Annotated in this window: 36 protein-coding genes (1 of these 36 running past the window's edge); 22 read left to right on the plus strand and 14 right to left on the minus strand. The window is 48.4% G+C overall.

Translation table 11 applies throughout. From position 1 onward, the window contains the following. The 9 genes from HMPREF0581_RS03520 to HMPREF0581_RS03565 all read left to right on the plus strand — a co-directional run. On the plus strand, positions 1 to 1,339 hold the 3' portion of the coding sequence (locus HMPREF0581_RS03520; RefSeq protein WP_036380494.1) for a DnaD domain protein. Its footprint begins 29 nt before the window's first position; only the last 1,339 of its 1,368 coding nucleotides appear in the window; its start codon lies beyond the left edge, outside the window; its stop codon occupies positions 1,337 to 1,339. Next, a complete protein-coding gene (locus HMPREF0581_RS08265; RefSeq protein WP_051426916.1) occupies positions 1,306 to 3,096 on the plus strand; it encodes a M23 family metallopeptidase in 1,791 nt (596 codons plus the stop codon). The genes HMPREF0581_RS03520 and HMPREF0581_RS08265 overlap by 34 nt, the downstream gene beginning before the upstream one ends. Positions 3,097 to 3,123: 27 nt before the next feature. Next, entirely contained in the window at positions 3,124 to 3,546 is a 423-nt protein-coding gene (locus HMPREF0581_RS03530) for an FtsB family cell division protein (protein WP_036380496.1), read from the plus strand. Beyond that, entirely contained in the window at positions 3,524 to 4,096 is a 573-nt protein-coding gene (gene rnmV / locus HMPREF0581_RS03535) for a ribonuclease M5 (protein WP_009643489.1), read from the plus strand. The genes HMPREF0581_RS03530 and rnmV overlap by 23 nt, the downstream gene beginning before the upstream one ends. A gap of 110 nt (positions 4,097 to 4,206) precedes the next feature. Next, complete coding sequence (rsmA, locus tag HMPREF0581_RS03540) at positions 4,207 to 5,127, plus strand: 16S rRNA (adenine(1518)-N(6)/adenine(1519)-N(6))-dimethyltransferase RsmA (RefSeq protein ID WP_036380498.1); 921 nt, start codon at positions 4,207 to 4,209, stop codon at positions 5,125 to 5,127. A gap of 6 nt (positions 5,128 to 5,133) precedes the next feature. Beyond that, positions 5,134 to 7,227 carry an LTA synthase family protein gene (locus HMPREF0581_RS03545; RefSeq protein WP_051426917.1) on the plus strand — a complete coding sequence of 698 codons (2,094 nt, stop codon included), beginning with the start codon at positions 5,134 to 5,136 and terminating at the stop codon, positions 7,225 to 7,227. A 746-nt stretch (positions 7,228 to 7,973) separates the two neighbouring features. Then, positions 7,974 to 9,293 (plus strand): transcription termination factor Rho, encoded by a 1,320-nt coding sequence (gene rho / locus HMPREF0581_RS09045; RefSeq protein WP_036380571.1) that lies wholly within the window; start codon positions 7,974 to 7,976, stop codon positions 9,291 to 9,293. A 16-nt stretch (positions 9,294 to 9,309) separates the two neighbouring features. After that, complete coding sequence (prmC, locus tag HMPREF0581_RS03560) at positions 9,310 to 11,241, plus strand: peptide chain release factor N(5)-glutamine methyltransferase (protein WP_051426918.1); 1,932 nt, start codon at positions 9,310 to 9,312, stop codon at positions 11,239 to 11,241. 111 nt (positions 11,242 to 11,352) lie between these two features. Next, on the plus strand, positions 11,353 to 12,429 hold the full coding sequence (locus tag HMPREF0581_RS03565; protein ID WP_036380500.1) for a D-alanine--D-alanine ligase family protein: 1,077 nt from the start codon (positions 11,353 to 11,355) through the stop codon (positions 12,427 to 12,429). On the opposite strand, the gene HMPREF0581_RS03570 is transcribed toward HMPREF0581_RS03565, so the two are convergent. Continuing rightward, complete coding sequence (locus HMPREF0581_RS03570) at positions 12,419 to 17,182, minus strand: nicotinate-nicotinamide nucleotide adenylyltransferase (protein ID WP_036380502.1); 4,764 nt, start codon at positions 17,180 to 17,182, stop codon at positions 12,419 to 12,421. The two genes, HMPREF0581_RS03565 and HMPREF0581_RS03570, sit on opposite strands and share 11 nt — an antisense overlap. A gap of 123 nt (positions 17,183 to 17,305) precedes the next feature. Further along, a complete protein-coding gene (coaBC, locus tag HMPREF0581_RS03575) occupies positions 17,306 to 18,535 on the minus strand; it encodes a bifunctional phosphopantothenoylcysteine decarboxylase/phosphopantothenate--cysteine ligase CoaBC (protein WP_036380504.1) in 1,230 nt (409 codons plus the stop codon). A gap of 224 nt (positions 18,536 to 18,759) precedes the next feature. Here coaBC and rpmE point away from each other — a divergent pair, with 224 nt between their 5' ends. From rpmE to HMPREF0581_RS08270, 10 genes are all read left to right on the plus strand, one after another. Beyond that, positions 18,760 to 18,957: a 50S ribosomal protein L31 gene (gene rpmE / locus HMPREF0581_RS03580; RefSeq protein WP_009643356.1), complete on the plus strand. Its 198-nt coding sequence runs from the start codon at positions 18,760 to 18,762 to the stop codon at positions 18,955 to 18,957. A 112-nt stretch (positions 18,958 to 19,069) separates the two neighbouring features. Beyond that, entirely contained in the window at positions 19,070 to 20,134 is a 1,065-nt protein-coding gene (gene prfA / locus HMPREF0581_RS03585; RefSeq protein ID WP_036380506.1) for a peptide chain release factor 1, read from the plus strand. 13 nt (positions 20,135 to 20,147) lie between these two features. Next, entirely contained in the window at positions 20,148 to 21,140 is a 993-nt protein-coding gene (locus HMPREF0581_RS03590; RefSeq protein WP_036380508.1) for an L-threonylcarbamoyladenylate synthase, read from the plus strand. A gap of 175 nt (positions 21,141 to 21,315) precedes the next feature. Beyond that, positions 21,316 to 21,744, plus strand: a complete 429-nt coding sequence (gene rpiB / locus HMPREF0581_RS03595; RefSeq protein ID WP_036380510.1) for a ribose 5-phosphate isomerase B — start codon at positions 21,316 to 21,318, stop codon at positions 21,742 to 21,744. 59 nt (positions 21,745 to 21,803) lie between these two features. Continuing rightward, the gene (upp, locus tag HMPREF0581_RS03600) at positions 21,804 to 22,445 is read left to right on the plus strand and encodes a uracil phosphoribosyltransferase (RefSeq protein ID WP_009643423.1); all 642 of its coding nucleotides are present in this window, start codon (positions 21,804 to 21,806) and stop codon (positions 22,443 to 22,445) included. A 68-nt stretch (positions 22,446 to 22,513) separates the two neighbouring features. Further along, entirely contained in the window at positions 22,514 to 23,842 is a 1,329-nt protein-coding gene (gene tyrS / locus HMPREF0581_RS03605) for a tyrosine--tRNA ligase (RefSeq protein ID WP_051426919.1), read from the plus strand. A 95-nt stretch (positions 23,843 to 23,937) separates the two neighbouring features. Then, a complete protein-coding gene (locus tag HMPREF0581_RS03610) occupies positions 23,938 to 24,393 on the plus strand; it encodes a C-GCAxxG-C-C family protein (RefSeq protein WP_036380512.1) in 456 nt (151 codons plus the stop codon). 225 nt (positions 24,394 to 24,618) lie between these two features. Then, positions 24,619 to 24,954 carry a hypothetical protein gene (locus tag HMPREF0581_RS03615; protein WP_009643425.1) on the plus strand — a complete coding sequence of 112 codons (336 nt, stop codon included), beginning with the start codon at positions 24,619 to 24,621 and terminating at the stop codon, positions 24,952 to 24,954. Positions 24,955 to 25,230: 276 nt separating this feature from the next. Then, entirely contained in the window at positions 25,231 to 26,112 is an 882-nt protein-coding gene (locus tag HMPREF0581_RS03620) for a LysR family transcriptional regulator (protein WP_036380515.1), read from the plus strand. Between the two features lie 175 nt (positions 26,113 to 26,287). Then, a complete protein-coding gene (locus tag HMPREF0581_RS08270; RefSeq protein WP_051426920.1) occupies positions 26,288 to 27,937 on the plus strand; it encodes an InlB B-repeat-containing protein in 1,650 nt (549 codons plus the stop codon). Positions 27,938 to 28,016: 79 nt separating this feature from the next. Here HMPREF0581_RS08270 and HMPREF0581_RS03630 read toward each other — a convergent pair whose 3' ends face one another. Genes HMPREF0581_RS03630 through HMPREF0581_RS03640 form a run of 3 tightly spaced genes read right to left on the minus strand, consistent with a single transcriptional unit; the run spans position 28,017 to position 30,337 of the window. Continuing rightward, positions 28,017 to 28,781 (minus strand): acyl-CoA dehydratase activase, encoded by a 765-nt coding sequence (locus tag HMPREF0581_RS03630; RefSeq protein WP_036380517.1) that lies wholly within the window; start codon positions 28,779 to 28,781, stop codon positions 28,017 to 28,019. 29 nt (positions 28,782 to 28,810) lie between these two features. Beyond that, positions 28,811 to 29,065 carry a DUF3343 domain-containing protein gene (locus HMPREF0581_RS03635; protein ID WP_036380520.1) on the minus strand — a complete coding sequence of 85 codons (255 nt, stop codon included), beginning with the start codon at positions 29,063 to 29,065 and terminating at the stop codon, positions 28,811 to 28,813. Beyond that, a complete protein-coding gene (locus tag HMPREF0581_RS03640) occupies positions 29,066 to 30,337 on the minus strand; it encodes a double-cubane-cluster-containing anaerobic reductase (protein ID WP_036380522.1) in 1,272 nt (423 codons plus the stop codon). 453 nt (positions 30,338 to 30,790) lie between these two features. Here HMPREF0581_RS03640 and HMPREF0581_RS03650 point away from each other — a divergent pair, with 453 nt between their 5' ends. Together HMPREF0581_RS03650 and HMPREF0581_RS03655 are read left to right on the plus strand one after the other, a co-directional pair. Continuing rightward, complete coding sequence (locus HMPREF0581_RS03650; protein WP_009643487.1) at positions 30,791 to 31,336, plus strand: glutathione peroxidase; 546 nt, start codon at positions 30,791 to 30,793, stop codon at positions 31,334 to 31,336. Positions 31,337 to 31,707: 371 nt separating this feature from the next. Continuing rightward, positions 31,708 to 33,051, plus strand: a complete 1,344-nt coding sequence (locus HMPREF0581_RS03655) for an ATP-binding protein (RefSeq protein ID WP_036380526.1) — start codon at positions 31,708 to 31,710, stop codon at positions 33,049 to 33,051. A 233-nt stretch (positions 33,052 to 33,284) separates the two neighbouring features. On the opposite strand, the gene lpdA is transcribed toward HMPREF0581_RS03655, so the two are convergent. The 7 genes from lpdA to HMPREF0581_RS03690 all read right to left on the minus strand — a co-directional run bounded on the left by lpdA (position 33,285) and on the right by HMPREF0581_RS03690 (position 41,163). Then, positions 33,285 to 34,661 (minus strand): dihydrolipoyl dehydrogenase, encoded by a 1,377-nt coding sequence (lpdA, locus tag HMPREF0581_RS03660; RefSeq protein ID WP_036380528.1) that lies wholly within the window; start codon positions 34,659 to 34,661, stop codon positions 33,285 to 33,287. A 147-nt stretch (positions 34,662 to 34,808) separates the two neighbouring features. Next, positions 34,809 to 35,810, minus strand: a complete 1,002-nt coding sequence (locus tag HMPREF0581_RS03665; protein ID WP_009643503.1) for a lipoate--protein ligase — start codon at positions 35,808 to 35,810, stop codon at positions 34,809 to 34,811. 144 nt (positions 35,811 to 35,954) lie between these two features. Then, positions 35,955 to 37,373 (minus strand): aminomethyl-transferring glycine dehydrogenase subunit GcvPB, encoded by a 1,419-nt coding sequence (gene gcvPB / locus HMPREF0581_RS03670; protein ID WP_009643422.1) that lies wholly within the window; start codon positions 37,371 to 37,373, stop codon positions 35,955 to 35,957. Next, positions 37,373 to 38,698, minus strand: coding sequence for an aminomethyl-transferring glycine dehydrogenase subunit GcvPA (gene gcvPA, locus HMPREF0581_RS03675; RefSeq protein WP_009643373.1), 1,326 nt, complete (start codon positions 38,696 to 38,698; stop codon positions 37,373 to 37,375). Before gcvPA ends, gcvPB begins: the two co-directional genes overlap by 1 nt. A 38-nt stretch (positions 38,699 to 38,736) precedes the next feature. Next, on the minus strand, positions 38,737 to 39,108 hold the full coding sequence (gene gcvH / locus HMPREF0581_RS03680; RefSeq protein ID WP_009643439.1) for a glycine cleavage system protein GcvH: 372 nt from the start codon (positions 39,106 to 39,108) through the stop codon (positions 38,737 to 38,739). 183 nt (positions 39,109 to 39,291) lie between these two features. Further along, positions 39,292 to 40,380, minus strand: a complete 1,089-nt coding sequence (gcvT, locus tag HMPREF0581_RS03685; protein WP_009643514.1) for a glycine cleavage system aminomethyltransferase GcvT — start codon at positions 40,378 to 40,380, stop codon at positions 39,292 to 39,294. Positions 40,381 to 40,530: 150 nt separating this feature from the next. Then, positions 40,531 to 41,163 carry a CvpA family protein gene (locus HMPREF0581_RS03690; protein ID WP_169731142.1) on the minus strand — a complete coding sequence of 211 codons (633 nt, stop codon included), beginning with the start codon at positions 41,161 to 41,163 and terminating at the stop codon, positions 40,531 to 40,533. Positions 41,164 to 41,507: 344 nt separating this feature from the next. Here HMPREF0581_RS03690 and HMPREF0581_RS03695 point away from each other — a divergent pair, with 344 nt between their 5' ends. After that, positions 41,508 to 43,298, plus strand: a complete 1,791-nt coding sequence (locus HMPREF0581_RS03695; protein WP_036380532.1) for an aminopeptidase P family N-terminal domain-containing protein — start codon at positions 41,508 to 41,510, stop codon at positions 43,296 to 43,298. A gap of 550 nt (positions 43,299 to 43,848) precedes the next feature. Here the strand turns inward: HMPREF0581_RS03695 and HMPREF0581_RS03705 are convergent. After that, positions 43,849 to 44,379: a hypothetical protein gene (locus tag HMPREF0581_RS03705; RefSeq protein ID WP_036380536.1), complete on the minus strand. Its 531-nt coding sequence runs from the start codon at positions 44,377 to 44,379 to the stop codon at positions 43,849 to 43,851. A gap of 282 nt (positions 44,380 to 44,661) precedes the next feature. Continuing rightward, on the minus strand, positions 44,662 to 45,003 hold the full coding sequence (locus HMPREF0581_RS03715) for a hypothetical protein (protein ID WP_036380538.1): 342 nt from the start codon (positions 45,001 to 45,003) through the stop codon (positions 44,662 to 44,664). Positions 45,004 to 45,151 lie beyond the last annotated feature (148 nt).

Here is a 45,151-nt window from a genome sequence, read left to right on the forward strand (position 1 = left end):
TAATAAAGATGTCTACCTGTACAGCACGGAGATAGAGAATCTCATGATTAACGAGTTCTTTACCAGCGCCAACGGCGACTATGTGAAGGTGTATTTGCTCGGCTTGATGCGAGCGAAATACGGAATAGTAGAGGACAGAGGGAAGACCGCAAATGTTCTCGGCATTACTCCTGACGAGATCGACGCAGCGTGGGACTACTGGGAGAGCGTCGGGGTCATCAGACGAGAGTATATGCCGGATGACGACTCTTACAGGGTAGTTTTCCTCAGCCAAATCTCAAGGTTCTATGGTCACAAGAAGGCTTGCGGGGACGACAGCTCCGAAGAGCAGGACTTGAGAGTGGTCGATCTCGATCTCAAGCACCTATACGATGTATACGAGAGCGCAAGCGGCCGGAGCATTCCTTCCAATGAAGCTCGCAAGATTGCGGACACTGTCGGGATGCTTGGGGTCGCGCCGGAGGTGTACGCCTATGCGATTAAGTACAGCAGTGACAACGGACACACGGATATCCGTTATATCAACAAGGTGGCTATCAACTGGCACAATGAAGGCTGCAATACGGAGGCTGACGCAAAGGCCTTGCTCGAGAAGGATGCTAAGCGGCGGTTCATGTACGGGAGGATTTTCAAGGAGATAGGATTCAATCGTCAGTGGACATCCGGCGACTGCGAGCTGATGGATCGCTGGTTTGACGAGCTGAGCTTCGGATTGGATGAGGTGCTCGAAGCTGTCAAGCTGACGGCAGGTAAGCGCGAGCCGTCGCTGAGGTATGTCGATGCAGTTCTTGAAAATAAATATCGTGAAGCCGGCGGCATCGAACCGCGCTACAAGTCGAACGCACGGAATGGTTCGCAAGAAAGTAAGCTCGGAAATGCGGGAATGCAGAAGGGTGGAGCTGTCGGCAGTCAAGGCCGACAGACATCCGGCGGTGTCAATATCAGCAAACGAGTGCTTGAAGAGTATTATACTTATCTGCGAGACAAAGCAGTAAGAGAACAAAAGGAAAAGCAACAAAGACTCGAGACCGAGATGCCGATAATGCGGAAGTTTGCAAGCATAGAGTCGGAGATCAAGAAGACGCTGTTGACGAGACTCGGCAGCATGGGCAGGGATAAGAGAAGCGAACTGCTTCAAAAGCAGAAGGAGCTAATCGAACAGAAGAAGGAATTCCTTGCGGTTAACGGGTATCCGGAGGATTATTTAGAGGTTAAATATAAGTGTCCGATATGTAAGGACCACGGAATTACGGACGATGGAAGGCGCTGCTCTTGTGTACAGGAGAGAGCAGATGAGGCTTATAGATGGAACAAAAGCAGGCAAATAAAAGAAAAGTAAAACCAGATAACAAGGGAAAAGTTGCAAATATAGATAACATGCAGGGAGTTGAGCAAGCGGCAAAGACGAAAGCTCCCTCTAAGGCGAAAGCAAAGGCTGCTAAAAAGAAAGCGAAGAAGGAAGCAGCAAAAGCAGCCAAGAAAGCAAAGAGAAAAGCCAAGAAGCTGGCCAGGCAGTACAAGGCCGAAGCGCTGGACAGGAAGAAGCGCGAGGCTAGAGCAGCCAAGAAAGCAGCTAAGGCCGCAAAGGGGCCTTCGGCCTGGAACAAGCTGTGCCGCGGTATTGCGACTGCCGCAGCCGCGCCAATCAATCTGCACGACAGGGTACAGGATGCATCGGATAAGTTCTTTATTGGCTGCGGATACAGCTTGGCGACTGAGTATCACGATATGCGTGTCAGATACAAGGGTAGCGGCGGCAAGATAGTCAGCGGGCTGTTTACGCTTATAATCCTGGTGTGTGGTGTATTGCTTACCATGGAGCACTATACGATATATGAATATGCGTACAATGGGCGTGTTCTCGGATATGTCAAATCGGAGGAGTCGGTTGTCAGCCTCCTCGACGTTGCGGGTGACCACATGTCGTCGAGCAATGGAGGCGCACGCATCAAGTTTGTGGCGGATAATAACGTGACATTTAGAAGAGTCTCGGCAGCAGAGAAGGATGTCGACGATCCGGATACGGTTATAAACAAGCTGACATATATGACAGACATCGAGGTGTCGGCGTATGGCATCTATCAGGATGACAAGCTGCTAACGGTCGTAGAGACCAAGGGTACGGCGAATTCGCTTGTTGACGAGGTTCTGGCTCATTACAAGCAACCTGATAAGGGTATGAGGATAGAGCAGCTCAAATTCGCAAAGCCGGTTGAGGTCAAGCAGCTCGATGTCATGCTCACAAGCGTGCAGAGCAAGAAGCAGGCAAAGGAGCAACTGCTCGACGGCGGAGATATCAAGCTGAGCCACATCATCAAGTCGGACGAGACAATTGGCAACGTTGCCAAAGCGTATGATGTAAACGTCAAGGACATGAGCGGTAAGACAGCGACGCAGGCAGTAGATAAGCTCAAATCCGGAGACCTTGTAAACATGAAGAAGAAGGTCAATCCGCTGGAGGTTAAGATTGTAGAGACAGGTAAAATGTCCGAAACTATTCCGTTTGAAACGGAGAATCAGGAAACTACCGATCTGTATAAGGGTGAGTCTCTCGTCGCACAGGAGGGTGTCGACGGCAGGCAGATCATCAGCGGAACCATCACCAAGATAAATGACAAGACGGTTAAGAGAAGTATCAAGACAAAGGAAGTCGTAGCTGAGCCTGTCAAGAGGATAGTCAAGGTGGGAACTAACGACAAGCCTAAGACTGCATCGAGCGGTTCATATGCAGTTCCAATCAAGAGTGCATATGTTATCAACAGCAACGGGCGCTTTGGAACGAGATGGGGAAGGAAGCACGAAGGACTCGACTTCTCCTGTCCAACAGGAACTCCGATCTACGCTGCTGACGGTGGAACTGTAATTAAGTCGGGTGTAAGCGGCGGATATGGAAACTGCGTGGTAATCAAGCATGACAACGGTCAGGAGACACTGTACGGACACTGCAGTAAGCTCAACGTAAGCGTTGGGGAGAAGGTATACAAGGGTCAGGTAATTGCAGCTGTAGGTAATACGGGTCGCAGTACGGGAGCTCACTTGCATTTCGAGATTCATGTTGGAGGACAAGCAGTAGATCCGTGGAACTACATATTCTAGAGAGATAAGGACGGCAGGTTCTAAGAAATGAGCAGGAGTAACAGAAGAGAAGTGAGGTCATCCGACGGGGTGGCCGGCGCTGCTCAGGAGGCTGGCTCAAGGGCCGGCTCTAAAAAGAATAAGAAGAATAAGAAGCGCAGATTGTCTGCGATGCTTTCCAAGCCTAAAAACAGACGTAATCTGATTATCTCGGCTGTGGTGTTGCTGTTGCTCGCGGCATCTGTCCGCAACATCATAAAGCTGGAGTTAGAGAACAGAAGACTGACGCTCAAGAACAGAGAGCTAAAGGAGACCAAGAAGGAGCTTCAGATAGAGCTTAAGAACGTCAACAGCAAGGAGTATATAGAAGAGCAGGCACGGAAACAGCTGCGGCTCGTGAATCCGGATGAAATTTTGTTTGTATTCCCAAATGATAAGGACAAGAGCAATGGTGAAAGCGGAGGCAAATAAAGCGGTGGATAAGCTGCATATACGAGAGGCGATAGTGGTAGAGGGGCGTGATGATGTCGATGCCGTATCAAAGGCATGTGATGCTCTCATAATTGCGACACATGGATTTGGCATAACCGGAGATACATGGGCTCTCATAGAGAAAGCATATGATGAGCTGGGGATAATCATTATGACTGATCCGGACTATTCAGGTGAGGAAATCAGGCGCAGGCTGACCGCAAAGTTCCCCAATGCTCTGCACGCGTATATGCCACGTTCCGAGGCAATTAGGGCCGGCGATATTGGCGTTGAAAATGCAGCGCCGGAAGCGATACGCATGGCTTTGAGCAAGGTACACGGTATAAGCGAGAGTTCCGGGAGGGCGGCTATAACCATGGCAGATTTGACAGAGCTCAAGCTGGTTGGATATGTGGGATCCTCGACACTTCGTGAGAGTGTGGGTGCGGAGCTCGGTATAGGCTGCGGAAACGGTAAGGCTTTTCTGCGCAAGCTGAATGGGTTTGGAATCTCTAGGGCCGACCTTGAGCAGGTCGTTACGCATCTGTAAAATTCGGATTCATAGCTGATAATTGTTCATAAGCGTGCACAGAAGCACATAAAATCAACGAGAGCATTAATACATATTAGTACATATCACAACAGAAAACGGTATAAAAAGTGGCAAATAAATCCAAGAACAGGGGAAGGTGCACGACAGGCGGCAGCCACAGCAGCAGCTCGAGATCTGCATCAGGTACAAGCTCAGCCGGCCGAGTACCGCACGGCTTTAAACATGCGAAGAGCCTCGGTCAGAACTTCCTAAATGACCAAAATGTAATAGACGATATAGTAGCAGGCAGCCTGATAGATGAACAGACTTTGGTTATAGAAGTCGGACCGGGGGAAGGGGCGTTGACAAGCGAACTGGTTGAGGTTGCCGGCTATGTGATTGCAATAGAGCTTGACGACAGATTGATTCCAATACTGCGGACGAAGTTTGCGCTGCATGATAATTTTGAAGTCATTCACGGAGATATCCTCAAAGCGGATATCGAATCTATTGTGAATGACGCTATGCGGAAGCATGATTTGACGAGGACCCGAGTAGTCGGAAATCTACCGTATTACATAACTACGCCGATTATAATCAAGCTGATAGAATCAAAGGCGGAATTTGAAAGTCTCACGGTGATGATGCAGAAGGAGGTCGGGGACAGACTGCTGGCCGAGCCCGGAACCAAGCTCGCGGGAGCGATTACATATGCCGTTCATTACAGGTGCACAGTGGATAAGATATGCGATGTTTCACGCGAAGCATTTTATCCGGTGCCTAAAGTGGACTCGCTCGTCCTGCGACTCGATATGAGAGGAGAGCCGGCCGTTGACGTGGCAGACGAAGATAGATTTTTCCGTTGCATCAAGGCGGGGTTTTCAATGAGACGCAAGACCTTGCTCAACTCGCTGCAGGCAATCGATGATGTCAGCAGGGAGGATATCAGGATGGCACTCGGAAGGGTTAATATAGATCCATCGAGAAGGGCTGAAACGCTTACGATGGAAGAATTTGCGGAATTATCCAATTCCATCTGGGAGGAATAGCTAAGCATGAAATTTAAAAAGTTCTGTAAGGGCGTAATCGCCAGGATTAAGGGAGGTGCGGTCAGGGTTCACGATAGATACCGCAAGCGTTTCCCCAAAAAGGTGCCGAAGCTCAACGACGGAAAGCTACACGATAGGAGATATATCCTCAAGCTCGCTATATGGGCTTTTGCAATGAACCTGTACATAGAAACCTTTGCACGCATCACGAGCGGCGTGTTCGACGGAATTCTATTCCTATTCCAGCACCCGATTATATTCTTATATAACTGCCTGATGATTTTTACGACGATGTGTCTGGCACTTATGTTCAGAAAACGCGGATTCGCATTCCTGATGATATGCATTTTCTGGGGAGTCCTCGGAACGGTAAACGGCGTAATACTGCTCAAGCGGATGACTCCGTTCACTCTCTACGATATGCAAAATACAAAGGACGGCTTCTCGCTGCTCTCTACGTATTACTCAAAGGCGCAGATTACTCTAGGGGTTGCGATTATTGGCGTTGCACTATTGATAGTTGCACTGTATTTCATTAACTGCTATAAATGGACCAACATCAATTACAAGAAGGAAATAGCAATTATAGCTGCGTCGTTTATGGTATTTGCAAGCAGTACGTTTGGTCTGATCGAATCTAAAGCGCTGAGCACATTCTTCGGAAACCTCAACTACGCATATAGAGATTACGGGTTTGCGTACTGTTTCCTCAACACATCTGTTAACAAGGGTATCAGAAAGCCTAGGAATTATTCCAAGAGTAAAATCGAGGAGATTCTCAAGAACAACACCAAGAACGGAACTAATACGACCTTACCTCAGAAGAACGATGCTAAGAAATATCCTAACATCATCGTGCTGCAGCTGGAGTCCTTCTCATACGCGCAAGACTACAAGAATATCAAGGTGTCCAACGATCCGACACCGGTATTTACCAATCTGATGAAGAACTATTCCACAGGGTGGTTCAAGGTGCCGGCTTGCGGCGCGGGTACAGCCAACACTGAGTTCGAGGTGCTGACGGGTATCAGCTCGAGATTCTTTGGCCCCGGGGAGTACCCGTATAAGGGTAAGCTGCGGGAGCAGTCACTGCAGAGTCTTGCAAATGTCCTCAAAAGCCACGGCTACAGCACACATGCACTACACAACCATAGAGCGTTGTTCTATAACCGCAACGAGGTGTACTCATCGCTGGGGTTTGACAACTTTACTTCGCTGGAATATATGAACAACATCATCAAGACGCCAACCGGATGGGCCAAGGACGAGGTTATGACCAACGATATCATGGATATGATTACCAAGTCGGATACAAGGGATCTGCTTCACATTATTTCGGTACAGGGACACGGAGCTTATCCAACGGAGCAGGTATTCAAGGATCCTTACACGACGGTTAAGGCCAAGGACGAGGCGACCAAGTGGAAGTACGAATACTATGTAAACGAGATGCATGAGATGGATAAATTTACCGGAGATCTGCTCAACAGGATCAAGGAATCCGGAGAGCCCACTATCGTGCTTATCTATGGAGATCACATCCCGGCGCTGGATGTTAAGGAGGGAGATTATGGAACAGGTGACCTCTATCAGACCAGATATGTAATCTGGGATAACATCGGACTCAAGAAGCAGGATAAGGATATAACTTCATACGAGGTTGCGTCGGACATCCTCAAGAGAGCCGGACTAAGTCACCAGGGCGTAATTTTCGATTACGAGCAGACCGCGGACAGGAACTCAAAGGCGTATCTATCTAATCTCAAGACGCTTGCATACGATATGCTGTATGGTAAGAACTATGTATTTGGCGGCAAGAACCCATATGCGCGTTCTAACATGAAGATGGGATACAAGAAAATCAAGATTGACGGAATCACGTCAATTGGTAAGAACTACTACATCAAGGGACAGAATTTTACGGAGCACAGCACTGTCAGTCTCGACGGTAAGGTCCTCAAGACCGTGTACCTCAGCCCTACGCTGCTGGGACTCAAGGAAAAGGTCGACCCTAAGGATGTCAAGAAGCTACGTGTAAGCCAGATAGACACTAAGGATGAAACAATCCTTTCGACAATTGGCGGAAATGAAGAGCTGTAAGCTCAGGAGGAACAATGGAAAAAGAAACTATGCCTTCATCCACAGGTAGAAAACTAATTGCAAAGAGGCTTCCTCGCAAGAGTGAACCTACAACTGCGGAGGACCGCATAAAGGCGACTCAGGCAGAGCCGCTTCACGATGGTCAGCGCGCTAATGAAAACACAGCATCAGCAGCTACCACAGCCGCAGCAGAACCCGCAAAACCGGCAAGGAAGCGCGGCAGACCTCGCAAGAATCCGGTTGCGGCTCAGCCGGCGGCGGCAGAGCTGCAGGAAACCAAACCGGCTGCCACACCGGCCGCAGCCGCAGCTACGACTGATACGGCAGCCGCAGCTACATCCGCGGTATCAGAAGCAGCAACAACTATACCGCCTGTAGCAGCTGCGGCGACAGCTATTGCGGCAGCCGCAGAACCCGTAAACCCGGCAAGAAAGCGCGGCAGACCTCGCAAGAATCCGGTTGCGGCTCAGCCGGCGGCAGAGCCGCAGGAAACCAAGGCGGTTACCACACCGGCCGCAGCAGCAGCTACAACCGATACGGCGGCCGCTGCTACATCCGCGGTATTAGAAGCAGCTACAACAACTATACCGCCTGTAGCAGCTGCGACGACAGCTATTGCAGCCGCCGCAGAACCTGCAAACCCGGCAAGAAAGCGCGGCAGGCCTCGCAAGAATCCGGATGCGGCTCAGCCGGCGGCAGAGCCGCAGGAAACCAAGCCGGCTACCACATCGGCCGCCGCTGAACTTGTGAACAGTGCGGCAGCCGGCGATAGAGCCGATTCGACCGACAGATTTGACACCGGTAAGAGTCACACAGCCGAAGAAGGAGCTCACAAGGCTTATTATTCGCGTGTTTCACATCATGCGCATGTAACAAATGAGTCGCGTGGCGTCAATCATGCAGAAGCAGCTGACGAACAGGATGATAGCTACAAGAGAAATGAAGAAGACCGCCCGGAGGTAGAGGGAATCCTCGAGATAGCAGATGGCGGCTTTGGATTCCTCAGATTCAACAACTTTCTGACATCTGAAAAGGATATATACGTGTCTCAGATCCAGATTAGAAGGTTTGGCCTCAGAACGGGTGACAAGATTCGCTGCATCTCGAGGCATCCTAATCAGGGCGAGCGCTTCGGGGCACTGCTCTATGTCAAGGAGGTTAACGGGGAGCCACCGATTACGGCCAGGAGAAGGCCTCATTTTGACAGACTCACGCCTATCTTCCCTAACAAGAAAATCGTGCTGGAGGACTCAAGTATCAAGCTGGCGACCAGGGCGATGGATCTGGTTGCGCCTATCGGCAAGGGGCAGAGAGGCCTGATCGTCGCTCAGCCAAAAGCCGGCAAGACGGTACTGCTCAAGCAGATAGCTTCCAGCATCGAGAGCAAATATCCTGATATAGAGATGATAGTGCTGCTCGTGGACGAGAGACCTGAAGAGGTTACCGACATGAAGAGGGCACTCACTCGCTCGGAGGTAATATATTCGACCTTTGACGAGCTGCCGGCTCACCACGTCAAGGTTGCCGAGATGGTAATTCAGAGAGCTAAGCGCCTCGCCGAGGAGGGAAAGGATGTGGTTATACTGCTTGATAGCATCACCAGACTCGCTCGCGCATACAACATGGAGACGCCATCTTCCGGCAGGACGCTTTCCGGCGGACTTGATCCCGGAGCGCTGCATGCTCCAAAGAAATTTTTCGGAGCTGCAAGGAATCTCGAGGAAGGCGGCAGCATAACAATCCTTGCGACAGCCCTGGTGGACACGGGTAGCAGGATGGACGATGTGATATATGAAGAATTCAAGGGTACGGGCAACATGGAGCTTCACCTCGACAGACAGCTGAGCGAGCGCAGAATATTCCCTGCGATCGACTTTGCGAAGTCCGGCACGAGGAAGGAAGAGCTGCTGCTCGACGATAACGAGTACTTGGTTATGAATATGATGCGCCGTGAGATGGCATCCGGAAATCCGGGTGAAGTCACGGAGAGGATGCTTGACAATCTCAGCCATACAAGGTGCAACAAGGACTTTGTAGACGTTATGCTCAAGGAGCTGAATTTCTAAAAATCCGGAGGGAGCGATGGACTACAGTAAGATTTTCATCAAGGATGCGAAGCCGACCAAGATCGGCGGACAAGCTGTAATGGAAGGCGTCATGATGCGCGGAGAAGATAAGCAGGCGCTGGCGGTGCGACTTCCAAACGGTGATATAAGGCTGGAAATTGAAGATATGAAAGGACCTTCTAAGGTGAGCAAGGTTCCTTTTGTCAGGGGTATCGTCAGCTTCTTCTCTTCGCTGGTCTACGGCATGAAGACACTGATGCGTTCGACAAGAATCCTCGAGGAAGCAATGCCTGAAGATGAAGTAGACTCGAGCAAGCTCGAGGAGTGGCTCGATCGTAAATTTGGCAACAGGACGGCATGGAATGTGATGCTCACTATATCAGTACTGATTTCGTTGCTTATCACAATCGCGGTGTTCGTAATATTCCCGACGTACAGCGTCAACGTGCTCAAGCACGTGACCAAGAACTCTATACTGCTCAACCTGGCAGAGGGAATCCTGAGGCTGCTGATATTCGTTCTCTACGTGCTGCTAATCTCGAAGATGAATGATGTCAGAAGGCTCTTCCGGTACCATGGTGCGGAGCACAAGACCATCCACTGCTATGAGAACGGGCTTGAGCTCACTCCTGAAAATGCAAAGGGCTTCTACACGCTGCATCCCCGCTGCGGTACGAGCTTTGTCATGTTCGTGCTCATCATCAGTTTGATACTTTTTTCCTTCCTAGGATGGCCTAATCTGGTGTGGAGAATTGCATCCAGGCTGCTGTTGATGCCGGTCATCGCGGGTATCAGCTACGAGCTGCTCAAGTGGGCGGGGCGCAGCGACAACGTGGTTATCAAGGTACTGAGCTGGCCCGGTTTGATGATGCAGAAGCTGACCACCGGAGAACCGGATGAAGACCAGCTGGAGGTAGCAATCGTTTCACTGCGAGCAGTGCTCGGCGAGCTGGAACCGGGGATTATAAGCGCTTCCGGAGATACAGCCGGCGCAGAGGCTCGTGATGCGGACGGTGAAGCTGAGGCGGAGGAATCGATATTTGATGCTCTCGATAACAAGAGATACGATGAAGACGTGGCGATGGTCAGAAACCTGGTAAGAGAAGGTCGCAAGAAGCTGCAGGTTGCAGGGGTAAGCAATCCTGACGGCGATGCGGATGACATATTTTGTTACGTAACCGGATTTACCCACAACGAAATAATAACGAGGAACACCGAGCTGCTATCCGAGTCGGATATGGCAGACTACAGGGAGCGGATTCTCGAGAGAGCTTCGGGGATGCCTCTACAGTACATTACAAGGGTGCAGGAATTCATGGGACTGCCGTTTCGTGTAAATGAGAATGTTTTAATACCTCGTCTCGACACGGAGGTGCTCGTGGATCAGGTACTTGGTATCATCGGCGGCATGGAGCTGGAGCATCCGGACGTGCTCGACATGTGCACGGGCAGTGGCGCTATCGGCGTTTCGATTGCGCATATGGTTCCGGATGCGTCTGTCAAGATGACAGATATCAGTGAGCAGGCCCTCGCCACAGCGATGAAAAATGCAGAGCTCAACGGAGTGCTGGAACGCAGCAGCTTCGCACTCGGCAATATGTTCTCGGCGCTAAGGTCTGATGAGCAATTTGACATAATCGTCAGCAATCCGCCGTATATCAAGTCGGATATAATCGAGACGCTCGCTCCTGAGGTTAAGGATCACGAGCCTCGCCTGGCGCTCGATGGCGGTGAGGATGGACTGGATGCATATAAGGTTATTGCAAATAACGCTGCCGCTCACCTTAAGGACGGCGGAGTGCTCGCCCTCGAGATAGGCTATGACCAAGGAGAGGCGGTTGTGTTCCTGCTCGAGAGGACACATTACTACAAGCCGGCGGCGATAATCAAGGATCTGGCAGGCAAGAACAGAGTGGTTGTTGCGGAAAAGCCGGGCACACCTTCATAGCAATCTGATAAATAGTCAAGAATGATTTTAAAACATGCTGCTATGAAAAGGTGTACTTAAAGGTACAACAAAAAGAACTTTGGAAGCACTTCAAAATTTGGAGGTTGATTGATGAACATTGCAGTAATATTTGGAGGAAAGTCCGATGAACACGAGGTATCGCGCAATTCAGCAGTGAACGTGATCGATGGACTCGGCTCTGACCGCTATGAAATTACACAGATCGGTATAACTAAAGAGGGCAGATGGTACCAAACCGAGGCCGCTACTGATGAAATCGCGAGCGGAGAATGGGAGAACAGAGCAGATAACAAACAGGTGTGCCTGCCGGCAGACCCTACAATTCACGGTATCCTCGTGTTCGATGATGAGGAAAGGGCGGCAGTTAAACACATAGACTGCATCATTCCTGTAATGCACGGTGATAACGGCGAGGACGGAACTATTCAGGGACTCTTCGAGCTGGCTGAAATTCCTTATGTCGGACCGGGAGTAAAGGCTTCTGCGAACTGTATGGACAAGTCGTTCACCAAGATTATCGTGGGAGAGATCGGCATCGACCAGGCGAGATACTGCGTGATTAAGAGAAAGGATTTTGCAGACGACCGTGAAGGCGAGATTATGAATGCTCTCAGTACGAATGACGGCAAGCTGCCTCTGTTCGTCAAACCATCCTCAGCAGGTTCATCGGTCGGTGCGTCCAAGGTCGAGAAGAAGTCGGAGCTGGAGACGGCTATTGAAAATGCGTTTAAGTATGACGACAAGGTGCTCGTCGAGGAGATGATTGTCGGTAGGGAGATGGAAGTAGCAGTGCTCGGCAACCACAATCCAAAGGCTTCATATGTAGGCGAGATTCTATCCGCAGGCGAGTTCTACGACTACGATGCCAAATACAACAATCCGGAGTCCAAGACCCGTGTGGTAGATGATATCCCGGTCGGCAAGCAGAAGGAAATCAGAAGCAAGGCCGTCGAGATATTTAAGGCGCTTGATTGCCGTGGGTTATCCAGAGTGGATTTCTTCTATACAGAGGAAGGCAGGGTTGTATTTAATGAGATCAACACACTGCCGGGCTTTACAAATATCAGCATGTATCCGCAGCTCTGGGAGGCGATGGGTATCGATCGACCAACGCTGCTTGACAGTCTGATCAAGCTGGCGATGGAGGAGCACAGCACTACTTCTTAACCATGTGGAGTCTCTCCGCCTTGCGAATATCGTTTTCGATAAATTCGGAAGCTGCGAAGGAGCTGTCATACTCGAGGCCCGGAGGCAGCATTGGTGTGCAAGGCCTTGAGATGACTGCTCCGAGCTGCTTATGAGTCAGCTTGCGTCCGTATTCAGCCTGGTATTCCTGCTCGAGTATGCGAAGGATGTCCCGAGCATTCTCGAGGCAGGTAACCGAATACTTATAGACCTTCTCCATGTCGTCTTCGCCCACGAAGCTGAATGAAGTGTATGGCAGCATCAAATTGACGGTCTTAGATTCATTCGATTCAGCGACAAGGTCTATGCTGTCACCTCCAAAGAACGGATAGCTGTCATGCTCGTTTATCCAAATTGAGATGTTAGGTATGAAATACGCACCATCAACCGGAATACCGCTATTCTTCATGTCGTCAAGCGCTCTGCCCGTTAGCACACCGACGACGACCTTGCGGATGTCTATTCCCTCGTCCTTCATCAGAGGCGCTATTTGATTTAGCCGCTGTCCGCTGTGCAGCAAGTCATCCACCAATATTGCAGGTCTTGCAAATGACTTGATGGTCCTTATCTGATCCTGTAGCGGTGCATAGCCTCTGTACTCTCTGATGGTATATCCCGAAAGATCGTCCTTGAAGTACTTATCCGTCCTTAGAGCCTTGGTTACAGTATTAGGGAAGGCTACGTCGGATAGAGCCTTGCCGTATGGCACTGACATATACGGACCACGCCTCTTCAGCGGATCGGGTTCTGTGGGTACGCCATTTTCAGCCGCAACCATATTTACAATGCGGCTGTACACAGCATCTGTGTTGAATGACAGAATCAGCTGACCGGGAAACAGCTGATTAAAGGTATTCAGCAGCTTGTCGTGCGCATCATCGAGAGCTTTGATAACTCTGGGGTTCTTGCTTAATGGTGTCTTGATGCAAGCCTCAACATCTCTGAACAGCACAATCGGAGACTTCATTTCCACTGCGTAGATCGGTGCTTCACCGCCACCGGATATATCTATAAAGCCATGCCGTTTCAGCATATTTATAATGTCCTCGTCCATTCCCGCAGGATCTACCGGGTGATAGATTACGTATGTATAATCCCTGGCGAGGAGAGCGGTCAGTATCTCTGTGAGTAATATCTGTTTCCGGTTTGAGCTGCCGGAGGTCTCACTAGCGTAAAATGCGCCTATGACGGCGATTGAACCGAGAGCATTTCCCCTGACAGTTGCGGCAATTTTGTTACTGCCAAACTCTTCGAGCAAGTTATGTGTACGCAGCTTGTGTGCGGCTGCGAAGGCGCACAGAGGCTGTTCTTCGCTGTTTGCGCTTATAAACAGCGACTCGGTGTCGACATCCCCGAGATACTCCTGCAGGGCAGAGCACTCGTAGCCTGCCTGCGACAGTGCATTCTGAAGAGGCACTATAAATGATGCATCATGGTGCTCGTACTCACTGAATTCAATCTCTCGAGTCTGCAACACGTGCTTGTATGCGGGTTCGCGCTCATATAAATTCATATCGTAGATGTAGTTCTGAACTATCGGATCGAGCAGGGTTCCGATGTCTCGGCCGAGGTCGATGTTATCACGAATTCTGGTCGAACTGATATCCTCACAGTACGTCTTGAGCGTGAGCTTGATCACTGCGCCGGTGATTGGATAAAGAGTCTCACTGCTGTCGCTATGCGAATCATCTCGCGATTCTCTATCAAACACTATGTGTCCCAGCGAGTGAATCGAGTATTCGCTGGGCGCCGTCTTGTAGCATGACGCATTTTCAACTATGTCCGAACCCATAGCGATGTACAGCTCTTTGCCTGCAAAAAGCTCTCTCAATCTCCGCAGGTCCTCGGGATTAGCGATATTGATAGGAATATCGTCAGGGAATATGCATAGGCCTTCTTCGTTGCTAATCGACATGGCCAGTATGTTCTTACGGAGCATGTGAGGCAGAGTCTTCTTGGACCATGAGAATTCATCGAGTGCAAGGTAGACATCAAAGCCCATGTCCCTAATAGTTGTGGCAATTGCCTTGTGTCCCAGGCTGAATGGGTCATAGGTGCCGGGGAAGAAGGCAATCTTGTTGCTTTCAGTAAATTCAAAATCACCCACATCTGCGATGTAACCGGCTATAAACCTGTATATGTTGTTGAGCACCGCCGCATTGTTGTAGAACTCGAGACCAAGGTCATCTCCAATAAGAGGAATCATTGCAGCTAATCGTTTGAAGCCGTGTACTGCTACCCAGTGCTTTGATTTCATGCTCATCTTTCGGCTTCCCAATACGCGCAGTCCGAGCACGCGCAGCGCCTCCTGCGATATAGAAGTCTTGTAATGGCTTATAAATTTGACAATCAGCCCGAGCAGCTTCTTTTTGTGTTCTTCCGTACTGCTGCTGTCCGGTGAGACATTGTCATAGTTTTCAAGCAGTACTGCCACAGTGTTGAGTGAGGCAGCTGCAGACTTGTCGTTACCTGTATTTAGCAAGGTTTCCAGCCCGGCAATCATCTCGTCCAGCTCTTCATCCGGCAAGTGCAGCATCAGCTGACCGAGGTAGCCGGGGATGAACTTGATGAACTGATAATCCCCGAGCTCAAGTCCGTTGAAGAGCTCGATGCACAGCTCGTTGAGCTGCTCACGCGGCATACTGTCGGCAAGCTCAACGAGTCTTCTGCCGGCACGCTTTCTGACTATAATCGTCTCGCTGACCTTGATAAGGTTGGCAAAATGCGTAGCGATATGCATCAGGCTGTCACCCCGCTTAGCGAGCTTGAACATATAATCAATGTTGGAGAGCTTTACTATCCAGGTTGTGCCGGCTTTGAGGTCGTCGAGGAACAGCGAGGAGAGAAGGGCCTCCGTCACATCGCTGTCTGCCTGTATGCCCATGACGTTGAGTCGCCTGGTTTCTACGTCTATGCCTGTATCCGGGAAGAATTTTTCTATCAATGCGAGCGCAAGCAGGTCGGCGCTAACGCTGTAGCTGCCGAGGATATCCTTGGTGAAGAACATCAGGTTCTCGAGGAAGCTCTCCGGCATCAGTTCCTTGTCGATGCCCAGGGCAGTGCTGCAAAGTACAATGATTGTCTGTTCGTCGAGCTCCGCCACATGGTAGTGAGCCTCGAGCACATCAAAATATTTGCTGCGGCACGAAGGTCTGCAGTTCCTTACGACCTGGTTTACAAAATCAGGGGTTCCTTCTACAATACGTTTCCTGTGAAATTCTGCGTGATTGTGAGATGGCTTGAGCAGCTTATCCAGATAGAATGTGAACTGTGCAAGATTGGTGGTGTCGGTATCTCTTACAGGAACCGACTTAGGCAGCTCCTTCTTGTACTCCTCGCGAAATCGGGCTACAATCTGCCCCATTATCTGAGCAGCCTGCTCTCTGATGTCGCTCTCTCTGTTAAATAGCATGTCATACATGAATCGCAGCGTCATCGACTTCTGATCCTCCGTCATGTATGTCGAATACTCGCCCAGGATGTTGAGATACGTTCTGATATTATTCCACTGTGTCTCACTGCGAGCACGCTCAATCAGCTCGGAGAATTCTGACGGACTGTTAAATATCTTCATAAGTCTGATATTATGCTCGATAGCTCGGAACTTGAGCTGTGATGTAGCTTCCCTCCCATCGAGCAGGACAAGCTCACGTTCTTTAGGCGCACACTTAAATCCGGGAGTCTCTGACCAATCCTCAGGAAGGGAAGTTGTGACTCCGTTCTCGCGCATGAAATCCTCAAAGTCGTGCAGCTTGTTATATACCTTCTCGTATCTGCGTTTCTTGGTTGTGTCCGCATTGTCGAGCTTGCTCGATATGACTTCAAAAGCTTCGTCAAGCGAATAGAAGCGGATCAGTTCCTCATTATCCTCGTTTCTCGTGCTCTTGACGCGGAAGTCCGCATAGATGAGCAGCAGAGATTCAACCGACAGGTTCTCGAGCTCCAGATCCCATGTTGAGTGATTAGCAGCGATATGCATAATCGTAGGCAGCCCAAATCTGGTCAGGCAATAATCTGTGTAGTAGTAATGCAGATACGGAACGCGGCGTTCCTCCTCCTTGCGGCAACCGTATTTGCCGATGTCGTGCGCAGCTGCGGCACCTGAAATGAGCCCGAGATCAACATCTATGCCTACCTCGTGCAGCTGTCTGGCTGCATACATCGCAACGTAATGAACACCGCTGATGTGCCCGAGAGTGTTGAAAGGCGAGATATCGGCGCTGATACGCATAAATTCATATACGAACTCGCGCTTAACCAGTTTCTTGAGTCTCAGATACTCGTCTGTAAAAGCATTATCTTCAATCTCCTCGTCGCTGAGCAGCTTCATATCGTATCGTGGGTCGAAAGACAGTACCTGTCGCTCGTACACGTATATGCCGCGCATAATCTGTAGCAGCATGTTCCTGCCGTCTGCGTATTTCTCAGGTTCAAGAGGGGCGTCCATGTGAGGAAAGAGCACATGCAGGAGATACAGCCTTGTGTGCTCCAGCCAGCCCTCGATTGGAACGTCCACGAGCTCCGGCGTATACCTCGAGCTGATGTCGAGGATAGTACGGGAGTGGTATCTGCCGTGTTTGCCGGAATGGTAAGCGAGCTCGTATACCATCTCGACGAAGTTTTCATCGCTCGTGCGTCTCGTCATCACGTCCTCATCAAAGCCGGATGTCTCCAGAAAAGACGGATTGAGCAGAGCGCTCCTGATTGTAGTGACCATTAATTCTTGATTATTCATATCCGATACCATCTATTTACAGTTGCATTATCATCTTAGTCAATTATTCAATCTATAGGCACTGCGTCCTATAGATTCATGCCTAAGCACTGCCATTGTAAAGCCATATCTACAGCAGTGCGACTACAGTGTTACGTCGCGCACCCCTGATATCGGAGCCTCGTTCGACAGGGATATAGCCTTGTCGATAACGGCCATGGCGGTGTCAAACTTGCTGAGCTTACCGAGCTCGGTCTCGTCCGACCTGGTGATGATTGTGACTAAGTTGGTATCTCCGCCAAATCCGGCTCCGTCCTCTTTGAGGTTGTTAGCGCATACCATGTCGAGCCCTTTTCGTTCCAGCTTGCTGCGTGAGTTCTTGAGCAGATTCTCCGTCTCCATGGAAAAGCCACAGATAATCTGATCGGGCCTTCTAATCTCTTTGATCTCTGCAAGTATGTCAGAAGTCCTCTTCAATTCTATAGACATGTCTCCGTCCTGCTTCTTAATCTTCTCGTCTGCAGCTTGAACGGGCGTGTAATCCGCTACTGCAGCTGCTTTGAAGATGTAGTCCGCATTAGGCGCGTATCCGAGCACCTCGCGCTCCATTTCGGCGGCTGAGGTAATCTCGACCGTATCGATGTATGGAATAGGCGGAAGTCCGGACCTGCCGGTCACAAGCGTAACCTGCGCGCCGCGGTAGGCGGCAGCCTTTGCTATTGCATATCCCATACGGCCGGTCGAATGATTGGTGATGTAGCGAACAGGATCGATAGCCTCCTGTGTAGCTCCTGCTGTGACGAGAACCTTTCGCCCCTTCAAATCCTTGTCGAAGGACAGATCGAACAGTATCTCCTCGTGGATGACATCCGGCTCGGGCAGCTTGCCGACGCCCTCGTCTCCACATGCGAGCTTGCCGCTGGAGGGCTCCAACACCCTGATTCCAACCTTGAGCAACCTCATCAGGTTGTCCTGAGTGATAGGGTTGAGGTACATGTTGGTGTTCATCGCCGGAACTACCAGCTTAGGGCAGGCAGCGGCCAGAAATGTCGTAGTCAGCATATCGTCAGCTATGCCATAAGAAGCCTTAGCGATGAAGTTTGCAGTTGCCGGAGCGACGACGAAATAGTCAGCGGCTTTTGCAATGGAGATGTGTGCGACATCAAACTTGAAATCCCTGTCAAATGTATCTGTCATGCATTTGTTACCCGTAAGTGTCTCGAATACCAGCGGCGAGATGAACTCGGCAGCGTTCCGGGTCATGATTACGTGAACATCGGCATGATCCTTCTTGAGCGCGCTCACCAGAGAAGCAGCCTTGTATGCGGCGATTCCGCCGGTAACACCGACGACTACGCATTTATCCTTAAGCATGGGAGTACCTCCTCTTGTCTACATCTTGTGGTTAAATTATATAATATACTTTCATGTGCGATTTCTCAATCCGAAAAGGGTTAAAATCAGCATCAAAATGCCCGGAAATCAATACTTGTTGGACTTCCCTATTGCACAAGCTAATTTGCTTTGATATAATGGCAGGGCTATTGGAGCGATTGCATTGTTGCGCACGATAGACTTTTGAGAAAAGGAGAACTAGCATGAAGGAAGGAATCCATCCTGATTATAAGGAATGTAAAGTTACTTGCGCATGTGGTAATACCTTTACTACACTTTCAAATACCGACACTATGAGAGTTGACGTATGCTCCGAGTGCCACCCATTCTTCACAGGTCAGCAGAAGTTTGCTAACCGTGGTGGACGTGTAGAGAAGTTCAAGAACAAATACAACCTTTAGGGAAACAATATTCAGAGGACGCTGTTTGCAGCGTCCTCGTTTTAGAGCGTTTGGAACCACAGGCGGTGGTTTTCCCAACGCTTTTTTCATATCATAAGCAGAGGACGTAATTATGTTTGACAAGCTAGATTTTATACTTGAGAAATACGAGGAGCTGTCCCGGAAGGTTTCGGATCCGGATGTCATTGCCAGGCAGAAGGAATGGCAGAGGCTGATGAAGGAGATGAGCGACCTCGAGCCAATCGTTAAGGAGTATACGGCTTACAAAAAGGCAAAGGAAGAGCTTGAAGAGGCAAAGGAAATTCTCGAGCTGGAGGACGACGAGGAGCTGCGTGAGATGGCTCGTGAGGAGCTTAAGTCCAACGAGGCTGCTATCGAGCAGTACACTGAGAGCCTCAAGATTCTGTTGCTGCCAAAGGATCCTAACGACGACAAGAACGTAATACTCGAGGTCAGAGCGGGTACCGGCGGTGACGAGGCAGCTTTATTTGGGAGCGACCTTCTCCGTATGTACCTCAGATATGCCGAGAGAATGCGCTGGAAGACAGAGCTCATCGAGAGCAACGAGACTGAAATCGGCGGAGTCAAGGAGGCTGTGCTGCTCATCAAGGGCAAGGGGGCATATTCCAGACTCAAGTACGAGAGCGGAGTTCACAGGGTACAGAGGGTTCCTGAAACGGAGTCGGGAGGCAGAGTTCATACCTCTGCAGCTTCAATCGCTGTGATGCCGGAGGTGGATGACGTCGAGGTCAATCTGGATCCCAACGATGTTCGCGTAGACGTATACAGAGCGTCAGGAAATGGCGGACAGTGCGTCAATACGACAGATTCGGCGGTAAGGCTCACGCACATCCCGACAGGACTCGTAGTAACCTGTCAGGACGAGAAGTCGCAGATCAAGAACAAGGACAAGGCTTTCAAGGTACTGAAGGCCAGACTGTATGACCTGATGCAGCAGGAACAGAACGACAAAATCGCTGCAGAGAGGAAGTCGCAGATCGGTTCGGGAGACAGATCTGAGCGTATCAGAACCTACAACTTCCCGCAGAGCCGCATCACCGACCACCGCATCAACCTCACGCTGTATAAGCTGGACTCCTTCCTGGACGGGGATCTGGACGAGGTTATCGATGCGCTGATCACTGAGGATCAGGCTGAAAAGATGAGGGAATTCTAAGGCGGGGCATCCAATGAAGACACAGATTATTCTTCCGGACGAGGAAGGGATCGCCAAGGCAGGCCAAATCCTTCGTGATGGCGGTCTTGTGGCTTTTCCGACGGAGACAGTGTACGGGCTGGGTGCAAACGCTCTTGATCCCGTTGCGACCAGGCACATATATGAAGCTAAGGGCAGACCCGGCGACAACCCGATGATTGTCCATGTCTCCAACCTCGAGATGCTGAACGGAGTAGCTCGCGATTTCACAGATTCGCAGAAGGATATCATGTGGAAGCTGTGGCCGGGGGCTATAACATTCGTGCTGCACAAACATCCGGCAGTTCCGGATGTTACAACGGGCGGGTTGGATACGGTGGCAGTCAGATGGCCGGAGCGCAAGGAAGCGTCGGCAATTATTGAGGCAGCCGGGGTTCCGATCGCAGCGCCTAGTGCAAATCTATCGGGCAAGCCGAGTCCGACGACCTTTGAGGACGTTGCCGAGGATATGGACGGCCGTATTGATGCGATAGTTAAGGGTGAGCAGACTGTGATAGGCATAGAGTCTACAGTTCTGGATTTGACGTCTGATGTACCCACCATACTCAGACCGGGCTTTATAACCAAGAGCAGGATTGAAGAGGTTGTGGGTGGCGAGGTAAAATACGATCCGTCACTGTTTCAGAAGCCCGATTCGGATGACTTTCACCCGAAGTCTCCGGGTATGAAATACAAGCATTATGCGCCAAAGGCGGATGTCAAGATAGTCGAGGGAGACAAGGCTGCTGTGCATGAGGCCATTGCTAAGCTGTCAGCGGAAGCAGTCGCAAGGGGTATCAAGACGGCAGTTCTGGACTATGAGGGCAAGGGCGATGAAGCTGCGGTCAGGTATTTTGCGAATCTCAGGCAGCTCGACAGAGATGGCGTAGATGTGATATACATCGCCTCATACGACTGGGATGAAGTCGGGTTTTCGGTAATGAACAGGATGGTTAAATCGGCAGGCTATGACATACTGGAAGTATAGAGCTCTGCCGGATTGGAAAATACCGGCGCAGCTATGTGTCATTATAGAGACGGTAATCCCGTAAATACGCGGTCAGTGCGCAGTCAGTACACGAATGATGCACAAGTTGTCAGAGCATACAGCTGTCTGCAGGTGTATAATAAAGGGGAATATTTGAAAATAGCAGGAGGAAGATATGAAGGTTGCCATTGGATGTGATCATGCAGGATATCCGCTCAAGGTGGCGGTTGAGGACAAACTGCTTAAGGAGGGCTATGAGATTATTGATCTCGGCACGGATTCGACAGAGCCGGTGGACTATCCCGGCTACGGAAAGGCTGTAGGGGAGGCAGTTGCAAGAGGTCTGGCTGAAAGAGGCATTGTTATCTGCGGATCCGGAATCGGAATCTCGATCGCTGCCAACAAGGTTAAGGGCGTTAGATGTGCGCTCTGCACTTCTGTCGAGATGGCTGAGATGTCGAGGAGACATAACGATGCAAACGTACTGGCTATGGGCGCGAGGATGATCGAACAGGATCTGGCATTCAAGATTGTAGACAGGTGGTTTGAGACGGGATTTGAGGGCGGCAAGCACCTTCGCCGCATAAATATGCTGGACGACTAGCATATTCTGCACGTATTCGTATATACTAGTGAGTAAGTGAATTAACCAGGAGGATTACAATGGCTAACAGAGAAGGCAAGGTATATGTGTTTGACCACCCGCTAATTCAGCACAAGACCGCACTTATGAGAAATGTAAACACTAGCGTGAAGGAGTTCCGAGAGCTCGCAACTGAGGTTGCTATGCTTATGGGCTTTGAGGCGACGAGAAATCTCCCTCTCGAGGAGTTTGAGATCGAAACACCTATGTGCAAGACTAAGGTTAGAATGCTGGAGGGAGAGGACATCGCAATTGTGCCGATCCTGAGAGCCGGTCTGGGCTTTGTAGACGGTATGCTTGCGCTCGTTCCGAATGCAAAGGTTGGACACGTCGGTCTGTACCGCGACCCGGAGACTCATCTTCCTGTTGAATATTATTGCAAGCTGCCTACAGACATCGAGAAGAGAAAGATTTTCGCTGTCGATCCGATGCTTGCAACCGGTGGAAGCGCTATCGCCGCAATCGATTCTATCAAGAACAGAGGCGGACACGCCATCGCCTTCATGTGCCTGATAGCGGCACCGGAGGGGATAGATGCTCTACATAAGGCACATCCCGATGTAGACATCTATATTGCAGCTAAGGACGAGAGACTCAACGAAAATGCATATATTCTCCCGGGCCTGGGAGATGCAGGCGACAGACTGTACGGCACTAAGTGATCTCGGCAAGCTAATGACGTAAGGCCTGCGGCGAGAGCTGCAGGTTATTTAAGTAGAAGGGGGCTAAAATGATACAGATTCCAGACAATGTGAGTAAGCACACTAACGTATACGACGTGTTTGAAGAGAGAGGTCTTATCGAGCAGTGCACAGATCCTAAGGCTATGCGCGAACTGCTCGAAAGGGAGAAGATCAAGTTCTATGTCGGATTTGACCCAACCGCAGACTGTCTGCATGTTGGACACCTGATCCAGATTATCATTTTTGCATATATGCTCAAGTACGGACATACTCCGGTTGCTCTAGTTGGAGGCGGTACAGTTATGATTGGCGACCCTTCGGGCAGAACCGATCTGCGCCGCATGATGGACGTCGAGGAGATCGATGCAAATGGCAGAAAATTCAAAGACCTGTTTGACCGTTTCCTGCAATTCGACGACGAGTGGAAATACTTAGATAACGACGGCGTCAACAAGCCGGGTCATCAGAACAGGGAGCCTAAGCCGGGATTTGCCATCAGCACTAACAACGCACTGTGGCTCAGAAACCTTAACTACATCGAGTTCGTGCGTGAGATAGGATCGCTGTTTAACGTCAACGAGATGCTGAGAGCAGAGTGCTACAAGAGAAGAATCAAGGAGGGACTTACATTCCTTGAGTTCAACTACATGCTGATGCAGGGTTACGATTTCTATGTAATGGCTAGGGATTTCGGACTCAAGGCGCAGTTCGGCGGTAACGACCAGTGGTCCAATATCATCGCCGGTGTCAATATCGCCAAGAAGAGAGACAACCTCGATGTATATGGCATGACATTTTCACTTCTCACCAAGAGCGATGGCGAGAAGATGGGCAAGACCTCAAGCGGTGCGCTCTGGCTGGATGAGAATAGAGTTTCCGTATTCGATTTCTTCCAGTACTGGAGAAACGTTGCAGATGCAGATGTTAACAAGTGCCTGCGCATGCTGACATTCCTGCCAATGGACGAGGTTAACAGGTTGTCCTCGCTCGAGGGGGCGGAGATCAACAAGGCCAAGGAAATCCTGGCTTATGAGGTAACCAAGCTGGTTCACGGCGAAGATAAGGCGAAGAAGGCGCTCGAGGATGCTCGCGCAGTATTCGCAGCCGGCGGTACTAACGCAGTGACAATGCCAACTGAGGAGATGGATAAGTCCGGCTTTGAAGGCGAAGGCTTCGGCCTCGCAAGTCTGCTCAAGGAACTGGGGCTCGCTCAGTCGAATGGCGATGCATTCAGAACAATCGAGCAGGGCGGTGTCAGGATCAACGGCGAGCAGGTTACAGACAGGAAGAGAAAAGTAACTCTCACGGATTTTGAGGGCGGCAAACTCACAATTCAGAAGGGCAAGAAGAAATTCGTTGCAGTAACGCTCAAGTAATGAGCAATTGACAGCATAAACGGGCGCGCAGCGATGCGCGCTCTATTTATTAAATCAAATCGCCACGCGGCAGCGTGACAGCTAGGAGAGACGACATGGTAGAACAGGTTAATCTTGAAGCGGTGAAGAAGGATGTTGTAGATGCATTTACGACAGGCTGCATGTGCTCCGAGTCGGTAGTTACAATAGCGAACAAGCACTGGGATCTCGGCATGAGCGATGACATAATGGCTATCGCAACCGGATTCCCATATGGATTTGGAAATGGCGGTAATGTGTGTGGAGCAGTGGCGGGAGCGACAATGGCTCTCGGCAAAGTCTTCGGACGTGTAATCCCCGGTGATCCGAGCTACGAGAAGTGCATCGCACTCGTGAGAGAACTCAACGACGAGGTGATAGCCGGCTTCGGCAGCGCACTGTGTCCGGAGCTGCTGGAGGGCTACGAGTTCAAGACTCCGGAGCGCAAGCAGCACTGTATCGAGATTGTGGTTGCAGTGATCGAAATCTTTGCACACATCATGGAGCGCGAATGCGGAGTGAAGGTCTGTTAGAGGTTGTGACCGATTGACAGGTAAAAATATGCAGCATCAGTGACGGTGCGGAGTGGAGAGCTGTTGGAGGCTCGCGAGCAGAAGGTATCGGATGGCGGTAAAGGTGTGGCATGTGCGCTGTTAAATCGTAGATGATTATAGTAGATAAGATAATCGAAAAGCAGAGTATCAACAATTAAGGAGTACTATCAAGAGAGCTGAACAGAAAACAGAAAGAGGTGGCAGATGGCTAACAAGAAGAATTCAAAATACGAGAAGCCGGGCGGCATGAAGAAGGGCAGAATTGGAGTCGGGATTTTCATCGTAGCGGCTGTAATTGCTGACACAGTGATGATTCGCGGATATATGAACGGTGGCAAGAGTGCAACTCTGGGGGCTATGATCATCCTCATGACGATAGTATATCTGACTGTTGCGGTAAGCCTTATCAGACTTATAATCAGGATGGAGAAGCAGATGGCTGCCGACGAGCAGGAGCAGACAGAGGCGGAGGAGCAGGCTCAAAAGGCAGGCAAGGGTGCAGCCTACAAGTCGCTTAAAAAGAAGTCCAGGAACAAGTAATTAGTTGCAGCAGGTTCAATAGACATTTGAAGCAGCTTGATAAAAATTAATTGTCAATCTAGCGGGGCACAATAAAAAGGTATAACAAAAGAGCGGGGATAATATCCTCGCTCTTCCTGTATGAATATTCTATGGATGGATCTTGTAATAACAGCAATTAACTTGAAATCACCCTTGCTGTACCTATATAATAGACCCTGGAACCCAACATGTAAAATTAATTAAAATGTGTTAATCAATAAAAAATTATAATAGCGGATTTCTGCTGGAGGGAATATGGAGAATCGTAATGTAGCTACCTTTATCAAGGTTGTAGAGATGAATAACTTTACGAGAGCGGCTGAAAGCCTCGGGTACTCGCAGGCAGCTGTAACGGCGCAGATCAAGCAGCTGGAGCATGAGCTGGGAGCGCCGCTTTTTGACAGAATAGGCAAGAGGATCAATCTCACCAGAGCAGGTGAGGCTTTCTTACCATATGCGTTCCGCCTGCTCAAAGCCGAGGATGAAGCGATAGCATGTATACGGGAGCAGGGCGATCTCAGCGGGACTCTCAGGATAGGCACAACATCCAGTCTCTCCATTGGAGCTTTGCCACAGGCCGCTATTGATTTTATCAAGGAGCATCCAAATGTAAATATCGTGATTCAGGTCTCGGACTTCACTAAGGATCTGCGCGAGAAGCTCATAGCCGGCACTATGGATCTCGTATGGGCGATGACCGAACCGCCTAATCCTCAGAATTTCCAGCGCATACTGGAGAAGGACGTTCCGATTGTATTTGTTGCGCACCCTGATCACCCGCTGGCGGGCAAGAAGGTGTCGCTGCGCAAGATCCTCGCCGAGCAGTTAATCGTTGCGGACAGGGAGGTCGGCTACACATACTATCTAAATAAATTTGCAAATGATATCGGGGTACAGCTTGAACCGGTACTTGAGATTGGTTCTGTGTCTGCAATCATCAATATACTTGAGGGGGGATATGGGGTATCTTATCTTCCGTATTTCGTAGTACAGCAGGCAATCGAGGATGGAAATTTGGCATTAATAGATGTTTCCTGCCCTGATCCGGAGCTTAAGAGCAATATTATATGTCATAAGGGTAAATGGATAGATCCGGTGATTAAGAATTTCATTGAATTTATAAATGAAAGAATATAAAAAGGTTGTATGCAAAAATATCACAAAGTCTATCAGACATGATTTTATATGTTCCGAACAACGAATGTCAGCTACTATGTATTTTATTAATACATAGTAGCATATATATATATATATGCTAAAATCTCCGTGTACGTTATAAGTAATTAACAATTAAGAGAGGACGTTAGTGTTGATGAAAAAGGCAGTTAAAAAAAATATTAGCTTAATATTGACTCTTATGATCATATTAATACCGCTCTCAAATACATCAATTGTGTTTGCAGATGAAGATTTAAGCTCGCTTCATCCGGTGCATTATTTTATGCAAAGTAAGGGTGGAGGTGTGAATTTAGTTGATAAAAGTGAAGAAATAAGGAAGGAAAATTATTGGGTTGACTTAAAATATTCAAAAGTGGAAAGCATTCCGGTAGTTGCGGGAAAATCTATAGAATATTTTAAAACTCTTGTTCCTAAATATGTGTTGGAACCTAAAGACACTGCTGTTAATCAGTATGCAAAGGTTAGCACAATGGTCGATTTTTATTGTGCTCCTGAGTTTGTAAATACGGGTATTATTTCAAAGTGGAGTGGGTTGAACATATTTCTTCATCCAAGGGAACCTCAAAGCAATCCGTATTTTCAGCAATTCTCCAAGATTCCTGAAGATAGAACTAATCCACATAAGTTTAAACAAAGTGACATTTTAACTACTGAAGAAACTAGTAAGCCCTTAGAGAAATTGCAAGTTTTAGCCGATATAAAGGCTAAAGGCAGCATCGATTCAAAGAAAATAGACGAATATAAGAAAGGTGATCCAATTGACCTTGAGTTTTCTATGAATGCATCTTGGTTCAAGCGTTATATCAATGGATTCGCTTTGTTCTCAACTCAAGTAGGCGGTATGTCAGATGAGGGAATTCAGAAAATTTACAATCAGTATGCAATGTCAGATGCTCAACTTGTTTTTACATTAGATATTCCTAATGGGGTAACTATTAGTAATAATCCAACTGCAAAGATAAGTGGATTAGATGGATTTACAGCAAATGTTTCAAGGGAAGGAAATACTTTGCTTGTAAAATTACGTAAAAATGAAAAGGCCAAAGTTTGCAAATGGAAAGACTTGATTGAAAAGATTAATTCCATAGATACAAGTAACATTAATGTTAGTATTTCAGGATTAAAAGTTTCTAATGACTCAAATCAAGATTCTCAGATGACTATAAGAGGTACAGTTTCCGGATTCTATGACTTTGCTACTTCGCATACTGAAAAATTTTACCTTCCATCTCCCGAACATAACAATCATGAGGAGTTGGGTGCGGGACATGAAAATTGTGCGAGTAGGTATTATTGGTCATTTGCAGCAATCCAAGATCCTAGTGGACTGGATAAGGCGGCAGACTCAAATAAGCCAAACCGAATATCTTATACTTTCAAGATAAATAAGCCGGCTGATAACACCGTAACTTTCAAGGATGGAAATGCTACACACGCAACCGTAAAGGTGGAAAACGGCAAATCAATTGATAACGATGCTTTAGTTGATCAATCGATGCCAAGTGAGCCAACAAAGAGTGGTTATATTTTTAAGGAGTGGAATACTCAAAATGACGGAAAAGGAACTAAATTTACAGGTTCAACCATTGTTAACGAGGATATGACGGTATATGCTGTTTATAGCAAGAATGCAGTTCCGAACAAACCCGGCAAGCCGTCAAACAATAGTAAGTTACCAAAGACCGGTGATGATGTAAGTGTACCGTTGTATGTTGCGCTGTTAGTGATATCAGGAGTATTACTGTTGGCGGTATATTTCAGAAGAAGAAAAGATAATATATAATGTAAAATATTAGGAGATGTCGCATCAAGAAATGCGACATCTCCATTTACTGTTTCCGAGTTATCTTCGGATAATCTAATTATTTTGCGATATTGCCGGCGAGTATCGCTGCCCCATATGCACCTGCATATCTCCCGTCCGGGAGGGGAGTTACAGTCCTGCCAAGTTTCTTAGACAAAAGTTCAGCAAAATACTCGTTTCCACTTAGACCGCCGGTTATCACGCATTTATCGGCAATAGACTTCTTCTGACACAGAGTAACGACCTTGGTTGCGACACTGTCTATTACACCTGCAGCTATCTCATCCTTAGGACGCCCCTCTCCCATGTAATTGATAACTTCGGATTCTGCGAAAACCGTACAAATCGAGCTAATCGGTATAGGCTTTCCTTTTTGAGCCTCTTCAAAGAGCTCTTCGATTGTAAGTCCGAGTCGATTCGCCATAACCTCGATAAATTTGCCGGTTCCGGCGGCGCACTTATCGTTCATCAGGAAGTCGACTGCTCTGCCGTTCTGCACCAAGATGTACTTGGTGTCCTGTCCGCCGACATCGATAATCGAGCAGTCTTCCCTTCCGGCCATCTCATATCCGCCGCGCCCGTGACACGTAATCTCGGTGATTACCTTGTCAGCATAGTCTACAGAGATACGGCCGTATCCGGTCGCAACAATCTTGGCCTTATCGATATCAATGCCGCGCTCCTCCAGATTCTCCTTAATGATGCCGGCAGTGATCTTACTGTTCCAGCCTGTCGGGAGAACCTTGAAGCACGGCTTGTCATCATCGCCGATAATACATACCTTTGAAGCAGTAGAGCCAATATCAATTCCAATCCTGGTCATAAAATACTCCTATATTTCGTATATTTTGTCTAACCGTACCTGTGCCGGTTGTTGTTGAACTCGTTGTTGAGTCCGCTTATCGATATGTAGCGCAGGTTCTCCGACGCAGCTAACTCCTCTATAAAGGAAATATCTTCCTCCTTGATAAGCAGAGATACACCGCAGCAAACGCTCAGCTCCCTGGGAGTCGGGCTGATCTGCGCGTAATGTGAGCTGTCTTTGATAGCACGATACATCGCCATAGCATCGGTGTGATTGTCAAACAAAATGTAATAGTGGAGCATTTAGCCTAGAACCTCGATAAATGCCTCAATACGAGTCTTGAGCTGCTGTGCATCGCTGTCAGTATAGTCAGTTTCGATGCCGAGTACCGGGATTCCGGCTTCCTTGAGCCTATCCTCCAGGAGGTATCCCTCGATGTCGTATGTCTGGCAGAACTTCAGGTTAACGTCAATTACCGCGTCTACTTCGTATTCCTTAGCAAGTCTGATTATATCATCAAAGCGACCCGTGTTAGGTGTGAAGCATGCGCAGTTGATCTTCATGTAACGATCTGCGATGTTTCCAACCATCTCATCGATAGTCTCGCCGGACTCATCTACGAAATTTTCAAAGTAGCGAGTTCCGGTACATGTTTCCTCACAGACAACAGCTGCGCCGGAAGTCTCTATTAGATTATGCATCTTCCAGTTAGGAATTGCCATAGGCGTTCCGGAAATCATGATGCGTTTAGTTCCTGAAGGGAATACAGAAACGCCATCTGCAACTCTCTTCTCGAGCTCATCGCACAGCTTGTTGACCATGGTTGTAAATCTCGCAGGGTCGTCGTAGTAAGCAATCTGGGAGATGAGAAGAGTGTCAGTTCCGCTGATAGGAACGTTTTTGTTCTTGCGCAGGTCGTACAGTCTCTTGAGCGCGGCACGCTTAGCGTTGATCTTCCGGATATTCTCAGCGAGCTTCTCAGGAGTAATCTTGTTGCCTGTCTCCCTCTCAACCATCTCGAGCAGGTCATGACATTCGTAAGCCCATTTAGCGATGTCCTTGTCTCTCTTCATCTGTGGCAAATCCATGATATGCATAGGAACGTCCGTGCCGAGGATCTCGTACGCCTTCTTCTTGCCGTCACATGTATTCTCGCCGATGTAGATGTCAGCAAGCCTGTAGAATGGACATGTCCTGTCAAATCTCGCGCCGAGCATAGCCTTGATCAGCGGACATGTATTTGCCGGCAAATACTTCTCTCCACCGGGAACCCAGAACTGCGAGCCGGCGCAGAGTCCGGTTGCTATTCCGTTGCCCGCAAAGATAATTTCATCAGGAACGTATGTGCAGAAGGTTCCAAATACCTTGCCGCCCTGCTTCCTGAATTCGACGAGCTCAGCCGGACGAATTCCGTGAACATCAGCAAGAACCATGTCGAAGTAATCCATGCTTTCAGGTCTGTTTTCCTGAGAAAGGAACACATCTCCAATAGCTCCGGGGAGAACGCTACATAGCACATCGTGGTTCTCAACATCCATGCCGAGATCTTCCCACATTTTACGATAATCAGCCATTTTTTACCTCCATAAATAAGTTAAAATATACTGATAAGATTATATCAGTGACGGTCGAACAACTGGTATTGAATCAGTGTATAGGATCTTGAAACATATAGAAATTATAAATACTTATCTGCTCGCCGGTATGCTGTGTGAAGGAGTTGGCTTAGGACCAGCGGGATAGTGCGACGGAGTGAATGCGGTAATAGCAAGTGGAACCGTCGTAATTAAAATCGGGGATTTGACGCGAGCTTTTGAAGCTACAATTATGATTAAGTATGATTGAGAGCGAGAGAGTAGGATGCGAAAATCTGACAGCAGAAGAAATATTTGTAGCAAAGAAGTTACGAGGGAATATTTTTTCAGAAAAGGTGTTGACAACGCAATTAGATATGATAAAATTGAATTGTTCAAAATAGAAGCTGAAATTTGTTATTTACATAAGAGATATTCACAGGAGGATTTGAGATGGCTAACATTTATGATTTCAAAGTAGCAAGACCTGACGGCAGCGAGCTGAACCTGGCTGACAACAAGGGAAAGGTAATGGTAATCGTTAATACGGCAACCGGCTGCGGATTCACTCCACAGTATGAGCCGCTGGAGAGCATGTACAGGGAGCTTCACGATTCCGGACTGGAAATCGTTGATATTCCTTGCAACCAGTTCGGTGGACAGGCTCCGGGCTCCGATGAGGAGATCCACGAGTTCTGCACACTTCATTACAACACAACCTTCCCTCAGATGAAGAAGTCGGATGTAAACGGTGAGAATGAACTTCCGCTGTACACCTTCCTCAAGAGCCGGAAGGGCTTTGAGGGCTTCGGCGAGTTCCCTGATAAGGAGAAGTTCGAGGAATTTGTGGCAATGGGGGATCCTGACTTCAGAAACAACGCTAACATCAAGTGGAACTTCACCAAGTTCGTTGTAGATAGAGATGGAAACGTTGTTGCAAGATTCGAGCCGACGGCTGATATGGGAGAGGTTGTAGCTTTCGTAAAGAGCCTTATCTAATCTATAGTCAAATATGCAATAAATAGTATAAGTAAACAAGCAGACTTAATAATGGGTTGAAAGAAAAGCAGGGTGTGTAACTATGTATGGGGCTAAGGAAGGCGCCTACCGAGTCAATCGGTGGGCGCCTTTTGAGGTGGTGGTGCGCCCGGCGAGTGCACGTTCTAACGGGTGAAAGTCTCGAATCCGCCCGGTGGCGGGAAGGATACAGCCGAAGGCAAGGGTTTGGTAAAGAATCATAGACAAAAACAATATAACGCGATTATTCAGTCTAAAAAATATATAGTAAAACAATTATTCGGTTGAAAAAACGTGCAATTAATTGATTATTCGATCGATAAAATATATAATAATTTTGTCGGAGGTGTGTTATGAAACGAGAGATTATGGCAGAGCTTGTTCAATGGAAAGAAAAACAAAATAGAAAACCATTGATAATAACAGGTGTGAGGCAATGCGGGAAAACATATATTATTAAAGAATTTGCAAAAAATGAATTTATAGAACACATGTATTTCAATTTTGATGGAAATACCGGACTACAATCAGTATTTGACTATGACTTTGATATAAAGAGAATTATCAGAGAACTTGAAATTGTGAATACAAGCGGAAAGATAACGCCCGGAGAAACTTTGCTGATATTTGATGAAATCCAGGCATGCCCGAGGGCGATTTCGTCTTTAAAATACTTTTGTGAAAATATGCCGGAACTTCACTTAGTTGCAGCAGGTTCCCTCCTTGGTATTGCACTAAAGCACGAGGGGATTTCTTTCCCCGTTGGTAAGGTTGATCGTTTAGAGATGTTCCCAATGAGCTTTTCCGAATTTGTTACAGCAGATGGTGGAGAAAGCTTGATTAAAGGATTGCACAGTATGCCGTTGGAAAGGGAACTTCCTGCTCTATATACTATTCCTTTAGAGAGACACTTGAAAAACTATTACATAGTTGGAGGAATGCCTGAAGCGGTAAGTGCTTGGAGCGAAACACATAATTATCAAGAAGCAGAAATGATTCAAGATAGAATTTTGAGGGATTATCCCGATGATTTTGGCAAATATGCTTCATACACCGAGGCAAATCGAACGAAACAAATATGGGATTCTATACCCACGCAGATTGCAAAAGAGAACAATAAATTTGTTTTTTCCCATGTAAAAAAGGGTGCGAGAGCGAAAGATCTTGAGGCTTCGCTGCAGTGGTTGGTAAATTCAGGATTAGTGTATCGTTTGCATTTAGTGAACAATCCGCAGCTACCGCTTTCCGGTATGGCAGATGCAACATATTTTAAATTATATATGTCTGACGTGGGTTTGCTACGGAGAAAATCGAATCTTAATTATAGGACTGTATTGGACGGGGATTCAAATTTCATACATTTCAAAGGTGCAATAACAGAGAATTATGTGATGACACAACTAGTTTCAATGGGAATGAAATGCTATTTTTGGAGAACAAAGGCTGATGCTGAAGTTGATTTTCTAACTGATTATGAAGGACTTTTAGTTCCAATTGAAGTAAAATCTGCGGAAAATACAAAAGCAAAAAGCTTAAATTTATTTTGCAGTAGATTTAAACCGGAGATAGCATTCAAGACATCGTTAAAGAATATAGGCGATACCTATGTTGATAGAACTCATCAGTGGAGTATTCCTCTATATAGCCTATTTAGAATAAAGGAATATATATTTAATGAAAAAGGTTGGGACAGTTAAATATATTTGGTAGATATTCTATAAGGTAATGTAAAGAGCAGTTCCGCAGAATGGTTTTGAGGAGGTTTTAGCATAATGATAAAAAATCGTTTGCCACATATCATGGCAAACGATTTTCAACTTATGTATTTATTTGTACGACTCTATCTCGTGTCGTTGCCTCGTATAAATATGGAGAAGTATGAGCTAACGCACTTGCTGAAGCTTATTCCGAGATAATTGGGCAGCTGATATTATCTGGCTGCTTCTGCTATCGCTTCCACAAAGGTTGGATGCGGATGGATTGTGGAAGATATGTCTTCGAGTGTCAGCTTGTTGGAAATTGCCAGCGCCAATTCGCCTACCAGATCGGTAGCGCGGCCGCACATGAGCTGTGCGCCGAGCAATATATGGCTGTCGGCATCGGCTATCAGCTTGATGTAGCCGCGGCCGAGGTCTTCGATGACGGTCTTGCCGTTGGCTCCCATAGCGTATTTCTTGGTTATCACGGCAAGCCCCTGTGACTTGGCCTCGTCCGCGGAGATGCCGACCGACGCAATCTCCGGCATCGAGTAGATGCAGGTTGGGACTGTGTCCATGCGGATTGGCGGCTCTGCTCCGTTCATGTGGGCGACGGCATTGCGACCCTCGGCCGTCGCTGTGTGAGCCAGCTCAATGCCGCCGATTGCATCTCCGATGCCATATATGCTCGGGCTCGCCGACCGATAGTGCTCATCTACGGCGAGTCGGCCGCGCTCGCCTGCAAGATGCTGCAGCTCGTCAGACAGCAGGCCGGGTACATCTGAACGCCTGCCTACAGCCATCAGAACAGCATCTGCAGGCACCGATTTTTCTTCATCCTTATCAGTGTAGACAACCGCAAGTCTTCCTTTCGCCTGCTCAATCCTGACAACAGGGCATTTGGTCAGAACCTCAACTCCATCCTTTTGCAGGCTCATCTTCAGACTGCGGGCCAATTCCTTATCAACAGTAGGGATCAAGCGGTCCATGGCTTCTACAATAGTCACATGAGAACCGAAGCCATGATATACATTGGCAAATTCAACGCCGATAACGCCGCCGCCGATGATTACAAAATCATCAAAGGGCGTACCGCCCTGCTCGAGGAGCTCAGTCGAGTCCATTACGCCCTCGAGCTCGGCGCCGCTGATAGGCGGGATAAACGGACTGCCGCCAGTGGCGATAAGGATGAATTTGGAGGAAACCTCCTTTGATTCACCGGTCTTCGCATCTGTATAGGACACAGTATGCTCATCCCTGACCAGCGCGAGGCCATGTATGAGATCGATCTTAGCCTTGGCCAGCCCCGCCTCTATGCCCTCGCGTAGGACATCAAGCACTTCGTCCTTGCGTGCTCGAACAGCGTCGAGGTCTACCTCAACGGCAGACGCGCGAATGCCTATGCGGTCGCCCTCTCTCTCTTCCTTCGCAAGCTCGGACGAGCGCATGATGGTTTTGGTAGGCACACAGCCTCTGTTGAGGCAGGTGCCGCCGACCTTATCCTTCTCAATTACAGCGACCTTCATACCGTACTTAACAGCTTCAAAGGCGGCCTCGTATCCACCGGGGCCGGCTCCGATGACAACCAGATCATAATTGTATTCAGTCATGTATTCCTCTTTTCATATTCATATTTATCAGCAGATATACCGTGCGCGGGCGATTATGAGCCGCACTCGGCTTCACGTTTACCGATCAGCATCAGTAACCGATGCTTGCAGCAATCGATTCGCCACACTCAGGTTCGCAATTACGGACTACATAATTCCGTCAGCAATCAGGTCAGTAATATCGCTGCAGATCTGATATTCTTTAGATGCGGGTGCATAAGGCAGCATGCCCTCCACGAGCGTGGACATCGCTGCCTTGTTGTATTTGCAGCCGAGCAGCTTGTCTCTCAGCTCATCAAAAACCGCAGTTTCAAGCGAGTCTGAATACAGACCGCAATCCTTGATAAACCCGCCTTCGACCTGCAGCTCAATGTCAATTCCTCCCCAATCGAGTCTCTCGGTAATAGATGTAGTAAACGGAATTTTGCGCCCATACCTCCAGTCCTCGGAGGAGTATTTATCCACTAGAGCCTTGAGCTCCGTATTCGAGTCAGGAGACGGGGTATCGAATCGCTCCGGAGTGCCGGCATACACCTTGGCAAATGCCTCATAGAGTGCATCCTTAAGCTCTTTGAGCGTTATATCCGGCTTGTGATCGATCAGGTTGGTAACTCTGGAGCGTACTGACTTTACGCCCTTGGATTTGAGCTTGGCAGCAGACACGTTGAGATATTCTCCCAGCGGTGCCGGATCCACGTCAAACATAATCGTGCCGTGATGGTAGCAGTAGCCGTGGCTACGGTAGTATGCGTGTCCGGAGAACTTCATTCCGTCGATAGTGAGGTCGTTGCGACCTGTTTTTTCAGCATTTATACCCAGGATGCGAACAGCCTCGAGTATGACCTCTGTCTGCTTAGGTATGTTGTATTCGTCCTCCCTGGCGATAAATGTGAAATTCAGGTTGCCGAGGTCGTGATAGACTGCGCCGCCGCCGGAGATCCGTCTGGCGAGCTTGCAGCCGCCTGCCTTCATCGATTCGACTCTGCACTCGCGCCAAGGGTTCTGGTTCTTGCCGATAACGACCGTGTTGGCGTTCTGCCACAGGTACATGGTGACCTCGCCCTCCGTCGCACGGAAGGTCATGTATTCCTCGGTCGCGAGATTGATAAACGGGTTGGTGCAATCTGTTTCGGTATATCTTAGATTCATGTAGATGTAGCTCCTTGCTATAGTGTTAAGTTAAATCAAGCCCGGACAGACAGTCGCACTTACGCGTACTCTAAGATCTGTCAGGGCTTATGTCTCTTCTCTCATGCCCTGCGTGAACGTGCAAAGGCGCGAAGCTGTTTGAATTTATTTGAATTCGAACTTTAGAACCGGCTCTCTAGCTGCTTTAACCTCGTCTAATCTGCGGATAGGGGTTGTGACAGGTGATGCCGATACCGACTCAGGCGAGCTGATGATCGAATCGTAGATCTGTCTAAATGCCGCAATCGCCTCGTCGAGGGTCTCACGCGACTCCGTTTCGGTAGGCTCAACCATGAGAGCCTCGCTTACGATGAGTGGGAAGTACATCGTAGGTGGGTGAATTCCGAAGTCGAGGAGTGCCTTTGCCACGTCAAGTGCGGATACATTGTTCTCCTTGTGGAATTTCTCGAGGCTCATTACAAACTCGTGCATACAGGTGCGGTCGTAAGCCATCGGATACAGATCCTTGAGCTTCTCCATCATGTAGTTGGCGTTGAGCACAGCGTTGCGGGCCAGCTCAGGCACGCCGTCGCCACCGATGTATGTCAGGTATACGAGCGCTCGCAGGCTGATCAGGAAGTTGCCGTAGAAGCCGGTAACGTTTCCGATGCTCTTCTCGGCGCGAACGTATTTGCCATCCTTGACTGTGAGTCCCGGCAGGAACTGGCCGAGGAAATCCTTGCATCCGCATGGACCGCTTCCCGGTCCGCCACCGCCGTGAGGAGTCGAGAAGGTCTTGTGCAGGTTGAGGTGGATTACGTCAAACCCGATGTCTCCCGGGCGCACAAGTCCGATTACAGCGTTGAGGTTAGCGCCGTCGTAGTAGCAGAGACCGCCGGCCTCGTGGACGAGTCTGGTGATCTCAAATATATTTTCGTCGAATACTCCGACAGTGTTAGGATTGGTGAGCATCAGACCTGCGGTCTTGTCGCCGATCTTAGACCTGAAGTCATCCATATCAATGCTGCCGTGGTCATCGGACTTGACAACAACAACCTTGAAGCCTGCCATCGCAGCACTGGCAGGGTTGGTCCCATGAGCTGAGTCAGGAATCAGGATTTCATTCTTGTCGAACAGTCCCTTGTCATGCAGGTATGCCTTGATGAGGAGCAGTCCTGTAAATTCGCCCTGCGAACCGGCTGCCGGCTGGAATGTCATGTGATCCATACCGGTGATCTCGCACAGGTATGATTCAAGCGTATCCATGACCTCGGTGCAACCCTTGACTGTGTCTACAGGCTGTAAAGGGTGAATGTCTATAAAACCCTTGAGCGAAGCCACCGCATCGTCAAGCTTCGGGTTGTGCTTCATAGTGCAGGAGCCGAGCGGATAGAATCCGTCGTTAACTCCGTGAGCCTCCTTGGCAAGAGCCGTGTAGTGGCGTCCCATCTCGCTCTCAGACACCTCAGGGAGATGTGGCGCACTGCCTCTCATAGGTACGTCAGGCAGAGAGATATCTACATCGCAGGCAGGGAATATGTCCTGACCTCTGCCGGGAACACTTCTTTCAAATATAAGTTTCATTATCTGCTCACCCCCTTGACGATTTCGATAACTTCATCCATCTGCTCTTTGGTGTTGAGCTCGGTAGCGCACCAGAGTATCTCGGTATCCGAGAGCTTCAGTCCGCCGAGTATACCCTTGTCAGAGAGAGCTTTTAGAACAGCATCTGCGTCAACACAAACTGTCACGAATTCGTGGAAGAATGGCCTGTCATACTTGAGCGCAAGGCCTGCACCGGTGAGACCTGCTGCCAGATAATGCGCCTTAGATGAGCATAGCGTCGCAACCTGTTTGATGCCGGCAGGTCCGACTGCGGTCATGTACACGCCGGCCTTGAGCGCACAGAGAGCCTGGTTGGAGCAAACGTTGCTGCTGGCCTTCTCTCTGCGGATGTGCTGTTCTCTAGCCTGGAGAGTCAGCACAAATCCACGTTCGCCTCGGGAATCAACTGTCTCGCCGACGAGTCGGCCCACAATCTTGCGTGTGTTCTTGGCAGTTGTAGCGAGTATTCCCAGGTACGGCCCGCCGTAAGCCAGACCAAGCCCGAGAGGCTGTCCCTCGCCGCAAACTACGTCTGCGCCGATTTCACCGGGAGTCTTGAGCACTCCCAGCGCGATTGGATTAACGCTCATGATGAGCTGAGCGCCAGCTTCATGAACGATTTCAGCGATCACGTCAGCATCTTCAACTATGCCGTAGTAGTTAGGGTACTGCATCAGGAAGCACGCAGCCGCTTTGTCTTCTGCCAGTGCGGCTTTCAGAGCGTCGGTGTCGGTAGCTCCCCCTTCCTTGCAGGCAGGTACAACCTTAACACCGGTCTCTCTTCCGAATGAGTATGTCTTGATGACCTCGAGAACTCTCTTGTCCACAGTATCTGACACGTAGATGGTGCTGCGCTTGCGGTCCTTGGTCATAGCGCATGCTTCGGCAGCTGCGGAAGCCCCGTCATACAGCGAAGCATTTGACACATCCATGCCGGTCAGCTCGCATATCATCGTCTGATACTCGAATATGGACTGAAGTATGCCCTGGCTGATTTCAGCCTGGTAAGGAGTATATGCGGTGATGAATTCCTCCTTGCTGACTACAGCGTTGACTGCGGCAGGAATATAGTGGTTGTAAGCACCGGCACCGCGGAAAATAGTATCGTACACTACGTTTTTGCCAGCCATCTGTTCCATGAGTCGAGCCGTCTCAAGCTCGGATTTGCCGGCAGGTATGTTCAGCTCGCCCTTGATTCTGGCGTCGGCAGGAATGTCCTTGAACAGGTCGTCCCAATCCTTGTAGCCGATGTCAGACAGCATGCGGAGCTGCTCGTCTTTTGTGTTAGGAATAAAGGTACCCAAATTGAACCTCCTTATGTGAAAGGGTGAAAGCCTACGCTTTATGCCTCTTCTGACTCTACGAACTCGTCGTATTCGTCGGAGGAGAGAAGCTCCTCTGTCTCGGTTACGTCCTTAACCTTGATGAGCCAAGCACCGTATGGATCCTCGTTGATCGATTCAGGTGCGTCAAAAAGCTCCTCGTTGATCTCAGCTACGATTCCGGTAACCGGGGACAGCACATCGGAAACGGCCTTTACCGACTCGATGTCGCCAAATGCATCGCCGACTGTAACCTCGTCATCGACCTCAGGAAGATTGATGAACACTATATCTCCGAGGCTGTGCTGAGCATAATCGGAAATACCGATAACATATAGGTCTCCTTCTTCCATAACCCACTCATGGGATTTTGAATACTTTAAATCTGCCATTTTTAATCTCCTTTGTATATGTTGTTTATCTATAAAGTGTTTATTTTGATATGTACAGATGGCTGTCCTTTCGCAAATACAACCAAATACGACTCCGTTTTTGCAATTACAGCTTCGTTCCTGTAAATTCGGGTTCGGTTCTCGATCTGTACCGACGCGTCGGAAGTGTGTCTCCCTATGCGATTATTTTTCCCTCTTATAGAAAGGAAGCTTTACCATCTCCGCATCAACCATGCGACTACGAACGTCTACCTGAACTGCTGCTCCGATCTCGCGCTTGTCGGAATTCACGATAGCCATCCCGTATGAGCCGCCGAGGTAAGGAAGGAACGTACCGGATGTGATGTATCCGATCTTCTCGCCGTCCCTGTATACATCGCACTCTTCTCTGATGATGCCGCGACCGGTCACCTTGATGCCGACTCTTCTCACCTTGAGTGGCGTAGCTGCTTCAATAGCGGCCTTACCGATGAAGTCCGGCTTGTCCATCTTGATAGCGAAGCCCAATCCGGCAACCTTAGGAGAGATATCCTCATTCATGTCGTGCCCGTAGAGCGGCATAGCAGCCTCCATGCGCAGTGTATCGCGAGCTCCGAGTCCGCATGGGAGCAGCCCGTCGTCTTTGCCGGCCTCAATTAGTATCTCCCAGATATCTGCAGCCTTATCCGCTGCCATGTATATCTCGAAGCCGTCCTCACCGGTGTAACCGGTTCTTGATAAAATGCATGGGATGCCTTTGATCTCCGCGTCGAAGTTAGCCGTGTAATATCCGGCAGGGATGAGCGCCGGATCTGCAACCTTAGCCAATATCGCCTCGGCCTTTGGTCCCTGCAGCGCCAGCTGTCCCCAGTCTTCGGATGCGTTGACCAGCTCGACTCCGTCAATCCTGTGGTCGACCATCCAGGCGAAATCCGAGTCTCTGTTTCCGGCGTTTACGACTACAAAATAATCGTTCTCGCCACGCTTATATACGATTAAGTCATCGACTGTACCGCCGTGCTCGTTGCACATAGGGCTGTATCTAGCCTGATCAACCTTGAGATCTGTGAAATCGTTAGTCAGAATATAGTTGAGAAAATCGACAGCCTTAGGACCGCTGACGATAATCTCGCCCATGTGGGACACGTCGAACAGGCCGCATGCTGTACGAACAGCCATGTGCTCCTGTTTGATACCGGATTCATACTGCACAGGGAGCGCAAAGCCTCCGAACGATACAATCTTGCCACCGTATTTGACGTGTGTGTCATAGAGGGGTGTTTTCTTATCCATCAAGAGTACCTCCTTGGGTGTAAGTGAAAATGCGTTTTGATTAAATGCATCGAATACACTCAAAATATAGCATAGCAAAACACCACAATCAATGAACAAAAGCATGACAGCAATAGTTTATTTTGTGTCATGCTTTTGCATAGTGATTTGTTAAATATATAGCTTATGCATGAAGTAGATAAGCGGATTTACATCGTAGAGATAGCCGGCGATATAAGAGTTGTTGAGCTGTTCGTTGAGAGCATGGATCTGTTCCGGGGCGAACAGCGTTGCAAACGGGAACATGAGTGCCAATAGCAGAAATATGAGAATCGCGCCCTTGATAGCCCCGAACAACAGCCCCACACTTGAGTCGACAGTTCCAAGCAGATTCTTGCGCTTCCTGCCACTCAATATCCTGCGTCGGAGCAGAATAGAGATAAACCACACCAACCCGACTATAATCGAAAACGAGATAATCGTGATAGATAGGTTTGTAAAACGATTAACAGTCGTGGTTATGCCGTCGATACCGAAGTCTTCAAACTTGGTGCGCAGCACTTTCGGGATGAATTTGAGCAAATCGATATCCTGCCCGTTGAACTTCTTGGTGAGCTTGAGCTTCATGATGTCGTCAATAGGCAACGCAAAGAGCAGCGACCTGAGACGATCTGTGTTCAGGATGCCGATGATGACTCCGCCGGAGATGGCCGCAAGCCTGACAAGCGAGTCGAGGAAGCCCTGCGATTTGCCGCGCAGTGCACATATTAAGAAGATAACCACAATAATTATATCTAATACCATATATAAATTATCTATCATATGCGAGATATTATCAATAGACATTGTCAACTGATCTATGAAAACCGAGACAGGCTATCCCTGAGGGGACATCTATGAAGTACATTATGATGATTTCTCTCCCGGTGAGATATTAGTAGCACTTTAGGGGTACATAGAATCGTCTGTGAAGTGCATTATGATGATCTCCTCCATGAGACATTAGGAACACCCTGTTAATACACAGAATATGTAGTTTGCTCGAATTAAGAGCGCGTCGACTATCGTTTATTTGACACACGGGAATGCTATAATACTCACAACCGATATTATTAATTTTAGGCACGCATCGTGTTTGGGAGGATATCATGACACAAGCAGCAGAGAGAATTGCTCAGCTGAGACAGATTATGGCTGAGAGAGGAATCGATGCATACGTTATCCCTATGGCCGACTTTCATCAGAGCGAGTATGTCGGAGAGCACTTCAAGGCTATCCGTTTCGTAACCGGATTTACAGGCTCATACGCAACAGTTGCAGTCACCGGGGATCGGGCAGGACTGTGGACTGATGGCAGATACTTTACACAGGTTATGACAGAGTGTGCCGGCAGCGGCGTCGAGCTGATGAAGATGTTCGTCGATGACACACCCGGAACCGTCGAATGGGTTGCTCAGCAGGTGCCGGACGGCGGTAAGGTCGCCTTTGACGGAAGAGTTCTGTCCATGGGGGACGGACAGGCCTATGAAGAGGCTCTTAGAGGCAAGGCTGTCGAGATCGACTATGAGCAGGCGCTAATTTCAGAAATTTGGAAGGACAGGCCGGGGCTTTCCGAGGAGTCGGCTTGGTATCTCGAGGAGAAGTACAGCGGTGAGAGCACTGCCGGCAAGCTTAATAGAGTTCGCGAGGAGATGAAGAAGGCAGGTGCTAATGTTCATCTAATCGCATCTCTGGATGATGTAGCTTGGCTACTGAATATGCGCGGCAACGACATCGATTTCTTTCCGCTGGTTCTCTCGTATGTAATCGTAAGAGAGGACAGCGCAGACCTCTATGTGGATGAGAAGAAGCTCAACGGTGAGCTCCGCAAGATGCTGGCAGGGAACAATGTAAATGTTCATCCGTACAACGAGATCTACGAGGATGCCAAGAAGATCGACGCAAGCTCAGTTGCGCTTATCGACCCTATGAAGATGAACTACGCTCTGTACAGGAACCTTCCATGCAAGGTTGTAGAGGGTGCTAACCCTACAATTCTCATGAAGGCTATCAAGAACGATGTCGAGATCAAGAACATCAAAAACGCAGAGCTCAAGGACAGCGTGGCTCTCACAAAGTTCATTTACTGGGTTAAGACCAACTACGACAAGATGAAGATTACAGAGCTCAGCGCTTCCGAGAAGCTGACAGAACTCCGCAGCGAACAGGATGGCTACATAAGAGATTCATTTGAGCCGCTTCATGCATTCGGCGCACACGCAGCGATGATGCACTATTCGCCTACACCGGAGTCAGACGTTGTGCTCGAAGGCGGACAGATGCTTCTCAGCGATACTGGCGGCGGATATCTTGAGGGCTCGACAGATATCACCAGAACCACAATCCTCGGATCCATCAGCAAGCAGATGAAGAGATATTACACAGCAGTATACAGATCGATGCAACACCTGTCAGCTGCCAACTTCCTGTACGGTAACCACGGCTGGTCGCTCGATGTCCTCGCCAGACAGCCGATCTGGGAGATGAACCTGGACTTCCAGTGCGGTACAGGACACGGCTTCGGTTACCTCGGCAGTATTCACGAGCCGCCAACAGGATTTCGCTGGTACATCGTGCCATCCAAGAATGAGCACCACCGGTTTGAGGCGGGCATGGTGGTTACCGATGAACCGGGAATCTACGAAGAGGGCGAGTTCGGAATCCGTATCGAGAATAATCTGCTCACAGTAGAGGGTGAGAAGAACAAGTACGGACAGTTCATGCACTTCGAGACCCTCAACTTCGTACCGATCGACCTCGACGGTATCGATCCGGAGGAGCTCAACAGGGCGGAGAAGGAGTGGCTCAACAGCTACCACAGAGAGTGCTACGAGAAGCTTGCTCCTTACATGAATGAGGCAGAGCTCGCTTGGCTCAAGGAGTACACAAGAGCAATTTAGTTTCTTGCAAATCTGATTCCTCTACCGCCTTCCGTACCGAGACTCGACAGGACCTCAGCTGTCGGAGCTTATAGGATGGCGGCAGGCAGTTTCGCAAAAGTTGATTGTTCTTGCTGATCGATAGGGCAAAGAGGGGCGACAGGACAAAAGTAGTTGATAAATTCGCTGTGGTCGTTGAAAATTTGGAGTAATAAGACAAAAAGAGTCGGTAGAAATCGCGATAGTCGTTGAAATTTCAATGGTTGCCGCGTCTGTATCTTTTTGAAAGAAGCTATAGGCCGGACAAAATGTACCGGTGAGATCATCTGTGCTCCCTTACATTTTGTCTTGTCCCCACCCTTTTTGTCCTATAGCCCGGATATTTTGACAAACTATTTTTTTCTCGAGAATTCCCCATAAACAAACACCTATGGTAGCGATAGGGAAAAAATTTATAGCGTAAAATTGTGATTTATACTTAATTAAAAGCAGTATTAGTAATAAGCATTGAAAAATTGTAATCATAATAAATCTATCTCTCTGATTCATTGATATTTACCCCCTCTCACTGTCAGTTGAATCGTTTGTAGTACTTCTCGTTAAATCGCTTTTGCATGTTGATTAGCGGTTTGCGATTGACGTTGGCTTCTACGAGGAACCCGAAGTTCTTATAAACCTCCTTGTATAACGCTTCCTGACCACCTTCAATCTTCTCGGACGCCATGTTCGCTGTATTGGGATCATAAATTCCTTTTAAGAAAAAATCATCTCCCCATATATAATACTTATTGTCCGTTCTGAAATACATATATTGCACTCCATTGTCATCATAAGTAGCAGAAATCGCTGGGATATTTCCATTTACCCTATTATTTTCGTTATACACTTTCGCTAGCCCATCATAATCGTACTTTATTCCTTTTTTATCTGGTGTATAGATAGCCTTGATATTTTCTAACGCCATTGCCATTTCAGGATGTATCCCCTCCTTATGCGGCATGTTGTGTGCATAATACACCGAGTATTTCCTGAGGTTGTAACTAGGGTTAAAATTCGTATATACAAACACAACTGATGCTATTGCTATTAATAATTTTTTCATCTTATCGGTGTCTCCCTCTTTTAAATATATGTTTTATTGTTCGCTTTAATTTTGAAGTTGCTTTTTTAGCCTTGGCTCGTATTTTGCTATTGGTTTTTCGGAAGGTCTTGACTACACTCTTAAGCTTCTTCTTTAATTTTACATGTACCTTTGCTATTGATTTTTTAACTTTTGGAAAAACCTTTCTTACAGTTCTTCTAACCGATTTCATCACGCGTCTACCGGTTTTGCCAATCGCAGCTATACTCTTGTTCATAGATCTAGCTACAAAAGCTTTAGCCTTTAGTATTCTGTCGATTCCTTGCTTTTTAATAAATTTAGCACAAGGGACAATCCCTTGGTAGAAGACTTTTTTGCATATATTCCAGCCACTTTAACCAGTGTACTAGCTATAATTCTAGGTGATGACTTCAAAATAATGAATTCGGTAAATGGCAACGTTCCCATGCTCTTAATAAAAGCTTTCCAACCCTTCCTAAATTCATTTTTTAAAGCGCCAATAAGGCCTATACCCATTAATGCGACTCCACCAAAAGATAAACTCGCCCAAAAGTTATGTAGGAAGTGTTGTTCGTCTGTTGACACTCCTGGCCCCGCTTGCGCTTGTAGTGCTTCCTTAAACATTTCCTCTCTTTTATGCTTTAAATCATCTTGATTATAATATCCTATAATTGTATCACTATATAATCTGCCCTTGTGCGGTATCTATGTCAGAAGATATAAAGCTGAGCACTACGGATTGCTCGTTCGTAGTGCCGTGTTCCACTATTCT

The sequence above is a fragment of the Mogibacterium timidum ATCC 33093 genome, from assembly GCF_000525775.1.
Taxonomy (GTDB): domain Bacteria; phylum Bacillota; class Clostridia; order Peptostreptococcales; family Anaerovoracaceae; genus Mogibacterium; species Mogibacterium timidum.

Coding starts and splice junctions, on each gene's coding strand:
- HMPREF0581_RS08265 (WP_051426916.1), top strand. CDS start 1,306: ATGGAACAAAAGCAGGCAAATAAAAGAAAAGTAAAACCAGATAACAAG.
- HMPREF0581_RS03530 (WP_036380496.1), top strand. CDS start 3,124: ATGAGCAGGAGTAACAGAAGAGAAGTGAGGTCATCCGACGGGGTGGCC.
- rnmV (WP_009643489.1), top strand. CDS start 3,524: ATGGTGAAAGCGGAGGCAAATAAAGCGGTGGATAAGCTGCATATACGA.
- HMPREF0581_RS03545 (WP_051426917.1), top strand. CDS start 5,134: ATGAAATTTAAAAAGTTCTGTAAGGGCGTAATCGCCAGGATTAAGGGA.
- prmC (WP_051426918.1), top strand. CDS start 9,310: ATGGACTACAGTAAGATTTTCATCAAGGATGCGAAGCCGACCAAGATC.
- HMPREF0581_RS03565 (WP_036380500.1), top strand. CDS start 11,353: ATGAACATTGCAGTAATATTTGGAGGAAAGTCCGATGAACACGAGGTA.
- HMPREF0581_RS03570 (WP_036380502.1), bottom strand. CDS start 17,182: ATGAATAATCAAGAATTAATGGTCACTACAATCAGGAGCGCTCTGCTC.
- coaBC (WP_036380504.1), bottom strand. CDS start 18,535: ATGCTTAAGGATAAATGCGTAGTCGTCGGTGTTACCGGCGGAATCGCC.
- rpmE (WP_009643356.1), top strand. CDS start 18,760: ATGAAGGAAGGAATCCATCCTGATTATAAGGAATGTAAAGTTACTTGC.
- prfA (WP_036380506.1), top strand. CDS start 19,070: ATGTTTGACAAGCTAGATTTTATACTTGAGAAATACGAGGAGCTGTCC.
- HMPREF0581_RS03590 (WP_036380508.1), top strand. CDS start 20,148: ATGAAGACACAGATTATTCTTCCGGACGAGGAAGGGATCGCCAAGGCA.
- rpiB (WP_036380510.1), top strand. CDS start 21,316: ATGAAGGTTGCCATTGGATGTGATCATGCAGGATATCCGCTCAAGGTG.
- upp (WP_009643423.1), top strand. CDS start 21,804: ATGGCTAACAGAGAAGGCAAGGTATATGTGTTTGACCACCCGCTAATT.
- tyrS (WP_051426919.1), top strand. CDS start 22,514: ATGATACAGATTCCAGACAATGTGAGTAAGCACACTAACGTATACGAC.
- HMPREF0581_RS03610 (WP_036380512.1), top strand. CDS start 23,938: ATGGTAGAACAGGTTAATCTTGAAGCGGTGAAGAAGGATGTTGTAGAT.
- HMPREF0581_RS03615 (WP_009643425.1), top strand. CDS start 24,619: ATGGCTAACAAGAAGAATTCAAAATACGAGAAGCCGGGCGGCATGAAG.
- HMPREF0581_RS03620 (WP_036380515.1), top strand. CDS start 25,231: ATGGAGAATCGTAATGTAGCTACCTTTATCAAGGTTGTAGAGATGAAT.
- HMPREF0581_RS08270 (WP_051426920.1), top strand. CDS start 26,288: ATGAAAAAGGCAGTTAAAAAAAATATTAGCTTAATATTGACTCTTATG.
- HMPREF0581_RS03630 (WP_036380517.1), bottom strand. CDS start 28,781: ATGACCAGGATTGGAATTGATATTGGCTCTACTGCTTCAAAGGTATGT.
- HMPREF0581_RS03635 (WP_036380520.1), bottom strand. CDS start 29,065: ATGCTCCACTATTACATTTTGTTTGACAATCACACCGATGCTATGGCG.
- HMPREF0581_RS03640 (WP_036380522.1), bottom strand. CDS start 30,337: ATGGCTGATTATCGTAAAATGTGGGAAGATCTCGGCATGGATGTTGAG.
- HMPREF0581_RS03650 (WP_009643487.1), top strand. CDS start 30,791: ATGGCTAACATTTATGATTTCAAAGTAGCAAGACCTGACGGCAGCGAG.
- HMPREF0581_RS03655 (WP_036380526.1), top strand. CDS start 31,708: ATGAAACGAGAGATTATGGCAGAGCTTGTTCAATGGAAAGAAAAACAA.
- lpdA (WP_036380528.1), bottom strand. CDS start 34,661: ATGACTGAATACAATTATGATCTGGTTGTCATCGGAGCCGGCCCCGGT.
- HMPREF0581_RS03665 (WP_009643503.1), bottom strand. CDS start 35,810: ATGAATCTAAGATATACCGAAACAGATTGCACCAACCCGTTTATCAAT.
- gcvPB (WP_009643422.1), bottom strand. CDS start 37,373: ATGAAACTTATATTTGAAAGAAGTGTTCCCGGCAGAGGTCAGGACATA.
- gcvH (WP_009643439.1), bottom strand. CDS start 39,108: ATGGCAGATTTAAAGTATTCAAAATCCCATGAGTGGGTTATGGAAGAA.
- gcvT (WP_009643514.1), bottom strand. CDS start 40,380: ATGGATAAGAAAACACCCCTCTATGACACACACGTCAAATACGGTGGC.
- HMPREF0581_RS03690 (WP_169731142.1), bottom strand. CDS start 41,163: ATGGTATTAGATATAATTATTGTGGTTATCTTCTTAATATGTGCACTG.
- HMPREF0581_RS03695 (WP_036380532.1), top strand. CDS start 41,508: ATGACACAAGCAGCAGAGAGAATTGCTCAGCTGAGACAGATTATGGCT.
- HMPREF0581_RS03705 (WP_036380536.1), bottom strand. CDS start 44,379: ATGAAAAAATTATTAATAGCAATAGCATCAGTTGTGTTTGTATATACG.
- HMPREF0581_RS03715 (WP_036380538.1), bottom strand. CDS start 45,003: ATGTTTAAGGAAGCACTACAAGCGCAAGCGGGGCCAGGAGTGTCAACA.